Origin of the sequence: Bacillus sp. YKCMOAS1, from assembly GCF_030268125.1 — a bacterium.
GTDB lineage: Bacteria > Bacillota > Bacilli > Bacillales > Bacillaceae > Bacillus > Bacillus safensis.
In genome coordinates this window covers 1-46,081 of sequence record NZ_BSEI01000009.1, presented here as the reverse complement: position 1 = coordinate 46,081, position 46,081 = coordinate 1, and the positions used below count along the sequence as shown (strand labels likewise).

The following is a 46,081-nucleotide window of genomic DNA, read 5'->3' as shown; positions in this document are numbered from 1 at the left end:
CAGCAGTGACACCAGTGCGGCAGGTGCGCCGCGCGTCTCCGCAGACTCTCTCATGTCCGGCCCGACGCGCTCCAGTGACACCCCTCGCCCCGGTAGGACCAGTAGCTCCAGTGCTACCTGTAGCACCGGTAGGCCCAGTATCTCCAGTGACACCCGTAGCGCCGGTAGGCCCAGTATCTCCAGTGACACCCGTAGCGCCGGTAGGCCCAGTATCTCCAGTGACACCCGTAGCGCCGGTAGGCCCAGTATCTCCAGTGACACCCGTAGCGCCGGTAGGCCCAGTATCTCCAGTGCTACCCGTTACGCCAGTAGGACCCGTTGGTCCAGTAATACCAGTAGCCCCGGTAGAGCCAGTGGCTCCGGTGCTACCCTTAGCGCCAGTAGGACCAGTATCTCCAGTGCTACCCGTTACGCCAGTAGGACCCGTTGGTCCAGTGCTACCTGTCGCACCTGTCGCGCCGGTAGGACCAGTAACTCCAGTGACACCAGTAGCGCCGGTAGGCCCAGTAACTCCAGTGCTACCCGTGACGCCAGTAGGACCAGTATCTCCAGTGACACCTGTAGCCCCGGTAGGTCCGGTATCTCCAGTGACACCCGTTACGCCAGTAGGACCAGTAACTCCAGTGCTACCCGTCGCACCGGTAGGTCCGGTATCTCCAGTGCTACCTGTAGCGCCGGTAGGCCCAGTAACTCCAGTGACACCAGTAGCGCCGGTAGGCCCAGTAACTCCAGTGACACCAGTAGCGCCGGTAGGACCAGTAACTCCAGTGCTACCTGTAGCGCCGGTAGAACCAGTATCTCCAGTTTCACCTGGTGCTGCTAAAAGTGTGTAATCTGACGACGTATCTGGCGTACCTGAAGGTGGTGAAGAATTCACAAGATAAGTACCCCCACCATAAGTGACCACTTGCCCTACTGAATATGTTGGTGCCGTTACAGGATCATAGGATTCAACACCACTTAATCCGATCCCAGTAGGACCCGTAGGCCCAGTTTCTCCAGAAGCAGCCAAAAGGGTATAGTCGGGGGAAAGTCCAGGTATTCCTGATGGAGCGTCAACATTGGCAATGTAAGTACTGCCATCAAACGTGACCACTTGCCCTGCATCGTAATCTTGTGATTGTGAGGGATCAAAAGGGAGGGCGCCGGTTAACCCGCCAGCAGGTCCAGTAGGTCCGGTAGCTCCAGGGGGACCTGCCGGGCCTGCCGGGCCTCTTGGTCCAGCTCTTTGATTTGGTTTTGATTGTTTTATTCCTTTTGCAATGTGGCAAGGTTGATTCCCTTGAGATATATTTTGTTTTGAATATTCTTGTTTAATGAATGGACAGTCTCTTTTTCGAGGACGGTCATGACGTGATCTTTTGTAATGAGGCTGTTCATGGTATTTACCGCAAAAGGGACATTTGTGATCGAATTGATTGTACAAATTGCCCATCTCCTAAAATTGATATTTCATTCTATGTGCAAATTTACAAATTGGAAGTAAAACCTAAAAAATCATCATTTCGAAAATCATCGAATCAAATCATTTAAATCTTTCATGAATTTATGTTATGGTGTTGAAAGTATAAAAATAGTATGATCTTTGACAGAAATGGGGACATCATTTATGAGTCAATCAGTTTTACACGGCAAAGCCTATTCCGTTTTAAATTTATCCTCTGTGACAGAAGGAGGCACCATTAAAGAATCTTTTGAGCGTAGTATGGATTTAGCAAAGAAGGCGGAGAAGTGGGGCTATCATAGATACTGGCTGGCAGAACACCATAACATGGAAGGGGTTGCGAGCTCTGCAACGTCCGTTTTAATTGGATATATTGCGGGAGGAACAGAAAAAATTCGAGTAGGATCTGGTGGAATTATGCTGCCAAATCACTCTTCACTTGTCATAGCCGAACAATTTGGCACACTTGAGACATTGTATCCGGGGAGAATTGATTTAGGTCTTGGCCGAGCACCAGGGACGGATCAGTTAACAGCAAGAGCGCTTAGACGTAATCTTCATAACGGAGAAGATTTCCCTGAGCAGCTTGAAGAACTGATGCAATATTTCAAGCCGACCGGTCAGGTTAAAAAACATGTAAGAGCTGTTCCAGGAGAAGGCCTGGACATTCCAATTTGGCTCCTTGGTTCAAGTGGTTTTAGCGCCAGACTTGCAGGAGAACTTGGATTGCCATTTGCCTTTGCAGCACATTTCTCACCTAAAAATACAATTCCCGCGTTAGAATTGTACAGACAGTCATTTAGACCATCTGATGTGTTAAAAGAGCCTTATGCCATGGTTGGTGTGACGGTTTTTGCTGCAGATCAAACTGAGCGTGCTGAATATTTGGCAACCTCTCATTATCAGCGGTTTTTAAGTCTCATTCGTAATACACCAGGAAAACTGAAAGCGCCTGTCGACAGCATGGACGGTCTTTGGAGTCCATATGAAAAGGCGATGGTGGATGAACAATTAAGCTCGACTATCATTGGGGATAAAGAAAAGGTGAAAACAGAATTAGAAGCCTTTATTGAAGCTACTCAAGCTGATGAAGTGATGATTAATTCAGATATGTTTGACCATCAAGAAAGAATGCGTTCATATGAAATCATCGGAGAGATCTTTCAAGAGGCGCAAGAAAAATAAACAAAAAAAGAACTGCACAGCGCAGTTCTTTTTTATTTATGCTTTTGTAAAAATGCGAAATGGTTGTCCAATTGGCAGAACAATACGGCCAAAATGTGTATTAAGGACAACAGCTGCAGAACCATAAAATGAAAGCAGGGAAATGATCAATTCTGCAATACCAGCCATGGTATGAGTGACATCGTACATCACACCAAACGTGCTAAGGGAAAGACCAATGAATAAGAAATCAATAAAGACGAAAATCAAAAATAACACTTTATGTGTTTCCATTGCACCAATCGTCATAAACAAGCTGAAAATCAAATAACCAATAAACGCAAAGCCTAGCTGTTTTGGATCTGCTGCTCCCGCAAGCGTTTTCCCAAAAACGCCGGCTTGAATGAGCCAAGTCGTACCAACGCCCATCCAGAAAAGACCGAATGCGCCAAAGGCAGTGGCTCCAAAAATATTATGATGCTTTGAATCTTGTATGGACGCGATCAACTGCGCGATTCCTCCAAGGAAGATAGCCCAAGGTAAAATAAGGGAAGTGCCATCTGTGATTCCTAGTTTTTGTGAGGACGCAACGAGCGTCACCATTGCTAAACCAAACAAACCAAGTGGTGTTGGGTCTGCAATTGATAATCGAATTGCTTGAACATTCTGTTTTTCCATAATGACCTCCTACAATTTGCACTTACAAAAGATACTCGAATTCGATAGAAACGTCAAGCTCTTTTTTAGTAGACACTTGCATCGTCTTCCAAATAAATCTATATTTAATACATATCAAATGTGATAGAAAAAGAGGGATAATATGAGTAAAAGCTTATCTGGGAAAACGATTGCTATTTGTGGAACGAGAAAAACAGAAGAAATGCGTACACTTGTCGAAAAACAAGGAGGACAAGCCGTTATTCGCTCTCTTCAAGGAACCGTATTTTTAGCAAAAGAGGAATTAAAGCCAGGCATAGAGACCTTTGTGAAACAAGGGGCAGACTGGGTCATCTTAACAACAGGCATCGGTACAGATACATTGATTGAGAGTGCAGAAGAGCTGCAGCTTGGTAATGAATTTATGAACATTCTATCAAATGCCCATATTGCTTCAAGAGGGTACAAAACCTTTGCTGCGCTGAAAAAACGCGGAATTCAGCCAGAGGTCTCTGATGAAGACGGTACGGTTCGTGACTTAATTTCAAAACTTGAAGACAAGGAGTTTCAAGGCAAACGTGTAATGGTGCAGCTACATGGTGAAAATGCACCAGCTCTCATTCAGTTTTTACATGACAAGGGGGCAGATGTTTTGCCGCTTTTACCATATCAGCACACACCTCCTGAACCAGAGGCAGCTGAAAAGCTTCTTCAAGAAATGATAGATGGACAAGTTCATGCCGTCTGCTTTACAACCGCTGTCCAGGTTCACGCCTTTTTCAAATTAGCCGCAGAATGGGGCAGAAAAGAAGAATTGCAAGCATTATTCGAGCAGCACGTACTGGCAGTAGCTGTCGGGAAAGTCACTGCTGAAGCTTTAAAAGAAGAAGGAATAGACCGAATTCTTGCCCCGTCACTTGAGAGAATGGGTGCAATGATAATAGAGTTATCCCGATATATGGAAAAACAATCAGCACACTCGTAAAAAAACGCCTTTCACCAGATCAGTGAAAGGCGTTTTTGTTAGATTGTCCGTTTTCGATTCGTCCGAATTTTTTTGAGTACAAAGTAGAGAACAATCAGGACGATAGCAATGACCATAATAGGGGTTGTATAAGCATGAGCAACACTTTGAATATGATCCCATTTTGTCCCGAGCTGCATGCCAAGATAGATAAATAAGATGGACCAAGGAATAGCAGCTAATCCTGTCAAGAAAACAAATTTCAAAAAAGGCATCTTAGCAATACCAGCTGGAATCGAGATGGCATGGCGGACAACAGGGATAAAGCGTGCAGTAAACACTACACCGGTTCCATACCGGTCAAACCAGCGCTCTGCAGTCGCGATATGATGTTCATGGATGAATAAATACCTTCCATATTTTGTTAAAAAAGGTCTTCCGCCGTACAGACCGATCCAGTAAATAAAACACTGGGCGAGTGTACCTCCAATGACGCCGGCAATAACAGCTCCAACAAAACCTATTGTGCCTGTTGACACCATGTATCCGCCATAGGCAAGTACAATTTCACTCGGAATGATTTCAATCATCAGTCCTAGTGCTACACCTACATAACCAAGGCTTGTCAGCCAGGTTAAAATTTCATTAAAAAAGGTTCCCATTCATTTCACTCTGCCTTTAAATACGAATTTTCTTCAAGCATCCTTATAAGAGCCTATGCTTGTTTTGCTTTTCTCATGAGTATGCTTTCTATATATGCCAGCATGGCTTGCGGCTCATACAGACACCACTGAACCTTGCTTTTTCATCAAGTCTATGTTGGAAAGCTCTCGTCTAGCAGATATTATCATACCATATTTGCCGGCATCTAGACGATCTACTTGCTATATGAAGAATGGTCACCATAAAAGAGAATAGGATGCATCCGTTTTTTCAGTAGATCATGATATAATTTGTTAGATGAAACGAACGGGTGGTGCACAAACATGTATTTAACAATCGCAGAAACAGCTGAATACTTGGAAGTATCAGAAGCGTATATTGAAAAATTAATCCAGCAAAAAAAGATCCGTTACGTATTTGACGGGGAATCTTATCTCATTTATCAAGGGCAGTTTCAAACACATTTAAAGCAGCTCGAACAATATAAAGAGCTCGTCCAAGAGATCTTAAATGAACCGATTCCGGAAGACCCCGATGTAAAGGATGAAGATTAGAATATCTTTTCAATTGATTTAACATGGCTCAATGGCCGTGGGTGATAGATAGAATAATCTCTATTTGAAAGAAGCAGAATGACCATTCATTGGCAGTGAAAGGAAGTGAAAATATGGGGACAACTATTTTATGTGAAGCCTGTCAAAAAAACGAAATGAACGTTGCAGAAGCGTCTGATGAACCGAAACAGCCTTATCAATTATGCCACCAATGCCACGAAAGACTACTCACCTATTCATTACGGCCTATTGAATGGTATAACCTAGCTGTTCTCCATTCTCCTAAACAATTTTTACTGCACGATGATTTTTATGGAGAGGACGGACAGGCTTTCCAATTAGAGGAGGATGTTGTCATCACCAAAAGTGAAAAAGCACCAACATTACAAGCCGTTAGGCGTGATTTGGTGTCTTTATTAGACTTTTCAATCACTAGATGGTTTCTTGAGGATGATGTCATCGATGCTTTGAAACAGCACGATCAGCAAAGAATCTTGGATGCTGTTCAAAGTAGGTTTGATCAAACGCATCATGTCGAAGTGAAATCGCGCATGTTAGAAATTACGGCTGATGTGTTAGGTACCTCTGCTGCTGGGTGGGTGAGGGAACTTTTGGATCAAGCTGATGAAGAATTTCTTTATCCGCTTTCGTGGGCAGCCGCCAGCAGTTTGCCAGTAGATGAGGGATTACAACGTACTCTAGATAAATTGAAATCTGTCAGTGAAAAAGAATTGCCGTTAGAGGCTTTTATTTGCCTGCACCGTTTCCGTTCTAATAAAATATTGGATTGGATGGAGTCAAATTGCACCCATTTTCACGATCAGTGGGGAAGTCTGGCAGCCGTCAGCTACCCAACCTGGGAGAGAATGAAATCTTGGCTAAACAAAGGAAAACCTTTCAGCTTAATTGCACTAGATACAATGGCAAACTGTGCAAAAGGGAATAGACCGGCTCTAGTGGAACAATATTCACCTAAAATCCTTAAAACTGATAAAAATGAAGTAGAAAAGATTTTAAATGAATATTATCAAAAAGATCATGTTCCACGAGTGAAAATGAAAGTGTCCAAAATCTTGGAGAACAAACAAGACATATTTGAATAAGCCTTTTTATTGGCTGACTCCCGTTTGAACAATTTTCATGTGGCATTTAACTTGTACATCTGCATCAGGATAAATGTTCTTCCATTTTTCTGGTGTCACTGCTTTGTCTTTTGATCTATACCTAAGGCCCAGCCCAAGAGGATCTATGTTTTGCTTTTTAAAGGATTGAACAAGGTCTTGTCCTTGCTGAGCGACACGTTTTTCTACTTCTTTTTCAACATGGTCCAATATAGAAGGTTTATCAATTTTTTTGGACTTCATGAATTCTTTTAATTCGCCTTTCAGCTTGATATCAATCATGATATGAGGCTTCTTTGTTAGGTTTTTCGTTGGTTTGATTCGGTAAGACACATGAGATTTGATATTTTCAATGACGACATGGGTCTTTGCTTGATCTGCCAATTGAAACTCATAGATGCCATTTTTATGATTTTCAATCATCGCTTTAAATGTGAACGTGTCTTTTCCAGGTATATGACTGACCATTTTTTCATGATCAAACAGAGCGACTCCTGTGATCTTGATGCCACTGTTTGTTTTCTTGATGTAAGGGAGGTATGCATCGACCCCTTTTGCCAGCATCTGATTCATAAAAATATGCTGATTGGTGACAGGTTCATTGCCATTTCGCATATTTTGGGCGAGCAGATCAGAGAGATATACACCTATATTTAAGTTCGTTTGATTCATTTTTGTGTATAATAAATCTTCCACTTCTCCGCCTACAATCGCAAACACTTGGCGTGAACCAATAATAGGATCACGGTAAATGTAATTCATTAAATCAATCATGCCTACTTCTTTTGCTAACTTTTCACTGACTAAAATAACGAGTACCTGGCCCATGACGACTGGAAAAGGCGATTTTTCTGATACAAGAAATTGAATATTGCTAATGGTGTTTGACCTTGCACTTAATATTTGATAACTTCCTTGTTCTTGACTTTTAAAGACAGGGAAGACAAAGAAGCCTTTCATTTCTCCGTCTTCTATTAAATCAAATCCCGCCGCCTGGGAGATATTTAATTCATCTAAAAGGCGGGGCTCTGCACAGCTGGTTAACAAAAGACTACACAACATGAGGCCCGTAAGAATATAGCGTTTCATGCTCGTTTTTTCCCCCTCTTTTTTTTCAGCATCAGTCCAATGACCATACAGACAATCAATCCATAGATCAGAATGAATCCACTAAATTCCACCCATTGATTAAAGGTTTCAAAAGAAGTTGCACTGGCAAAAAACGAAAACATGATCAGAATGAGGATGCTGAGCCCGATGAACGTGACGCGCTGGCTCGTATGAAGCATTTTTTTTGCCATTCGGCTCGCTGCCCATAATGGAATTGTGATATTAGGAATGATCAGAAGCAGCCAAAGAGACACTTCAATAAATTCAAAGCGCTGGATAAACGGAAGCTTCACAATGCTTGTTAACGTTAGTGTCGGCCATTTTGTTAATTTGAGCTGAGCACTTGAGTAATACGCAATAGAGACGAGAAAAGTGAGCAAGTTTAAGCATGTCGTAAATAATGCGCCCATGTGGGCAAATTTTTGAGATGTCTGAGCTTGTTTAATAAAGGGATAATAGACAAGCAGGGTGCCAAAACCAAACATGGATAAGGATGCATCTTTGACTCCCACAAGCATTTGCGAAAATGTATGATCAAACATTGGGAACATGAAACGAATGTGACTATATTTCATGGCATAAAAACAAATAAACGTCATCCAATACGTCAGTACAATGCTAAAAAATGCCCAGCCAGCAATGGTTCTAAAGCCGCCAGTATGAATGTAATACACAAGCAGCAGCAGTACAGATGCAAACAAAAGACCAGGGATTTCTTTAAACAGCCATACATGGATCACATCCATGTAATGGATAAGAACGGTCAGCGACAAAGAAGCAAAATATAAGATATAAAGAATGTTGAATAATTGCCCAATCCATTTGCCAAATACATATTGCGTGATATCACCAAATTCATCCGAAGGTGCCTTTTTAAACATCAAGTACATTAAAAAGATCATCACATTGACGCTCATGCCAGAAATCAAAATAGCGATCCATCCATCATTATTGATAGAACGAACAAGGTTTGTTTGAAAGTTTAAAATGCTGACCCCGACTTGATTGGCATTGATGAGAAAAAACACAAAATAAGGGGATACTTGAAATTTCTCTTTGACAGAAGAAGAGCTCATGCCTTCACTTCCTTATTCATAAAAATCATTTTTCCCCTTACAGCCTTGCTTAGGCTTAGACCGATGGATGGTTTCATTTTTTGGACGTAAATTTTCCGGCCTTTTGTTCAAAAAACGGAGCTGAGGACGAATCAAACTGCCCTTTAAATCAGCAAGGCGCATTGGAAAAATAGGCTCTAGATACGGCCGGCCAATCGAGGTTAATTTCATTAGATGGGTGAGCAGAAAAGATCCCATCACAGCAATGCCTAATGCGCCCCAAACCTGTGCTGCGAGTAAGAAGGGAAATCTCAGCAGCCGAATGGTACTGCCCATTTTGTAAATAGGCGTGACAAATGAGGCGAGAGCAGACAGGGCAACAATAATGAGTAAAATATTGCTCGTTAAGCCTGCTGCTACAGCCGCCTGTCCAATGACAATCCCTCCAACAATCCCGAGCGTCTGACCGACTTTAGCCGGGAGCCTTGACCCTGCTTCTCTTAGTAATTCAATCGAAGTCTCTAAAAATAGTGCCTCAATGATCGGAGGAAATGGAACAAGATAGCGCGAGGATACAATGGTTTCTAATAAATCCTTTGGGATCAGCTCATAATGAAAAGTTAAAACGGCGACATATAAAGGTGTCGCAAAAATGGAAAATATCACAGCAAATATGCGTAACAGCCTAAAGCAAGAAGCCGCAATCCATGACATATTGTAGTCTTCCATAGTGGAAAAATACTCAAGTAAAATAGTTGGAGCAAGCAAGACATGAGGCGAGCCATCCACTAATATGGCAATTTTCCCTTCTGACAAACCTGAAGACACGCGGTCGGGTCTTTCTGTATTCAAAAACAACGGAAAAATCGTATTGGACACATCATAAAGCATTTGAGCGAGGTAATTCGCATCTAAAATCTGATCATAATCAACGTCCTCAATTCGCTGCAGAACCGTTTCGATGTTTTCTGGGTTAGCGATTTCTTCAATATATAACACGGCTACTTTTGTTTGAGAGAGCGTACCAACCGTCTTTTCCTCAACTTTCAGGTTAGGCGTCGGCAGCCGCCGCCTGACCAAATTTAAATTGGTATCTAAAACCTCCACAAATGCTTCCTGAGCACTGATAATCCCAAATTCAATCTCGGGCGGACCTACTTGTCTGCCTTTCTTTTCTTCAATCGGCAAAAGAAGCGTTTTGCCCCAGTCTGTCTCAAGTCTAATAGCAATGCTGCCCCGGTGAAGGGCTTCTTCCACTTTTTGAAGATCGTTCGTGATGACAGCCTGCTCAATAGGAATTTGTTCTTTCAGCTCTTCAAGAGTAGGTGTCAGGTGCATTTGTTTGAGAGAGGGGAGAATTTGTTCATGTAGAAGATGTCCATTAATTAAAGATCGAAAAAAGGAAATCCTATACAGAAAATCTCCATTTCGAGACAGCTCATTTGTAAAATCAGCAGAACGTGACAATGCTTCAAATACTGAATTTGGGTCCTTTTGTTGTTTGTTTTTTTTCAGCATTTGAACCAGCTCCTTCGGCAATTTTCCTCTATTATCCAACCAATTGTCTAAAGATATGCATAAAAAAAGCGTTCAGCTTGATGGGCTGGACGCTTTTTTTCCATATTGAACGGCTTCTAATAATAAATCAGCTAGATGGACAGCACGCATGGTCGGCGAGTGCTCCGCGCGTTTGATGCCTGCTGCCATTTGCAGCTGACAGCCTGGATTAGACGTAACAATGGCAGCAGCCTTTGTTTCCCTTGCTTCTGTCATTTTATGATCTAAAATTTGCATCGACATCTTTGGCTGCAAGATGTTGTAAATGCCAGCTGAGCCGCAGCACCGGCCCGAATCCTTCATTTCATTAAATGATACGCCTTGAATGGCCTTCATCAGCACCCTTGGCGCATGCTGTACACCCATTCCGTTCCGCAAATGACAGGAATCCTGATAGGTGATGGCTTGCTCTGGCAAAGCAAGCGGCATGCGGCGGTGAAATTCCAGCTCCACTAGAATGTCTGATATATCGGTGATTTTCTTTGAGAAGACTTCACTTCGTTTTTGAAAGTCCGGATCATCGTGAAGCAAATGATCGTAATCACTTAAAAAAGCACCACAACCGCCCGCATTCATGACTATGGCATCTGCATCTATCTTTTCAAATGCTTCAATATTCCGCTTTGCTAGCTGTTTCGCTTGCTCTTTTTCTCCGCTATGACCATGAAGCGCTCCGCAGCACGTCTGAATAGGAGGGACGATGACTTCACAGCCTGCCAGCTGCAAAAGCTGGATAGTCGCTTCGTTTGTACTGGAAAAAACGGTGTCCATTAAACAGCCAGTAAAAAAGGCGACACGCTTACTTGCTGGGCCGGCGGCTTTGTATTCCGTCAAACGGTTTTTCTGTTGACGCGGCACCTTTGGAAGCGCCTGTTCCATCAGGCGTAAGTGCGGTGGAAGCACCTTCAGCATACCAGTTTTGCGGGCGGCTGTTTGCAGACCAGATGTTTGATAAAATCGAAGAAGTCCTGCCGCTTGCCGCATTCGGCTTTGTGAAGGAAAGAGTCCTTTGAATACTGCACGTCTCACAAGTTTGACAGGGATGGATTGTTTTTTGTGCTGCTGAATGATGTCTCTTGCATCCTCAAGTAACCGCCCATATTTGACGCCGGAAGGGCAGACCGGTTCACATGCACGGCAGCCAAGACAAAGATTCAGTGAATGCTCGACATCTTCATCTGGCTCAATGACGCCGTCTCTCACCGCCTTCATTAAAGCAATTCGGCCGCGGGGAGAGTGTGTTTCTTGTTGACCAGATTCAATATAAGTAGGACAGGATGGAAGGCAGAAGCCGCAGCGCATGCAATTGAGCAGCTCTTTTTCGTCCATTTGCTGCTGAAATGATTGCTGAATCTTTGTTTGTTTAGAGGAACTCATGAGACCACCACCCGCTTTCTTGCGGCTTTTCCAAACACTTTATCAGGGTTCATCATATTTTCTGGGTCTAGCGCTTGTTTGATCGCTTTCATTGCTGCAATGCCTTCTTTTTTGACCTTTAGTTCCAAGTAAGGGGCTTTCATAAGACCCACACCATGTTCACCCGTAATGGTGCCGCCAAGTGAGACGGCTTTTTCAAAAATGGCCTGAAAGGCTTCCTCCACCCGTTTCATTTCTTCTTCATTTCTTGCATCTGCTGCACAAGTAGGGTGCAAATTGCCATCACCTGCATGACCAAATGTGCAGATTTTCACTTTGTACTCCTTCGCAATATCTTCGATCGCCCGCACCATGCTGGCAATTTCAGACCGGGGGACTGTGGCATCTTCTAAAATGGTCGTTGGGCTTAACCGGGCGAGGGCAGATAAAGCGGATCGTCTCGCTGTTAAAAGGGCATTTGCCTCTTCTTCAGAATGAGCAATATTCACACGTTTTGCTCCGTGCTGCTGGCAGACTTTTGCGATGCTCTGCATATCACGGGAAACCGCTTCAGGATGGCCGTCCTGTTCGATTAACAGCACCGCTTGAACGTCCGTCGGCAAACCGATTTTTGCAAAGTCTTCAACGACTTCCAGGGTCGGCTGATCCATAAATTCTAATGTGGCGGGGATGATACGCTCTGCAATAATCGCCGACACTGAAGCGGCTGCTTCCTCTAGGCTTTCATATAAGCAAAGCATCGTTTGTTTTGTTTCTGGAAGCGGCAAAAGCTTCAGCGTGGCTTCAGTGACAATCCCGAGCGTTCCTTCTGAACCTACGAACAAACGAGTCATATCATACCCGGCCACGTCCTTTGCAAGTTTGCCGCCTGTTTTAATGATGTCACCGTTTGGCAGAACCACTTCAAGTCCAAGTACATAATCTCTTGTCACGCCATATTTTAAGCCCCGGAGACCACCTGAATTTTCATTAATATTTCCGCCTAATGTAGAGATTTTCATAGAGCTTGGATCAGGTGGATAGAAGAGCCCTTTTGCCTCTACTTTGCGAATGAGTTCCTGTGTGATCAAACCAGGCTGCACCGTTGCTGTCAGGTTTTCTTCATCTATTTCTATTAATTGGTTCATTCTTGTAAACAGCAGCACAAGTCCGCCTTGTGTAGGACATGTACCTGCACAAAGATTCGTTCCTGATCCTCTTGGCACGATCGGTATATGATATGAGGCGCAGAGCCGGACAATTTGCTGGATTTCCTCAGCCGTATGCGGGCTTACGATGACATCTGGCATCTGCTGAAAATTTGGTGTTGCATCATAAGAGTAGGCAAGCCGATCGGCTTTACTGTCCTGTACGTAAGGCGCACCAACAATCTTTTTCAATTGATTTAAAAATTCAGAATTTAACATACGCATTCAACTCCTACTGATTAGACGTATCGTTTCTTTCAGTATAAAAAAAGAATCGCCTCATGCCTATGGACGATTCTACAAAATATCGGGCTGTTCGCTTCGTTTTTTTGGATCATGATCTAAAAGCATGAAGGCTAAATAAAAAAGCATTGCATCTTGCATGCGCTTTGGATCAAGTGTCGTTAAATCTTGGATTCGTTTTAGCCTGTAATGTAGTGTATTGATATGAACATGCATTGCTTCTGCGGTATATTTCAATGAGCAATCTGATGTCATGAGTACCCGCAATGTTTTCACTAATTCAGGATAGGGGAGAAGAGGGGCGATCGTTCGATCAAGAAACACTTCCTTTGTTTCCTGACTCACTTCCTCCATAAAAAGTTCAAGCGTTAAATCTTCATCAAATACAATCGGCGTATCAGCATGTGCCATTTTTAATGCACGAAAGGCTTGTTGAAAGGATTGCTTCATCAAATGAGCAGCTGCTGGTTTTCCCGCCCCAATCAAAACCCCTGGCGTGCTCTGCGCCGTAAGGGAGGCATGGATGTGAAATAGGCGCTGCTGCAGTGTTTTACGATCATCTGCTGTTGTTTGCAGCATAAGCAAAAAGCGGGCATGCCCCCAGCGGACGATGATCTCCTGACTAGTGAGATTCAGCGTTTCCTTTAATTCTTTGTATTGATTTTGTTTCATAAACGATTCATCCTGACAATCGATCAGGACGACTGTGCGCTCCTTGTTGATATCAAGCTGAAGCCGCGTTGCTTTTTCATTGAGATCAATCGCTGTCTCTGGCAGATGGAGCCAGTCGAATACAAACGCTTCGAGCTGACGTTCATCCGTTTCGGTTTCTTGAAAAAATTCATGTTCATGAATGAGCAGCTCAGTCATTTTTCTTAATATTTCGCCAAAAGGAGACACATGTAAAGGATCTCCTGTCATCCCAATGACTCCGATGACCTCCTGCTTAAAATAAATAGGTAGATTGATGCCAGCTTTGACGCCTTTCATGTGGTGCTGGTCATCCTTTGTGAGAATTCGTTTCTGTCCTTCAAAAGATGTCAGATACGCTCCTTCATGAAATTGTCCGATGCGCTCTGGATCTGTTGCTGCAATGATGGTGCCGTTCGTTTGTACGATGATGATTTCCTCAGTCAGCACCTTTTTCACTTCGTCTACAATCTTTTCTGCCAGTGTCATTGTGAGCAAAATGTACCCCTCCGAGATGTTTCTTTTGACACTATCATACCATCATATGCTAGGACATATCTTTCTTTTCCTGAGTTATGCTAAAATAATAAACGCACATGAATGAGAAGAAAGGAGACATAGCCATGTCACTGCAAAATCGCTTACAAGATTTACTGAAAGAAGGACAAGCGCTGACAGACTTCGAATATGATGAAGCGGCGAGCCGCAATTGGCCTTTAGAAGGGGCGAGAATAAAAGAAGAAGCACGCTTTGGCGATGTATATATAGAGCGTGTGGACAAGGAATCAGAGGACATGATTCAAACAGAAGACGCCTCATTTCTAAACACACCGCTTACATATGTGAAAAAACATCAAAAAGAATTTATTTATATCGAATCAAAGTGGTTTGATGTCGTGAAAGTAGATGGCTTGGCCATTGAATGGGACGAAGTGTTTCAAACGTATACCGTGTTATTCGGTTTCAAACGTCCTAAGAAAGACACGAATATTTTAAAGGACTTGCTATCGCCATTAAATGGTGCTCAGCTTCAATTTAATGGACAAGATGGCTTATTTGATGTGAATTTACAGCTTCTTGAGCTTGAGGACATCCACGAAGATATGGCTTTCATTGACGTTATCTCGGCTGTGTACCGATTTTTATTCCGTATGGTCATGCAGCTTGAAATCAATGAATAAAAACGGCTCAAATTCCTGAGCCGTTTTTTTCCCATCTATTCATTTGATGAAGGCGTGACAAATCGCACATCATGCTCTTTTCCATATTGAAGATAATTTTTATTTGGCTCCTGATTGGTCACGACGACATCAATCTCGTGCAAATCACAAAACGTGGTCAACGCGTAATGATCGAATTTGCTATCATCCACTAATAAAAACGTTTTGGCACTTTTTTGAACGAGCGTCTTTTTAATATCGGTTTCAAGCGGGGACGAATTCGTGACGCCGTGATCAATAGATAAACCAGTTGATGCGATAAAGGCTTTATTCACATTGTAAGCTTTTAAGCGCTCTACACTTTGATAGCCTACGAAAGAATTTGTTTTTCTTTCAAGCATCCCGCCAGTGGAAAAGATGGTGAGATTTTCATAAGGCATCGCTTGTGTAATGAAATCAACATTATTGGTCACAATGGTCACTTGTTTCTCAGTCAAATAGGGGAGCATCTCAAGCGTTGTCGTACCAGAATCAACAAAAATCATATCTCCATTTTCCACAAATGCGGCAGCCGTCTGACCGATCAATTGCTTTTTACTGAGCTGACGGGTCTTTCGCTCCTGATACACCACTAACGTTGAGTGGTTCACAGCCACTCCGCCATACACTTTTTTGAGAACGCCGGACTCTACCAATGCCTGTACATCTCGGCGTATCGTGTTTTTTGAGACACCAAAATGCACCACAAGCTCATCAAGTGAGGCAGATTCCCGGTCAAACACATACTCTTTGATTTGCTGAATCCGTTTTGTTTTTATCATGCTTCATATCTCCAATCAATCCGAATGTCCTTTTTCCATTATACCAATAAATTCTCTTACATGATGAATAGGTCAATTGATTCTCTTTTCTCCTTTTCTATAAAAGCGTATGATAGAGAAAAGAACGAACCGGAAAGGACTTTCACTTCTATGAATCAATCAAACAACCCATTTTCAAAGCTTGCGAATTTTAGAGAAGTAGGGGGACTTCAAACAACAGAGGGGATGGTGATCAAAGAGGGAATGATTTATCGATCCGCTGACTTATCACGTTTGACGAAACAAGACATCGAGATATTCTCAACACTCGGAATTCAAACCGTTTGCGACCTCCGTACAACCTCAGAACGTAAATCACATCCACCAAAGATCAAGGAACACGACAAAATCGTCCATATTCCGATGCAGCCTGACAGTAAGATGCCGAGTAAATGGACCATGTTTCGTATGCTGGTAACAGAAGGGAAGTCTCTCTCATTTACACCGATCATGAAAGATTTATATCAAAGCATGCTCACTGAGCGTAAAGAAGAGATTCGGCAGCTGTTCACACTGCTTTCAGATCAAAGCCATTATCCGCTGATGCTTCACTGCACGAGCGGCAAAGACCGTACAGGTTTTTTATCTGCCCTGATTCAGTTAACAGCAGGTGTACCGCTGACTGTCGTTTTAAGTGAATACATGCGGTCCAATGAAGGCGTGCAAATGCTTGTCAGAAGGCAGGAACGATTTGTCCGATTGATGAGTTTATACCGGGTATCAAAAGAACAAATTCAGCCGCTTGTCGGTGTGCAGCAAGATTATCTTGAAGATGTGCTGCACGAAATGCTGGAGACATACGGGAGTGCAGAGAGGTATTTAATTGAAGCCTGCAAAGTCCCTGAAGCTCAGCTCAATCAAATGAAAAACATTCTGCTTACACCATCTGCTGGCATTCCATCACAAAAAGCGGAATAAACTGAATATGAGGTGATGCAAAACATGCTGAAAAAGATCAGTATGACAGTTCTAACACTGATGTTAATGTTTGTATTCTTATTGATTCCTTCTAGCAGTCTAGCAGCTCGTCCAGTGCCCAAAGGGAAGCTTGAGAGCACAAGAGAAATGCGCGCGGTATGGATTGCATCGGTTTATAACTTAGATTGGCCCTCAAAGAAAGGGCTGCCCGTAGCAGAGCAGAAAAAAGAGTTCATTCGTTTGTTAGACGAGATCAAAGCAATGAATATGAATGCCGTCATTATGCAAATTAAACCAACAGCAGATGCTTTTTATCCTTCAGCATACGGGCCGTGGTCAGAGTATTTGACTGGAACGCAAGGGAAAGATCCTGGGTATGATCCGCTTGAGTTTATGATAGAAGAAGCTCATCAACGCGGCCTCGAATTTCACGCTTGGTTTAACCCTTATCGAATCACGATGAATCATACTGATCTCAGCCGTTTATCAGCTGATCACCCTGCAAGACAACATCCTGATTGGACGATTGCCTATGGTAATCAGCTTTATTACAACCCAGGCATTCCTGAGGCTCAGGACTTCATTGCCCTCGGCATAGAAGAAGTTGTGAAAAACTACGATATTGATGCAGTGCATATGGATGATTATTTTTACCCGAATAAAATAGCCGGTGTGCCGTTTCCAGATCAAGAAACGTATGAAACATATGGGAAAAAAGCTTTTACACATATAGAAGATTGGCGAAGAGATAATGTGAATCAGCTGGTGAAACAGATCAATGACACCATTAAGAAAGAAAAGCCGTATGTGAAATTTGGTATTAGTCCATTCGGGGTATGGCGCAACATAAAAGATGACCCGACTGGTTCAAACACCACTGCTGGAATGACCAACTACGATGATTTGTATGCTGATACAAGAGAGTGGATTCAGCAGCACGATATTGATTATGTCACTCCGCAAATTTACTGGAGCATCGGTTTTCAAGCTGCCGCTTATGACGTGCTGACGAAATGGTGGTCAAATGAGGTGAAAGGGGAGCCGGTTCACCTGTATATTGGTCAGGCGGCATATAAAATTAACCAAAACAGTGATCCTGCTTGGTCTGACCCGGAAGAATATTTTAGGCAGATTGAGCTGAACAGGCAGTCACAGCTCGTGCAGGGAAGCATGCATTTCAGCTTGAAGGATCTCAATCGCAACCCTTTGAATGTAAAGGATCGATTGATAGAAGAGTCATATCGCAAACCAGCTCTCATTCCAGAAATGCCTTGGCTTCATCAGAAAGCGCCTAAAAAACCAATCATTCAATCTGTGAAAAAGACAGCGGATGGTGCGGCTTTGCAAATCAAAAATGATCCACATTCTACCGTATCCTATTATGCAGTCTATCGATTGACAAATAAAGGAACATATGAATTACTGCAAACAGTTAGAAAAGAAAAAGGCGCCATCACAACGATTAAAGACCTACCAATCAATCAAAAGACGATTGATACTTACAAGATTACGGCTCTTAATCGTCTTCATCAAGAAAGCAAGCCTTCTGCAAAAATAGTAAAATAACGGAAAAGCATGGATGAGGATTTTCTTCGTTCATGCTTTTTTTCTATTATTCTTGTTTTAATTTTCTGAATTCAATCAAGCTTGGCATGAAGCCGCTGCTTGATTAATAAATATGATAGAAAAGAGCCAAAGGGGGAAGCAAGATGGATTTTGAATTAACGAAAGAACAACAAATGATCCGCCAGATGGTCAAAGATTTTGCCAAAGCAGAAATTGCACCACACGCTCAAACGATTGATGAACAGGCCGTATTCCCAGCCAAAACGTTTCAAAAAATGGGGGAGCTCGGCTTTATGGGCATCCCCTTTCCAGAGAAATACGGAGGCTCAGGAGGAGATACGATATCGTATGCACTCGCTGTAGAAGAAATAGGAAAACAGTGTGCCAGTACAGGTCTTAGCTATGCCGCAGCCGTATCCTTAGGCGCAAGCCCGCTTTATTACTTCGGTACAGAGGACCAAAAGATGGACCACCTTGTCCCGCTGGCTTCTGGGACAGCACTTGGTTCCTTCGGTTTAACAGAACCAAACGCAGGATCAGATGCAAAAGGGACGAAAACAAAAGCAGTCAAAGACGGACAAGAATATGTCATCAACGGGGAGAAGTGCTGGATCACAAACGCCAATTTTGCCAGAACCATTATCGTCACCGCTGTCACGGATCATGATGAAAACGGCCGCCCGATCATCTCCGCCTTTATTGTAGAGAAAGGGCAAAAAGGGCTGTCCATTACAAATCCATATGACAAAATGGGCGTGCGCGGTTCAGATACAGCAGAAATCATTTTAGACGGTGTACGTGTACCAGCCCAGAATATTTTAGGAGACCCAGCGAAAGGCTTTAAGCAATTTTTATATACATTAGACGGGGGACGCATATCAATTGCTGCCTTATCAGTTGGCATTGCACAAGCTGCACTAGATGCTTCGCTCTCGCATGCAAAGGAAAGAAAGCAATTTGGGCAAACCCTTTCTTCCTTCCAAGCCATTCAGTTTAAGCTGGCAGATATGGCGATGCAAATAGAACTCGCCAGACAAATGGTTTGGAAAGCCGCTTGGCTGAAAGATCACGGCAAGCCGTTTACAAAAGAAGCTGCTTATGCCAAACTTTTCGCTTCTGAAATGGCGACAAAAGCAAGTCTTGATGCTGTCCAAATTCACGGAGGAACAGGCTATATGAAAGAATGTGGTGTAGAACGGCTAGTGAGAGATGCGAAGCTGATGGAAATTGGAGAAGGGACCTCTGAAATTCAGCGTCTAGTCATCGCAAGACAACTGTTAGCGTAATCCGATAATGAAAACGCTTACTATCATTGGAGGAGGAAAGCGATCATGTCGATTCATCCACAGACAATCGGCTCCCTTTTAAAAGAGAAAAGGGAGCAGCATCCAGCACATGAAGCCATTGTGTATCCAGAACGTTCATTACGTTATTCATATGAAGCGTTTTATCGAGAAGTCAAGGAAACAGGGAAAGGTCTTATGGCATTAGGGGTTCAAAAAGGGGATCATCTCGCCATCATGGCGCCCAATGTACCTGAGTGGCTCATGCTGCAATTCGCCTGCGCGTCCATTGGAGCCGTTCTTGTCACTGTAAATACGAATTTTCAAGCACAGGAACTCGCCTATTTACTCAAGCATTCTGATAGCAGCATGCTGTTTATCGTAGACGGCTTTAAAGAGACATCCTATGTCAAAATGCTGGAAGAACTCATACCAGAGCTTCAAAACGCTCATCAAGGCGAGATCACCTCCTCATCTTTCCCTTATTTAAAAAGTGTCGTCTATATTGGCGAGCACACGCCAAAAGGCATGCGCAGCTGGAACAGTATTCAAGCTGCTGCTAAAAGAACTGAGGATCACGAGTGGGAGAAACGAATGGATGAGCTTGCGCCAGATGACGTCATTAATATGCAATATACTTCAGGCACAACCGGCTATCCAAAAGGAGTCATGCTCAGCCATACAAACATCGTCTGCAATGCCAGCCAAATCGCAGATTGTATGAAGCTCACCCAAAAGGATCGAATGTGTATTCCCGTTCCTTTCTTTCATTGCTTTGGATCCGTTCTTGGCGTGCTTGCTTGTCTCACAAAGGGAGGAACGATCATTCCAGTTGAATCCTTCCACCCAGAGCGTGTCCTTCAAACCGTGGAAAAAGAGAAGTGCACCGTACTTCACGGCGTCCCGACAATGTTCATTGCAGAGCTCGACCATCCGAATTTTCACCAATACGATCTGTCCACATTACGAACGGGCATTATGGCAGGATCTCTTTGCCCATCCCATGTGATGAAAGCCGTCATTGAACAAATGGGACTGAAGGAGCTCACGATTGCCTATGGACAGACTGAAAGCTCTCCTGTCATTACCCAAACAAGAACGGATGATTCATTTGAAAGACGGGTTCAAACGGTCGGCCGGGCGCTTCCTCACATCGAAGTGAAAATCACCGTTCCAGGCACGCCGGAGGAAGTACCAAGAGGAGAACAAGGCGAGCTGTGTACAAGAGGCTATCATGTGATGAAAGGCTACTATAAAAATGAAGAAGCCACAAATGAAGTGATTGATCAGGACGGCTGGCTTCATACGGGAGATTTAGCAGAGATGGATGAGGACGGCTATGTGAAAATCACAGGACGGCTGAAAGATATGATCATTAGAGGCGGGGAGAATGTATACCCAAAAGAGATTGAGGATGTTCTTTATACTCATCCGGACATTCTTGATGCACAGGTTGTTGGTATACCTGACGAGACGTATGGAGAGGAAGCCGCCGCATTCATTCGGCTTAAGCAAGGTAGAGCGGTGACGATTGAGACACTCACCAGTTATTGTCAGTCGCAAATGGCGCGCTACAAAATTCCTAAATATTTTTTCATCACTGACGAGTATCCGATGACCGCATCAGGGAAGATTCAAAAATTTCGTCTGAAAAAACAGGCGCTTGATCTAATAAAGGAGTGAAGGCAGCGATGTTTCAAAAAGTACTGATTGCCAATCGAGGCGAAATTGCTAGGCGAATTATTCGAACATGTAAAAGGCTCGGGATCCACACCGTTGCCGTTTATTCAGAAGCAGATCAGCATGCACTTCATGTGCAAGAAGCAGACAGCGCCTATCCGATTGGAGGCTCGAAAGTATCTGAAAGCTATTTAAACATGGAAGCCATCATTGGGGTAGCCAAGCAGACAAATACAGAAGCTATCCACCCAGGATATGGCCTCTTATCAGAAAATGCGGCCTTTGCAGAACGCTGCCGCAGCGAAGGTATTGCCTTTATTGGACCATCCGCACAAGTCATTCAGCGAATGGGGAACAAAATTGAAGCAAGAAAAACGATGGCTCAAGCAGGTATCCCCATTGTACCAGGCGTTTCAGCTCCGCTGCATGATGCAGAAGAAGGAGTGAGTCAAGCGCAGTCACTCGGTTATCCGATCATGCTCAAGGCATCAAGCGGGGGAGGAGGAATTGGTATGCAGCTCGTGCAAAATGATGATGAGCTGTACAGGGCTTTTGAAGGGAATCAAAAAAGAGCACAAAGCTTTTTCAACGATGGGACGCTGTATATGGAAAAGGTCATTGAAAACGCGCGGCACATTGAAATCCAGGTTCTCTTTGATTCCTTCGGTCATGGGGTTCACTTATTTGAGCGCGACTGTTCACTCCAGCGGAGACATCAAAAAATCATTGAAGAAGCACCAGCCGCCTGTCTCGATGAACCGGTGAGACGTCAGATGGGGGAGATGGCCGTCAAAGCAGCCAAAGCGATTGGGTATGAAAATGCAGGAACAATTGAGTGTTTAGTCGATCAGTATCAACAATTTTATTTCCTAGAAATGAACACAAGATTACAAGTAGAGCACCCTGTCACAGAAGAAATTACAGGCATTGACCTTGTCGAGGAGCAGCTGAAAATCGCTGCATGTGAGCCGCTTTCCTTTAATCAGGAGGATATTCATCAAATCGGGCATGCCATCGAGGTTAGAATTTATGCAGAAGATCCCGTCACCTTTTATCCTTCACCAGGAACGATCACTCGGCTTTCTACGCCTGAAGCTCCGTATATCCGTCATGAGTCAAGTGTGACAAAGGGAAGCATTATAACCCCTTTTTACGATCCAATGATTGCGAAAATGATCGTTTACGGTGATACACGAAAACTTGCAATAGAACGATTAAAAGGGGCATTACAAGCATATGAAATAGAAGGGATCAAAACCAACTTACCGCTTTTAAGGGAAATGGCCGGATCTTCTGCCTTCTTACAAGGCAGCATCACAACCGATTTTCTCATGGAAAAAAGGGAGGAAAACCGTTCATGAAAACTGTCACGATTCAAATGGCCGGAAACTTGTGGAAGCTTCTTGTGAAACAAGGCGATGAAGTGCAAAAAGGACAGGAGGTTGCCATCTTAGAATCAATGAAAATGGAAATTCCGATCGTTGTTGAAGAGGCCGGGATCATCAGCAAAGTGCATAAGGCAGAGGGAGAATTTGTCGATGAAGGAGAGGTTCTTTTAGAACTAACAGAATAGGAGGGAGCCAGATGGCATTACCAAAGAGTGTGCTTATCAGGGAGGTCGGCCCGCGGGACGGACTGCAAAATGAATCAGTCTGGCTGGACACAAGCGAGAAGCGAACGTGGATAAATCTGCTCGCAGCAGCCCAGCTCCCTTATATTGAAGTCACATCATTTGTTCATCCTAAATGGGTTCCAGCCTTAAAAGATGCCAAAGAACTTACCCAATCCTTAAATCAAAAAGACGACATCACCTATGCAGCACTCATTCCCAATGAAAAAGGCTTAGCTCATTTTTTTGAAGCTAATCTTGACACAGGCGCTATGTTTATCTCTTCGAGTGAAACACATAACAAGAAAAATATGAATCAATCCATCCACGAAACACTTCCTGTCATCAAACAAATGACAGCTGATTTAAAAGCAGCAGGAAAAAGGACACGCGCGTATATTTCAACCGTGTTTGGCTGCCCGTATGAAAAACAAGTGCCAATGGATCAAGTCCTGCGGTTAACGGATATTTTGCTTTCTTATGGCATTGATGAAATATCGCTCGGTGACACCATCGGTGAAGCCCATCCGCTACAAGTAGAAAGGCGCTTAGACATTTTACTTGAACGTTTTCCTGCTGATAAAATCGCTCTTCATTTTCATGATACGAAGGGGATGGCTCTTGCCAATATTTATACGGCATTAAAAGCCGGAATCACGATATTTGACTCCTCCAGCGGGGGGCTTGGCGGATGTCCCTATGCACCTGGCTCCAGCGGAAACGTGGCGACAGAAGATGTGGTGCACATGCTTCAAAAACTAGGAATTGAGACAAATATTCACCTTCCTGCATTAATTCAAGCGGCAGAATGGATTGAATCGAAAGTAGACCGAACCCTGCCTAGTCACTGTTTACGCGCTTTTCACTCTCAGACTACTTCATAAAGGATGAATAACATGACATCATTGGTCCATTTTTCAATACAAGATGAACAGATCGGCATCATGACCTTAAACAGGCCAGAACAAGCGAATTCCCTATCCTCTACAATGCTCGAGGAGATGAATCAAATCATTCAAGAAATCAAACACGATGAAAGCATCCGCTGTCTGCTCATTACAGGAGCCGGTTCAAAAGTCTTTTGCGCTGGTGCAGATTTAAAGGAACGACGATTGATGACAGAAGCAGAAGCAAAAGGCGCTGTTCGTTCAATTCAGCAAACCTTTATCGAGATTGAATCCATTCCAGTACCTGTCATTGCAGTGATGAACGGACACGCACTGGGCGGAGGACTTGAGCTCGCGCTCGCTTGTGATCTCCGCATCGCACGAGCCGGAGCAAGACTCGGCCTGCCAGAAACAGGACTAGCTATCATACCGGGAGCAGGAGGGACGCAGCGGCTTCCGCGCCTCATTGGACTCGGTAAAGCAAAAGAACTTATTTTCACAGGCGCATCATTACAAGCAGAAGAAGCCATTCAAATCGGGCTGATTGAGCATATTACTGTAGCAGATTCCCTTATGAACGATGCTATCTCTCTTGCAAAACAAATCACCAAAAATGGCCCGCTTGCCTTAAAAGAAGCGAAACAAGCGATTCAATCAAGCCTTGATCACGATTTGTATACAGGTCTAACGAAGGAATACGAAGCCTATCTACGGCTCATTGATACAGCAGATCGAACGGAAGGTCTTCAAGCTTTTCAAGAAAAACGCACGCCTCAATACAGAGGCAGGTAGCAAGAAAGGGGAATGGGTATGATCGAAGAATATGAACTGAAAAAACAGCAGATTCTGAAAGGCGGGGCTGAGCGATACCATCAAAAAAACAAAGAAAAAGGAAAATTGTTCGTCCGTGACCGCCTCCAGTTGTTATTAGATGAGGATTCTTTTATTGAGGAGGCCATGTTTGCTGAGTGTCAGGATGAACTTTTACCAGCAGATGGTGTTGTTACAGGGACGGGGCGAATGAATGGGCAGACGGTTTGCGTCATGGCAAATGATTCTACCGTCAAAGCAGGATCATGGGGCGTCAAAACGGTAGAAAAAATCATTAGAATCCAAGAAACAGCCGAAAAACTCAACTGTCCGATGCTGTATTTAGTCGACTCTGCGGGTGCTAGAATCACCGATCAAATCGCCATGTTTCCAGGCAGAAGAGGCGCAGGCCGCATTTTTTATAACCAGGTAAAGCTGTCTGGACGTATTCCGCAAATTTGTTTACTATTTGGTCCTTCTGCAGCTGGAGGTGCTTACATTCCTGCTTTTTGTGACATCGTCGTCATGGTCGAAGGGAATGCCTCAATGTATTTAGGCTCACCGCGAATGGCTGAAATGGTGATTGGAGAGAAAGTATCACTTGAAGAAATGGGCGGGGCGAAAATGCATTGCAGCATTTCTGGATGCGGTGATATTTTAGCAAAAACAGAAGAAGAAGCCATTAAAATCGCTCGCACCTATTTAACTTACATGCCTGCCAATTATACAGAAAAACCAAAACTGGCAGCCGCAATCGCACCTAAACCATCAGAGATTACCATTCAAGAACTCATCCCTAAAGGGCAGAATACCCCTTTTGATATGTATCAGCTTATTGATTTACTCATTGATGAAGGATCATTTTTTGAAATCAAAAAGCTATTTGCCGCAGAGCTGATTACAGGCTTTGGCCGTATGAATGGTCAGCCTGTCGGTCTTATTGCCAACCAGCCGAGGGTAAAAGGCGGCGTATTATTCCATGACTCGGCCGACAAAGCCGCCAAGTTTATTCAGCTATGTGACGCCTTTCATATTCCACTCCTTTTTCTTGCGGATATACCGGGGTTTATGATCGGAACAAAAGTGGAACAAGCAGGCATTATTAGGCATGGGGCGAAAATGATCTCCGCCATGTCAGAGGCAACCGTTCCGAAAATATCCGTCATTGTTCGTAAAGCATATGGTGCAGGTTTATATGCGATGGCAGGACCAGCCTTTGAACCGGACTGCTGTCTCGCACTTCCATCAGCACAAATTGCTGTCATGGGTCCAGAAGCCGCTGTAAATGCTGTCTATGCGAATAAAATTGCCGAATTGCCTGCCGAAGAGAGAGCGGCATTTATACAAGAGAAACGCAAGGAATACCAGGAAGATATGAATATATATGAGCTTGCCTCTGAAATGATTGTGGATGGTGTCATCCCGTTTGACCATTTGCGAGATGAGCTTTGTCATAGATTACAAGCCTATACCGCTAAGGAAATGACATTTACAAGACGAAAACACCCGGTTTATCCGGTCTAAAGGGGGGCGGCCTCATGATGAATCAAAAACCAGCGTGGATCCCCGAGGAGCAGATGATCAAACAAACACGTCTTTACAAATGGATGCATTCACTTGGTTTTTCTACTTACGATGCGTTCTATCAAGCTAGTATCGACCATACCGATTGGTTTTGGAGAGAAGCTGAAAAGGCGGTCGGTATCGTGTGGAAGGAGCCGTATGAAGCCGTTTTAGGCCAAGATTCATTCATGTGGCCCAATTGGTATAAAGGCGGCTGGCTCAACGTGGTCGAAACGGCTGTTGACAAATGGGCAGAGAATGAAGAAACCCAGCATCAACTAGCCGTGATTTGGAGAAATGAAGCGGGAGAAGAAAGTAGATGGACGTTTCTCGAACTTCAGGAAAAGGTCAATCGTCTCGCTGCTGGTTTTTTGAAGAAGGGAATTCAAAAAGGGGATGTGGCGGTCATTTATATGCCGATGCTTCCGGAAACAGCTGCCGTCATGCTTGCCTTTGCAAAGATTGGTGTCATCTTTAGCCCAGTTTTTTCTGGCTATGGAAGCGAGCCTCTCGCCGTACGTATTCGTGCATCGGGGGCAAGCATTGTCGTCACAGGCTCAAGCGTGACGCGCCGAGGAAAAACGATCAACATGCGTGAATGTGCGGCAGAAGCGATCGACAAAACCAAGACCGTCAAAACAGTCATTGTACACGCTTCCTCTCCAACTGGATATAAAGAGGATATCAAGCTAAACGATTTGTTAAAAGAAGAACCAATGAGTGAAACGACTTATCTTTCAAATGAAGATCCTCTTATGATCTTATACACGTCTGGAACAACCGGTACACCAAAAGGGGCTGTTCATACCCACGCAGGCTTTCCTGTAAAATCGGCTTTTGATGCTGGTCTTTGTATGGATGTTGCAAAAGGAGACCGCTTGTTTTGGCTCACAGACATGGGATGGATGATGGGGCCATTTCTCGTCTTTGGCGGTTTGATCAATGGAGCTGCAATTGTTTTATATGACGGCGCCCCCGATTATCCAGATGAACAGCACCTTTGGTCATTCATCCACGAGCAAAAAGTCACCCATTTTGGACTTTCACCAACTTTTGTTCGATCTGCAATGCAGCAAAACCTTGCAGACATTGAGCTGCCGCATGTCAAAGCCATCATTTCTACAGGTGAACCGTGGAATGAAGCACCATGGAAATGGCTTTTTGACACAATTGGTCAAAAGCACATTCCGATCTTAAATTACTCAGGGGGAACAGAGGTTTCTGGCGGTATTGTAGGAAGTACGCTGCTTCGTCCAATCAAACCGATCCTTTTTAATGCGGCAATCTTAGGAATGGCGGCAGATGTGTTTAATGAGGCAGGACAGAGCATGATGAATGAGGTAGGGGAGCTTGTTGTGAAAAAGCCATGGGTCGGTATGACATGTGGATTTTGGAAAGATCCGGAGCGATATGAAGACACATATTTCAAACGATTTGATGGGGTGTGGACACACGGTGATTGGGTGATGCAATCAGAGGATGGCGCATTCCATATCACGGGCAGATCGGATGATGTCATTAATACAGCAGGAAAACGCGTCGGTCCAGCTGAAATTGAATCCATTCTTGTCGGGCATCCAGCCGTACATGAGGCTGCTGTGATTGGAGTCAAGGATGAGGTGAAGGGAGAAGCACTTGTTTGTTTCGTTGTTGCCAGTTTACAGTCTTTCGAAGAAGCAGCACTCATTTCAGAGCTTAAAACTCATGTTGGTTCATATGCGGGGAAAGCGCTCACTCCAAAGGAAATTCATCTCATTTCAGCTTTACCGAAAACAAGAAACGGAAAAATCGTCCGGCGTTTATTAAAAGGCGCGTATGAGCAGCTGCCTTCACCCGATCTATCTTCTTTAGACAATCCGAAGGTGTACAAAAGCATTTGCGAATACTTGAAAAGGAAACAAAGTATATAAAAAAAGACAGGAGAGATCCCTGTCTTTTTTATTGCACATGAAAATTCGTGCCATCTGTTGTTGCTTTTACAATTCCTGCCCGAATCACAAAATCACCGAAATGTTCATCCTCTTCACGTTCTTTGGCATAGCGGGGGAGAAGAGAGCCAAGCTCGTTTAAAATGTCTTCTTCTCCAACATTTTCTCGGTACAATTTACTTAATCTGCTGCCATCGAAAGCAGCGCCAAGATACATATTGTATTTGCCAGGTGATTTCCCGATAAAGCCAATTTCACCTAGTGCATGACGGGCGCATCCATTTGGACATCCAGTCATACGAATCGTGATTTCTTTATCACTTAAGCCGTTTTCTTCGACAATCTCTTCAATTTTGTCAATCAAGCGCGGGAGGTAGCGTTCTGCTTCTGCCATCGCTAAACCACATGTTGGAAGAGAAACACAGGCCATTGAACTGCGGCGGAGTGCCGAGTGCTGCTGGCCAGCTGATAAACCGAACTCCTGAATGAGCTGCTCGATTTGTTTCTTTTTATGCGTTGTGACATTTCCAATCATTAAATTTTGATTCGCTGTTAAGCGGAAGTCACCTGTATGAATCTTCGCGATTTCACGAATGCCTGTCATCAGCGGGTAGTCATCGTAATCCGTGATGCGGCCGCCTTCTACAAACATCGTATAATGCCATCTGCCATTGATGCCTTTTACCCAGCCATAGCGGTCACCGTTATGATCAAAGTGATAATCTCTTGCGTCTAAAAGGGTAAACCCTAGGCGGCGTTCAAGCTCTTCTTTTACATTCTCAAGACCGAGACGGTCCACTGTATATTTAAAGCGGGCATTTTTTCTCACCGAACGGTTTCCGTAGTCACGTTGAATAGTGATCACTTGTTTGGCAATCTCTACAACTTGTTCCGGTGTACAAAAGCCAATCACTTTTGCAAGCTGAGGATAGGTCGCTGTGTCACCATGCGTCATACCCATTCCGCCGCCAATCGCGACATTAAAGCCGACTAATTGATCATTTTCAATAATCGCAATGAAGCCTAAATCCTGCGAAAAGACATCAATATCGTTAGCAGGAGGGACCGCCACACCAATCTTGAATTTTCTTGGCAGATAAAGCGGACCATACATCGGCTCAACCTCTGTATCAGGCGTTGCCGCTACTTTTTCCTCATCAAGCCAAATTTCATGATATGCTCTTGTTTGCGGAAGCAGGTCATCACTTAATTTTTTGGCGAGCTCGTATACGTCATGGTGTACTTCTGATTGATAGGGATTTGACGTACACATGACATTACGGTTCACATCACCGCAAGCAGCGATTGTATCAAGCATAGTAGAGTGGATGTCTTGAATGGTCTTTTTCATGTTCCATTTTAAAATACCGTGAAGCTGAAAGGTTTCACGAGTTGTCAGCTTTAACGTACCGTTTCCATATTTATGAGCAAGCTCATCCATCACAAGCCACTGCTTGGATGTAGCAATTCCGCCAGGCAGGCGGACGCGCAGCATAAATTGATAGGCAGGCTCAAGCTTTTGTTTTTGCCGTTCATTTCTCAGGTCACGATCATCCTGTAAATAACTGCCATGATGCTTCATCAGGCGGTTGTCATCATCAGGAATACCCGCTGAAATCGGATCAAGCATCACTTCTTTTAATGTACCCCGTAAATAATCACTTTTTTCTTTGATTTCCTCTACGTCGCTCGGAGGTCCATCCGGCGCTGTTAATGCTGTCTTCACCATGTAAGTAAAAGCTCCTTTCTCTCAAGCATTCAATCAATATACGTCACGCTGATAGCGTTTTTGCTGCTGCAAGTTGGCTAGATAGCTTTCTGCTTTCTCTTTGCTCATCGCACCTTCTTCTTGGATGATTGATAGAAGGGTATCATGAACATCATGCGCCATATGTTTTTCATCTCCACAGACATATACATAGGCACCTTGCTCCAGCCATTCGAATAATTCTTTACTTTGTTTCTTCATTTGGTGCTGGACATATACTTTTTCCTCTGAATCTCTTGAAAAAGCCACATCCATTTTCGTTAACACACCATCTTTTAACCACTTTTGCCATTCGGTTTGATATAAGAAATCCGTCACAAAGTGCTGATCACCGAAGAACAACCATGACTTTCCATCTGCACCGACTTCCTCACGCTCCTGCATAAATGAACGGAAAGGGGCGATACCTGTGCCTGGTCCCACCATAATGATCGGTGCATCATGGTTTTCAGGAAGCTTAAAGTTTTGATTGTGCTGGATATAAACAGGTAGCTTATCACCTGGCTCTAAGCGCTCCGCACATAAGATTGAGCAGACACCTTGACGTTCTCTTCCGTGAGCATCATATCTCACAGCACCGATCGTCAAATGAACTTCTTCTTCATTTGCTTTAAGGCTGCTTGCAATGGAATAAAGGCGTGCAGGAATTTTTCTTAAAATCGCAGCGAAGTCTGCCGCTGTTCCTTCAAAAGGACCGAAATCACGAGCAGCATCTACTAAATCTCTTCCTGCTATATACGCTTTTAATTTTTCTTCGCTTCCTTCTTCTAAAAGGGCCTGCAAGGCTTCGCTTTTTGTAAAGGACGCCATCTTTTGAAGAAGAGGTTTTGTTAATACGGTAATCTCAAAATGAGAGGTGAGTGCTTCTTTTAAAGGAAGCGTGCCGCCGTTTTTATGAACGGTGACGGTTTCCTCTGCATTCCATCCGCATGTTGTGATCAGTTCATCAACAAGCGCAGGATCATTTGTTGGATAAATACCAAGGCTGTCACCTGGCTCATAAACAAGTCCTGATCCTTCAAGAGAAAGCTCCAAATGACGGGTTTCTTTGTTAGAGCCGCGGCCATTTAGGTTGATATTTTCAAGCACTTCAGCATAAAAAGGATTTGTTCTTGAGTATTCAGATGCAGCGGTTTGAGTGTTTACTCCTGCTGATTCCTGCTGGGTTGCTGCGGCTCCGCCTTCACTAAGTGAAGATGCCACCCCTTGAAGCCATTCAGAAAACGGCTCATCATAATCAAGGTCACAGTCCACTCGATCGAAAAGACGCGTTCCGCCAAGCTCTTTTAAACGCTCATCAAATTCTTTACCTGTTTGACAGAAGAATTCGTAAGAGCTGTCACCAAGTGAAAGGACAGAAAAGCTTAAATGATCAAGCTTTGGTGCACGTCTGCCGTGAACATATTCATGGAAAGAAAGGGCATTATCAGGCGGATCTCCCTCACCATGTGTGCTGACAATGATCAGTAAATTGTTTATTTTTTTCAGACTATTTGGTTTAAAATCTGACATAGAAGAGAGCGTCACTTGAAAACCTTTCTCTTCAAGATGCTGCGCTGTCTTTTTTGCTAACCCTTCAGAATTGCCTGTTTGCGAGCCATAAAGCACGGTCACATCTTTGCTGACAGGCTGCGCTGGTGCTGCAGCAGAAGGAGAAGGGGTTTGGGCAGTATTTTCTAATCCGGTTAAAGCTGCCTGTGCTGATAAATAACCGGTAAGCCAAATTTTTTGCTGATCTGTTAAAGTCGGAAGCAGCTGATTAAGCAGTTCTGCCTGCTGCTGACTAAACGGACTGTTCAATACATGAAGTTGCAACGATATCCACCTCACAAGGAATATAAACATAGATTAATTCGATAGGAATTATATATATAGGTTCAATTTGAACTTTACCGAAAGTTTGCCATTAAGTAAAATATATAATATTGATTGTCATGATTAAGATTTCTAATACCTTTATAATTAAACCGGATATAAAATTCAAAAAGTTTATTCAAACCTCGTTTTATTTTTGAGATAATGACATAAAATTTACATATTTTGAAAGAGGTAGGTTAGATGTCACAATTTAAAACGATCCATGAAAAGGGGAGCTATAGATGGGTTATACTCATAATAGCTACCTTTTCACAAACGTGTGCAACATTTGTAAATTACGGAGTAGGTCCTTTAGCAACATTTTGTCAAGAAATATATAACTTATCACAATTTCAAACAGGTTTAATTGTATCAGCTGTAAATATTGGCCCTATATTCTCTATGCTAATATTCGGTAACATAATGGATAAATACGGTGAGCGGTGGGTTGTAGGAATAGGCTCAATCTTACTAGGACTTACCATGTTAATAACAATTCCTGTTAATGAATATGTATACCTTTTGATTGTTCTTGCTTTTGTCGGGGTTTGGTATGGGACGGCTCAACCAGGGGGGAGCAGTGCAATCATCAATTGGTTCCCTAAAAACAAAAACAGAGGACTTGCAATGGGGATTCGTCAAACTGGAATACCACTTGGTGGTGCTTTAGCTTCAACATCCCTACCTTTTTTCTTTTATAATTATGGTTTATCTTCAGTTAAATTAACACAAGCTATTGTAGCAATTGCAGGTGGTATAATCTTTTCAATTTTCTACAAAGATCATGGAATGACTGCGCAAAGACAACAGAATGATCGTTTTTTTGAGAAAATTAATAAGATCAAAGCAAAATCGAGTCTTTATCCAGTATTTTTTATTGGAATGAGTATGATTTCTTTACAATTAATCATATTAGCTCACCTGATGAGTTATCTAAGCAATACCTTACATATATCATTAAGTATTTCTGGAACGTTGTTAAGTGTGGTTTTAATTGGCGGTGCAATTGGACGGATATTGTTAGCATGGATGAGTGACAATTTGTTTAATGGAGATAGAAGTAAGCCATTACAACTTACAATATTATTAACTGTCATTATTTTAATTGTTCTAGTCTACTTTTTGAATTATCTTCCACTATGGGGACTTTATATAATTTGTTTCATTTTAGGTTTTTTAGGAGTGGGATGGTACAGTTTATTTATTGTGCTAATGTCTGAAAAAGCAGATAAAGAGTTTATTGGATTAACTGTAAGCTTTGGTTTAACTTTAAATCAAATTTTTATTGTGCTGGCACCCTCCCTATTTGGCTTATCAGTGGACTATTTTAATGGATATAAACTACCGTTCTTCCTATTAATATTGTTTATATCAATAGGGGGTATATGGCTTAACTTATCGGAAAGAAACAATAAATGTCAAACACAAAAAGAAACTGAAAACAACCTTTAAGATAGAAAAAACACATCTTTAATGAATATCAAATGATGTTTTCTACTTTCTAAAACTTAAAATAATCCTTTTTTATTAAGAAAGGGGAGAAAACCTTAGCGTTTTTCTCCCCTTAGAAAATTATGCTGTTGGAAGTCCCATCACAGCTTTCACTTCTAAATATTCCTCGATTCCGAAGTCGCCCCATTCTCTTCCGATACCAGATTGCTTAAAGCCGCCAAACGGGGCAAAGTAATCTGTTTCGGCATTGTTAATGGTAATTTGACCAGCACGAATATGTTCAGCTACATATTTTAATGTTTTTTCATCTTTTCCAACCACATACCCAGCAAGACCGTACACTGTATCATTGGCAATCTCAAGGGCATGATCAAGGTCTTGATATGTGATCACACTCATGACGGGTCCGAATATTTCCTCTTGTGCAATGGTCATATCATTTTTCACATTTGTGAAAATAGTATGCTTGGCGAAATACCCTTTGTCTAGTCCGTCCGGCTTCCCAGTTCCCCCAGCAAACAGGTTAGCACCTTCTTCAATTCCTTTTTCAATATAAGACTGCACGGTATCCCATTGCTTTTTGGAGACAAGCGGGCCAGTGGCGTGATCTTCTCGCGGATCACCAACTGTAAACTTCGGCAGGGCATTCAGCAGCGCTTTTTCAAATGCCTCTTTCATTGATTCAGGAATCAGCACACGTGTAGCTGCGGAACATACTTGACCTGTATTCATCGCAATATGATGAACGGCTGTTTCGGCTGCCTCATCCACATCTGCATCATCTAAGACGATAAGAGGGGATTTCCCGCCGAGCTCAAGAGCCACTTTCTTAATATTGTCTGCAGCGTTCTCCATTATTTTAGAGCCGACAGCACCTGATCCAGTAAATGAAACAAAGTCAATATCAGGGTGTGAGCTAATGCCGTCACCAATGACGTCACCAGTTCCGTTAACTAGGTTGAAGACTCCTTTTGGTACGCCTGCTTCATTAATGATGTCTGCAAGAATCATTGCGGCAAAAGGTGTAACTTCCGCAGGCTTTAAGACGACTGGTGAACCTGCTGCAATGGCACCTGCGATTTTAAGTGATGTTTGATTCGTTGGGAAATTCCAAGGTGTAATCAATCCGCTGACACCAATCGCTTCTTTTATAATGGTATGCCCGCCGCGGTCCTCAGTAAATGTATAAGATTTAAGTGCTTCCGCTGCTTTAGAAAAATGTTCATGTCCCATTTTGTAATGAACCTCTTCTGATACTTTCAGCGGTGCACCGAGCTCTTGTGTCATGACCTCAATCAGTTCATCCTTACGTTTTTCGTAGCCGCGCACAATGTTTTCCAGCATCTTTACGCGTTCATTTCGAGATGTTTTTGAGAAAGAAGGGAAGGCGGCACGAGCAGCTTTGACTGCCTTATCTAAATCTTCTTTTGTACCTAAACTAATGGTGCCAATGACTTCCTCTGTAGCAGGATTGATAACCTCTGTCGTTTCGTTTCCTGTTGATGCGATCCATTCTCCGTTAATAAAATGTTTCTCTTGATTTCTCATTCTGACATGTCTCCTTTTTATATGTGATTCCATTCAATATTCTGTTTTCAGGTGATATAAAACTGTACCCACTGTGAAAAATCTAAAACGATGAAACTGTAAAAGAAAAAGTTTCTGATATAATACGCAAAGTGGGACATATGTCCTTTTCAATATCAGGGCATCTATCATTTAATGGAACTAGACTGAAAAAAGAAGGAGCATTTGAACGAATGAAAGGTGTTATTTTCGCTTTATTAGGAGGCGCTTGTATTACACTGCAAGGCGTAGCAAACGCAAGAATCAGCCAGGATATCGGGACATGGCAGGCGGCAACCATCACGCAGCTGACCGGTTTTGTTATCGCACTTATCATTTTACTGATCGTACGTGACGGACACGTTCGAGAATATCGAAAGGTGCAGCCGCTTTATTTAGTAGGCGGCGCATTTGCAGCCATTATTATTTTTAATGAAGTCACTGCGATTCAAATGATCGGTGTCACACTGACGATCGCTGCTTTACTCATTGCACAGCTGGCATTTACCTTTGCAATCGATGCAAAAGGATGGTTTGGTGTACAGAAGAAGAAAATGAAATGGCCGCATTATGCAGGAATTCTATTGATGATCGCGGGTGTAATCATTTTAAAGCTATAAAGGAGGGCGTCAGATGGAAGAGCTTCATGATGAATGTCTATTTTCCTCTTATCTAAAAGCACATCAATTAGAAAACGTCTTTCATCAGAAACTCATATCACATGTCAGCTTATGGCGCTATGAGCAAGGTGAGCTGATTTGTTCAAAGGGAGATCAGAGGGAGCACTTGTACTTGTTAGTAAAAGGTAAATTAAAGATTTTCACCACCACAAAGGAAGGGAAGACCTTTATTCTTTGTTTTAAACATCCTCTTGAAGCGATTGGAGATATTGAATACGTTCAGCAGACAGATATGGTCAATACAGTGGAGGCTGTCACAGAAGTACATATGCTAAGGATTTCTCATCAAGCACTCATGCGACATGCAAAGGATGACCCCCGCATATTAACCTTTTTATTAAAAGGGATTACAAACAAATTTTATACGAAATCAAACGATTTGAGCTTCCACCTTTTATATCCTGTAGAGGTCAGACTCGCAAGCTACTTATTGTCTGTGTTAACAGGGGATAGCAGCGCGAGCGCACTTCGTCTTACTGATGCGGCGAGCTTAATTGGTACAAGCTACCGTCATATTAACCGGGTGATTCAGCAATTCTGTGAAAAAGGGCTGATAGAGAGGCAAAGAGGCGAGATTACGATTCTTGACCGGAAGGGGCTCTTAGAAATAGCAGAGCACAACATTTATGAATAGAAGAAATGAAGGGATTCAGACATGATCATAGGAATAGGATTAGCCATCGCGGCTGGCGCACTCGTCAGCTTACAAACCATTTTTAACAGTAAGGTCAATGAGCAGACAGGCTCTTGGTCAACAACCACTCTCGTTCTAGGTATGGGCTTTATTGCTTCACTTTTGATGGGTCTTTTGCTAGAAGGAACCGGCATGTTTCAATTAAGACATATGGAAGCGTGGTACTGGATTAGCGGAGCCATTGGAGTAGGGGTGGTCATCTGCCTCGTTCAAGCAATCAAACGTCTTGGTCCGACTTATGGAATCTCAATTGTCCTGATTTCACAGCTTGGCTGCGCGCTTTTGTTCGATTCGCTTGGCTGGCTTGGGTTAGAGAAAGTGGAATTTTCGCCCGCAAAACTATTAGGTGTCATTGTGATTGTTGCAGGGATCTTGGTGTTTAAATTGACCAAATTGGAACCAGCAGAAGAGGAGCAATCAAAAGAAAAAGGGCTGCCACAAGAGTAGCTGCCCTTTAGATCAACCGCCGCCATAAAACGGTTATCGCGGATAAACCATTTAAAAGGAGCCTTTTCATCACAGGCTTTTTTTTCTGCCCATAGGCGTCCGCTTTATAGGCTGCTTTGTCCTTCGCGACGAGAATACTATAGGCGATTTTACGTTCGATTGCCTGAGTAAGTGATAGCGCAAACGGGGCACTATCAATGACCAAAATCGACTCTGTATTTAAAAAACTAGACCTCGCATCTAAATTATATGTCCCAATAATACTTAAATAATCATCAATGACCATCGATTTCGCATGAATGGAATACGGACCTTCATATTCGTACAAATGAACGCCTGTTTTCATCAGTTCCTTTTTCGTGCTTAAGTAGCCTGCAAAAGCTAAAGGATTTGGTGTCGCTGTAAGAGAATTCGTGACAACTGTTGTTTGAATCTCGCTAGCTAATGGAGTGAGGCCGTCCTTCATGGGGCGTGTCGGGATAATATAAGGCGTCTGTATGAGCACAGAACGCTTTGCCCGGTGAGCAAGATCGTTTAATTTTTTCAGTACAAGAGGACGCTTATTGAAGCGCTCCACTGGATTTGTAAAGAATGCAATCTGTTTTACTGGGGTGGTATCTGCTGCCCAATTAAAGGACGACATCACAAAAGGTTCTTTCGTACGCACTGCCTCCTGATAGGATCTAAGCAGTTTCTTTCTTAGTTTTAAGCCTTTTTTTGCTTTTTGCTTGGAGAACACGGCTTTTGTTTTTTTCGTAAATTCATGATTCCATAAATAAACGAAATATTGCTCCATTTCATCTAATACTTTTCCTTTTTTGCCGTTATAAAGCAGCACATCGCGGTCAAATGCGAAGTCTTTCGGCGGCTGATCTGCAAAGTATTTATCACCGATATTCCTTCCGCCCATCACAACCACTCGGCCATCTGCCAGCAGCAGCTTATCATGAAGGCGGTTATGCCAAGTCCATGGCTTAAATAACCGAAAGGGCTCATAAAAACGAATGGCCATGTTCGGGTGATTTGCCACGGCATACCGTAAATGCTTCAGCGGTCCACGCAAACTGTGGCAGATGCCGTCTAAAAGCAGCTGAACCTTTACCCCTCGATCAGCAGCTTCAATTAAAGCACCTAGTACCCATTCGGCTGTTTTTCCCTTTTGAATGGAATAATAACTAAGACGGATCATCCTCTTTGCCTCACGAATCATTTGAATTCTGGCCTGGCCAGACTCAAATCCATCGTCAAGAAGCATCACTTGATTTGTGCCCTGATCGTCTCCTGAGATGGAAGAGGCTTTATAGATACAATGTTCTTTGCATGTTTTTTGAATCGGTAAATAAAACAAAACAAATGCGGTCAAAAAGACATAAACGACATAGAGAAGGATCAGATAAAACAAAAGATGAAGCATACGGATCAGCTCCTTTCACATAGACACAACTTTTCCTTAGTTTATGTCAAAAATAAAATTTCACTCATTTTCGCCTTTCACCTAAATACATGACAAAAGAATCATCTTGTTTTTATTGGGCATTTAATTATAGTATGAAATGAGTAAGGGGGAATCGAATTGAACGAATCATTATTTAACATCCCAAGCGATGTATATCAAACGTTAAGTGAAACAGAACGTTATTTACTCAATTATATTCACCAGCATTTAGAGGATATCTCCACCTTATCCATTGTCACTTTAAGCGAAAGAGCCAATGTATCGACAGCCACAATTGTCAGACTGATGAAAAAAATTGGTTATAATGGCTATACATCCTTTAAATATCGATTAAAACAAGAAAAGAAAATGACAGATGCAAGCGACCAGCTCAAGAATATTGATGAAGACATCAAACTAGCGATTCGGAAAAATGAAGAAGAGGTTTTAAAGACGATCCAGCTGCAAAGTATTGGACAAATTGAAGATGCCGTTCAAAAAATACATAATGCAGACAAAATTTATATTTTCGGCAGAGGCTTCTCAGAAATGATCGCCAAAGAGATGACCATCAAATTACAGCTCATCGGGAAAACATGTGAAGTACACGACGATCCGAATATCATTCGGCTGAAATCGCGAGACATTGAAAAAAGTGAGCTTGCCATCTTTGTTTCATTAAATGGCGAAACAGCTGAGCTCGTTGAAGCGTGTCAAAACCTCAGCATGAAGCAAGTCACAACCATTACGGTCACGACAAGAATAGATTCTACATTAAGCAAAATATCAGATATGACACTAGTCGGATATAAAGGGGAACAATCTTTCTTCCCAGATTATGAAGTCAGATCCCGCCTGTCTCTCCATGTCATTGCCCGCATTTTACTCGATGCCTATGTGATTCGAATGAAATAACCAATAAGAAAGCCTTCGAGACTTTGATCTGGAAGGCTTTTTCTCATGAAAACCTTTACACATTCTGAAAACATTTTCACTGAATCGTATGAGATACTTTCTTTAGAGAAAAGAAAGAAGGTGAAACCAATTGATTTATACCTGCACCTTAAATCCTGCTATTGACCTATATATTGCATTAAAAGAAATGCGGGCAAATGCAGTCAACCGTACAGAAGATGAAGATTATCAGCCGAATGGAAAAGGCGTGAACGTGTCGATTATGCTAAAGAAATATGGCTTCACCAGCACTGCATTAGGATTTATTGCTGGGTTTTCAGGCACTTATATTGAACAATCCTTAAAGGATCTTTCCATTCAGACCGATTTTATCTCGGTAGAAGGAATTACACGCATTAATGTTTTTATCAATACGACAGAAGAATACAAGCTCGTGAACCAGGGCCCTGCGATTGAAGAAAAAGCGCTTCACGCCTTTCGTGAGAAAATTGCAGCTATCCCGCAGGGGGGCATCCTCATCATGTCAGGCAGTCTTCCAAAGGGCGTTCCTGCCAGCATTTTTTCAGAAGTAGCAGCTATTTGCCATCAACAAAGCGTCAAGTTCATTTTAGACACAAGCTCTGCAGCGGTTCTTGAGACGCTCCAATACAAGCCGTATTTATTAAAACCGAATGAAGAAGAAATTGCTGCTTTTTTCGGCAAAACACATCCTCTGTCAGAAAAAGAACTCATTCAATCAGGAGAAAAGCTTATTGAGATGGGTGCAGAGCAAGTGCTTATTTCCCGCGGGGGAGAAGGGGCTTTGTTCATTACGAAAGGCGCCGTCTTAAAAGGAAACGCACCGACAGGCATTGTAGTAAACACAGCTTGTTCAGGAGATGCGATGCTTGCAGCCTTTCTTAGTAAACAGCTTGAAGGACATTCATCTGAAGAATGCTTACGCTACGGCATTGCAACAGGAGCCTCTACCGCGTTTTCGAAAGGCTTAAGTGATTTACATGACATTGATTCATTGATTGAGCAAGTACACATACAGAAGATATAAGGGGGAATACACATGAGCCGTAAAAAAATTGTCGCTGCAACCGGCTGTCCAACAGGCATTGCACACACATTTATGGCAGCTGAAGCATTAAAAATCGCTGCTGAGCAACTAGGGGTCGACATCAAAGTCGAAACGCATGGTCAAGTAGGAATTGAAAACGCTTTAACTGATCAAGACATTGTGGAAGCAGATGGAGTCATTGTGGCAGCCGACAAAGATGTGCATACAGACCGTTTTCACGGCAAACCACTGATTGAAGTGCCTGTAGCCAAAGGCATTCGCACGCCGACTGAACTGATTCAGAGCATTATCAATGGAGATGCTCCCGTTCATCAAGTGAAAGGAAGAGCTTCTGGAACAGAGAAACCATCTGCTCCTTCATCCTCTCAACAAAAATCGGCAAATAAATGGATACACACCATTTATAAGCACTTAATGAACGGTGTATCACACATGCTGCCATTTGTCGTTGGAGGCGGGGTCTTAATAGCTATTTCCTTCCTATTCGGAATCTACTCTGCTGATCCTCAGCACGAAACGTATCATCCGTTTGCTGCCTATTTGAAAAGCATTGGCGGACTTGGCTTTAGCTTAATGGTACCAATTTTAGCAGCATTTATCGCTGATTCAATTGCAAGACGCCCAGGGATGGTCGTCGGTTTTATAGGAGGGCTCCTTGCAAATGATGGAGGTGCTGGCTTCTTAGGCGGTATTATCGCAGGTTTTGCAGCAGGATATATCATTTTATTGCTTCAATTCTTGCTTCAAAAATTACCAGCATCACTTGATGGATTAAAATCGATCTTCATCTATCCTGTCATCGGTATTTTCTTAATTGGGGCTGTGATGACACCTCTATTAGTTCCAATCACAGGCTTAAATAATTCATTAATGGATTTTCTTTCAGCAGTTCAATCCACGAATCCGCTGCTCTTAGGTTTAATTGTTGGAGCGATGTGTGGATTTGATATGGGCGGTCCATTTAACAAAGCAGCCTATGTCACAGGAACGGCATTACTTGCACAAGGTAACCTTTACTTCATGGCAGGTGTGTCAGCAGCATGTATCACACCACCACTTATCATTGCGATTGCTACAACCATTTTCCGAAAACATTTCACGCCACAAGAACGAAATGCTGGGGCAATCAACTATATTCTGGGGGCGACACATATTACAGAAGGAGCCATCCCATTTGCAGCAAAAAACCCAGTCGTTGTCCTGCCAATTATCATGTTTGGCTCGGCCATCTCTGCTATATTGACATATTTGTTTGGCGTACAGGTTCCAGCTCCGCACGGTGGATTTCTTGTTCTTCCAGTTGTCACAGGTGCTTTCCAATGGGTGCTTTCCATACTAATCGGATCAATTGTAGGTGCGATTCTATACGGACTTTACCGTAAAAAAATAGACAAACCCGCAGTTTAAGAGGGAGGAAGGGAAATAATGGAACATATCTATATGAATCTTCACGAAACAGCTTCTTCACAGGCTGGCGTGTTCGCAGCCATTGCTGACATTGCCTACAAAGCAGGTATTTGCACCTCACCAGAGGAAGTCAAAAAAGGCTTAGCGGAAAGAGAAGCTCTGAGTACAACCGGTTTTCAAGATGGATTTGCCATTCCGCATACACAAACAGAAGCCATCACGAAATCAGCACTTGTGATCGTCCGCACGGAAACAGGAATTGAATGGGACGCTTTTGATGGGAAGCCTTGCTTTTTCTTCTTATCCTTACTGATCCCTAAAAGTGAAGCAGGGACCACTCATTTAAAGGCTCTTTCTGCCCTTTCACGAGGCTTAATGGATGAAACGAAACGTCAAAAACTGCTGGAAACAAGAACAAATAAAGACATGCTGGCTGTATTAGAAACGGATATTTTAACGAGAGAGGATGTTTGATCATGCCTTTACTTTCAACAACACCAATGCTTGAGGCTGCGAAAAAAGAAAAATACGGAATTGTGGCATTCAATGTACACTCCTTTGACAGTATCTATTGGGTACTCGAAACGGCAGCAGAATTAAAGTCACCTGTGATATTGCAAACAACGGTTGGAACGGTTCAATCTCTTGGAGCAAAAGCGATTGCAGATACAGTGAAGGCGGCGGCTGATCAATATCAAATCCCAATCGGTCTTCACCTCGATCATTGCACAGACTTTGATGTGATTCTCACCTGTATCAGAGCGGGATATACATCCGTTATGATCGATGCATCTATGCATTCATATGAAGAAAATGTTCGTCGCACAAAAGAAGTTGTGGACCTCGCATTAAAAGTAGGGGTGAACGTTGAAGCAGAATTAGGCAAGGTAGGCGGTGTCGAAGATGATATCGTCGTTGATGAAAAGGATGCTGAAAAAGCCGTTCCATCAGAATGCCGTCAATTTGTAGAAGAAACTGGGGTGCCCACTTTAGCGCCTGCGATTGGTACTGCCCATGGCATTTATAAAGGGGTGCCGGATATTGACTTTGCCCGCATTGAACAAATTGCGGACCTGGTCGATGTACCACTTGTTCTCCACGGTGGTTCTGCTGTACCGGATGAGGATGTGAAGCGATGCGTTGCACTTGGTATGGCAAAGGTGAATGTCTCAACTGAATTGAAAAATGCATACTCCGAGGCCATACGTGATCATTTCTCAAATGAACCTGAAAGCTTAGATCCGCGTATGTATTTACAAAAAGCAAAACAAGCAGCAAAAGACATGGTCCAATCGAAAATACGAATCGTTGGCAGTGAGGGCAAAGCCCATCCGCTATATCAATAAGAAAAAAAGCAGAGCTGCAATTGCTCTGCTTTTTCACATTATTCGTTTTCTTTCATTTCATTTGATGTACGTACTCGTGCATTTCCCATAAATACGACTGTAATCGCCGCAAGTGCAATCGGGAATAAAGCAAGTAAAAATACATACGTAATACTTTGTGACATCGCATCGATAACTTTATTTAAAATATCAGGCGGAATTTGTGAGCGGGCACCTTCTTGGAAAATAGCCTGTGGATCGCTTATTTGGGAAGGGGCTCCTTTCATTCCGCTAAAGGCATCAGCTAAACGATTTGTCAGCACATTGGTTTGAATTGTCCCGAAAATCGTGACACCGAGTGTCATCCCAAGTGATCTCATAAATGAATTGGTCGAGTTTGCACTGCCTCGGTAGCGCGGCTCAAGATCATTCATTGAAGCTGACGGCAGAAGGGAGAAGCTGAACCCTACCCCAAAGCCTGATATCATCATAAAGAGTGTGAGCCACAGTCTTGCTGTATCTGGTGACATATTGGCAAGCAGCAGCATCCCAGCGAAAAATGAAATGACAGAGATGGTCATAAGACGTCTGAAAGGCACTTTCGTCTGCATCGTTCCGCCAATCATACTGCCAATGACTGATCCAATCATCATCGGTGTTAAAATAAACCCTGCACTTGTCGCAGATTCACCGTACACCGCTTGCACGAAAATAGGAATAAAGACGGCAAGAATAATGAATGTCCCGCCATATAAAAACGCCAAAATTTGAGATGTTGCAAATAATCGATTTTTAAACATCCAAAATGAGATAATCGGTTCCTCAGCTTTACGCTCAACAATAAAGAAGATCGTACCGAACACAAGAAACACAGCAAAAAGGGTGAGGATTTGCACCGAATCCCAAGCATAAGATTTACCGCCAAGCTCAAGGGCGAACATTAAGCTGACAACCGCAACGACAAGTGTAATAGCACCTGACCAGTCGATTTTCTGCTTACGATGTTCAAGCGATTCCTGATAGTATCTGGCGATCAAGAAGACACTGACAATACCGATTGGTACGTTAATATAAAAAACCCAATGCCAGCCGATCGAATCCGTAATAATAGCACCTAAGAGCGGTCCGAGTACACTTGATAAACCAAAGACAGCTCCAAACATACCAGACATTTTTCCGCGCTTTTCAGGCGGGAAGATGTCAAAGATAATTGTAAATGCGATTGGAAGAAGGGCACCGCCTCCAAGCCCTTGAATGGCTCGGTAAATAATGAGCTGATCCATCGTTTGTGCGATACCGCACAGCGCTGATCCAATTAAAAAGAAAATAAGTCCAAACAGAAAAAAACGCTTTCGACCATACATATCAGAAAGCTTTCCGTAAATAGGCATTCCCGCCATTACTGCCACCATATAAGAAGCCGTCACCCAAGCAAATTTATCAAAACTGCCCAAATCTGCTACGATGCTTCCCATCGCTGTTGCAACAATGGTATTGTCCATCGCTGCCATAAAAATACCTAACAGCAAACCGATGACAACAAAGCGAGTGGATGCCTTGCCTTTATCCACATGATTCATTTCATTTACCTCCTGCTTACGTTCTCTCATTATTTTTGCTATGATCAACTTAAATATTAAAGTAAGAGAACATTTATCTTGATGATCAAGATAAATTGATTTTAAAGGGAGGAGAACAAGTTGTCAATAAAGAACGAGGCTGAAGACAGAGCAACCCAGATCATCCATACAATGAGGCGCCTCGCCACACGAACCGTTTTATTCCACCAAGCGGCCGCCCAATCACTTGGCCTTTTTCCAACAGATCTCAAATCCGCCGATTTATTAAACGAACTCGGCCCCCTCACAGCAGGGGAATTAAGTGAAAAAACAGGCCTTAGCTCAGGTGCAGTCACAGCTCTTATTGACCGCCTTGAAAAAGCGGGCTACGCCAAAAGAGAAAAAGACCCAAAGGACAAACGAAGAGTCATCATTGTCCCATTAACAGCAGGGAAATCACAGGTGAAAGAACTCTTTCGATCCTTATCAGCATCAACCAAACAGCTCACAAACGAATACAAACCAGAAGAATTAGATTTAATCATTCAATTCATTTCAGAAGCAGCTGAAATAATGGAACAAGAGCTGCAATTGCTTAAGTCTAAATCGTAAGAAAGCACACTGATGCGTTAACTACACCGAAATAAGTAAAGCGAGAAATGAACGAAAACAACAAAGATGCTCTCATTGCAAAAAACAAAAAGTTGGAAGAGGAAAATAGGCAATTAAGAGAACAACTGATAGTAGCATATGCAGATGTCTATAAAAATTTATAAGAGAGAACAACGTTCACCCTCCTTCAACTAACGGAGCAGTATAGCGTAAGAAGAAGTTGATGAAATAATTATAAGTATATTAGGATGCTTATCCTAAAAAGGGGAGGTATAACAGAAAGTGGAGATTATAAAGTTTAAGGAAACTGATACAAAAGAGATTATTTCATTGTTTTATGAAACAGTTCATTCCGTAAATTCAAAAGATTATTCCCAAGTACAATTGGATGCTTGGGCACCAAGAGATGAAAAAGAATATAAAATTAATTCTTGGAAGGAATCATTGGAACAAAATATAACATTTGTTGCTAAAGTTAATGATAAAGTTGTTGGTTTTAGCGATTTAACGCATACCGGGTACTTAGATAGACTATTCGTTCATAAAGATTATCAAGGACAAGGTATAGCCACAGCTTTAGTTGATATGCTCGAATCCGAGGCAAAGAAACTAAATCTTTTAGAAATTGATACCGAAGCAAGTATTACAGCTAAGCCATTTTTTGAACATCTAGGTTACAAAATTGTTTGTTCACAAACTGTGGAAAAAAAGGGGGTTAAGTTGGCTAATTTTAAAATGCTAAAAAAAATAAAATAATAATTTTCTTGTTATGCTAACAGGTGCGTTAGTTTAAGAAGGAAGGGTATAACATATTAGTGATATAAAATATGTTATACCCTTTAATTTTTTTCAATTTAGGTCTTGATCATTTTTAGGATAGAATATGTTGATTTTAAAATAACAAGAAGATTTGGTGGCGCTTTCCGTTGCACGACTCAGCCATTACTGCGTCAATAAATACATCCTGAATAAGAACTTCTTTTTTATGTTGATCATCGTATAAAAGACAAGAAAAATGAACTGATTATGTTGTCCAGAAAGAAGAACCTGCGGACGCTGATCATTGAGCACTTTAAATGCCTTGATTGGTGTCCGTTTTTTGAAGAAACGCACCTTTCTCTGATCAAATAGAAGCTGTTTTTGTATCTTTATTCCTATTTCATGACATTCCTTGTGTTGGTAAAATTGACCTTGTCAATGAATAGGAAGGAGTGAATTCTGCTGGGGAAGATACTTGATGCAAAAGCA

Annotated in this window: 40 protein-coding genes and 2 pseudogenes; 27 read left to right on the top strand and 15 right to left on the bottom strand. The window is 42.7% G+C overall.

Translation table 11 applies throughout. The features are described from left to right. Positions 1–1,435 (bottom strand): annotated as a pseudogene (locus tag QSJ46_RS18910) (hypothetical protein); the annotation flags it as partial. 174 nt (positions 1,436–1,609) lie between these two features. On the opposite strand from QSJ46_RS18910, the gene QSJ46_RS18905 reads away from it, so the two are divergent. Further along, a complete protein-coding gene (locus QSJ46_RS18905; RefSeq protein WP_285605170.1) occupies positions 1,610–2,629 on the top strand; it encodes an LLM class flavin-dependent oxidoreductase in 1,020 nt (339 codons plus the stop codon). A 36-nt stretch (positions 2,630–2,665) separates the two neighbouring features. Here QSJ46_RS18905 and QSJ46_RS18900 read toward each other — a convergent pair whose 3' ends face one another. Continuing rightward, on the bottom strand, positions 2,666–3,286 hold the full coding sequence (locus QSJ46_RS18900) for an acetate uptake transporter (protein WP_024425703.1): 621 nt from the start codon (positions 3,284–3,286) through the stop codon (positions 2,666–2,668). A gap of 142 nt (positions 3,287–3,428) precedes the next feature. Here QSJ46_RS18900 and QSJ46_RS18895 point away from each other — a divergent pair, with 142 nt between their 5' ends. Then, entirely contained in the window at positions 3,429–4,250 is an 822-nt protein-coding gene (locus QSJ46_RS18895; RefSeq protein ID WP_285605169.1) for a uroporphyrinogen-III synthase, read from the top strand. A 38-nt stretch (positions 4,251–4,288) separates the two neighbouring features. Here QSJ46_RS18895 and uptA read toward each other — a convergent pair whose 3' ends face one another. Further along, positions 4,289–4,891, bottom strand: a complete 603-nt coding sequence (gene uptA / locus QSJ46_RS18890; RefSeq protein WP_285605168.1) for an undecaprenyl phosphate transporter UptA — start codon at positions 4,889–4,891, stop codon at positions 4,289–4,291. Positions 4,892–5,215: 324 nt separating this feature from the next. Here uptA and QSJ46_RS18885 point away from each other — a divergent pair, with 324 nt between their 5' ends. Together QSJ46_RS18885 and QSJ46_RS18880 are read left to right on the top strand one after the other, a co-directional pair. After that, positions 5,216–5,446: an excisionase family DNA-binding protein gene (locus tag QSJ46_RS18885; RefSeq protein WP_039179160.1), complete on the top strand. Its 231-nt coding sequence runs from the start codon at positions 5,216–5,218 to the stop codon at positions 5,444–5,446. A 113-nt stretch (positions 5,447–5,559) separates the two neighbouring features. Beyond that, positions 5,560–6,549 carry a hypothetical protein gene (locus QSJ46_RS18880; RefSeq protein WP_285605167.1) on the top strand — a complete coding sequence of 330 codons (990 nt, stop codon included), beginning with the start codon at positions 5,560–5,562 and terminating at the stop codon, positions 6,547–6,549. Between the two features lie 6 nt (positions 6,550–6,555). Here QSJ46_RS18880 and QSJ46_RS18875 read toward each other — a convergent pair whose 3' ends face one another. From QSJ46_RS18875 to QSJ46_RS18850, 6 genes are all read right to left on the bottom strand, one after another. Further along, entirely contained in the window at positions 6,556–7,656 is a 1,101-nt protein-coding gene (locus tag QSJ46_RS18875) for a Ger(x)C family spore germination protein (RefSeq protein WP_107164258.1), read from the bottom strand. Then, positions 7,653–8,753 carry a GerAB/ArcD/ProY family transporter gene (locus QSJ46_RS18870; RefSeq protein WP_047203397.1) on the bottom strand — a complete coding sequence of 367 codons (1,101 nt, stop codon included), beginning with the start codon at positions 8,751–8,753 and terminating at the stop codon, positions 7,653–7,655. The genes QSJ46_RS18875 and QSJ46_RS18870 overlap by 4 nt, the downstream gene beginning before the upstream one ends. A 12-nt stretch (positions 8,754–8,765) precedes the next feature. Beyond that, the gene (locus QSJ46_RS18865) at positions 8,766–10,250 is read right to left on the bottom strand and encodes a spore germination protein (RefSeq protein WP_285605166.1); all 1,485 of its coding nucleotides are present in this window, start codon (positions 10,248–10,250) and stop codon (positions 8,766–8,768) included. Positions 10,251–10,322: 72 nt separating this feature from the next. Beyond that, complete coding sequence (locus QSJ46_RS18860) at positions 10,323–11,666, bottom strand: (Fe-S)-binding protein (protein ID WP_285605165.1); 1,344 nt, start codon at positions 11,664–11,666, stop codon at positions 10,323–10,325. Then, on the bottom strand, positions 11,663–13,072 hold the full coding sequence (gene glcD / locus QSJ46_RS18855) for a glycolate oxidase subunit GlcD (protein ID WP_047203400.1): 1,410 nt from the start codon (positions 13,070–13,072) through the stop codon (positions 11,663–11,665). Before glcD ends, QSJ46_RS18860 begins: the two co-directional genes overlap by 4 nt. Before the next feature lie 78 nt (positions 13,073–13,150). Next, on the bottom strand, positions 13,151–14,284 hold the full coding sequence (locus tag QSJ46_RS18850; RefSeq protein ID WP_047203401.1) for a CdaR family transcriptional regulator: 1,134 nt from the start codon (positions 14,282–14,284) through the stop codon (positions 13,151–13,153). 125 nt (positions 14,285–14,409) lie between these two features. On the opposite strand from QSJ46_RS18850, the gene QSJ46_RS18845 reads away from it, so the two are divergent. Beyond that, positions 14,410–14,967, top strand: a complete 558-nt coding sequence (locus tag QSJ46_RS18845; protein WP_285605164.1) for a branched-chain amino acid aminotransferase — start codon at positions 14,410–14,412, stop codon at positions 14,965–14,967. Positions 14,968–15,002: 35 nt separating this feature from the next. Here QSJ46_RS18845 and QSJ46_RS18840 read toward each other — a convergent pair whose 3' ends face one another. Continuing rightward, positions 15,003–15,767, bottom strand: coding sequence for a DeoR/GlpR family DNA-binding transcription regulator (locus QSJ46_RS18840; protein WP_047203403.1), 765 nt, complete (start codon positions 15,765–15,767; stop codon positions 15,003–15,005). Positions 15,768–15,917: 150 nt separating this feature from the next. On the opposite strand from QSJ46_RS18840, the gene QSJ46_RS18835 reads away from it, so the two are divergent. The 10 genes from QSJ46_RS18835 (at position 15,918) to QSJ46_RS18790 (ending at position 28,032) form a co-directional block, all read left to right on the top strand. Next, a complete protein-coding gene (locus tag QSJ46_RS18835) occupies positions 15,918–16,724 on the top strand; it encodes a tyrosine-protein phosphatase (protein ID WP_047203404.1) in 807 nt (268 codons plus the stop codon). Between the two features lie 24 nt (positions 16,725–16,748). Continuing rightward, positions 16,749–18,290 (top strand): glycoside hydrolase family 10-like protein, encoded by a 1,542-nt coding sequence (locus QSJ46_RS18830; RefSeq protein ID WP_285605163.1) that lies wholly within the window; start codon positions 16,749–16,751, stop codon positions 18,288–18,290. Positions 18,291–18,433: 143 nt separating this feature from the next. Then, positions 18,434–19,576 (top strand): acyl-CoA dehydrogenase family protein, encoded by a 1,143-nt coding sequence (locus QSJ46_RS18825; protein ID WP_059377390.1) that lies wholly within the window; start codon positions 18,434–18,436, stop codon positions 19,574–19,576. Between the two features lie 45 nt (positions 19,577–19,621). Further along, entirely contained in the window at positions 19,622–21,256 is a 1,635-nt protein-coding gene (locus QSJ46_RS18820; RefSeq protein WP_285605162.1) for an AMP-binding protein, read from the top strand. An 8-nt stretch (positions 21,257–21,264) separates the two neighbouring features. Then, positions 21,265–22,614 carry an acetyl-CoA carboxylase biotin carboxylase subunit gene (locus QSJ46_RS18815; protein WP_285605161.1) on the top strand — a complete coding sequence of 450 codons (1,350 nt, stop codon included), beginning with the start codon at positions 21,265–21,267 and terminating at the stop codon, positions 22,612–22,614. Then, a complete protein-coding gene (locus QSJ46_RS18810; RefSeq protein ID WP_285605160.1) occupies positions 22,611–22,826 on the top strand; it encodes an acetyl-CoA carboxylase biotin carboxyl carrier protein subunit in 216 nt (71 codons plus the stop codon). The genes QSJ46_RS18815 and QSJ46_RS18810 overlap by 4 nt, the downstream gene beginning before the upstream one ends. Positions 22,827–22,837: 11 nt before the next feature. Further along, complete coding sequence (locus QSJ46_RS18805) at positions 22,838–23,746, top strand: hydroxymethylglutaryl-CoA lyase (RefSeq protein WP_047203409.1); 909 nt, start codon at positions 22,838–22,840, stop codon at positions 23,744–23,746. 12 nt (positions 23,747–23,758) lie between these two features. After that, positions 23,759–24,541 (top strand): enoyl-CoA hydratase, encoded by a 783-nt coding sequence (locus tag QSJ46_RS18800; RefSeq protein ID WP_285605159.1) that lies wholly within the window; start codon positions 23,759–23,761, stop codon positions 24,539–24,541. A gap of 18 nt (positions 24,542–24,559) precedes the next feature. Then, positions 24,560–26,083: an acyl-CoA carboxylase subunit beta gene (locus QSJ46_RS18795; protein ID WP_285605158.1), complete on the top strand. Its 1,524-nt coding sequence runs from the start codon at positions 24,560–24,562 to the stop codon at positions 26,081–26,083. Between the two features lie 14 nt (positions 26,084–26,097). Continuing rightward, entirely contained in the window at positions 26,098–28,032 is a 1,935-nt protein-coding gene (locus tag QSJ46_RS18790; RefSeq protein WP_285605157.1) for an AMP-binding protein, read from the top strand. Between the two features lie 28 nt (positions 28,033–28,060). Here the strand turns inward: QSJ46_RS18790 and cysI are convergent, their stop codons facing one another. Beyond that, complete coding sequence (gene cysI, locus QSJ46_RS18785; RefSeq protein WP_059377376.1) at positions 28,061–29,779, bottom strand: assimilatory sulfite reductase (NADPH) hemoprotein subunit; 1,719 nt, start codon at positions 29,777–29,779, stop codon at positions 28,061–28,063. A 33-nt stretch (positions 29,780–29,812) separates the two neighbouring features. Beyond that, the gene (locus tag QSJ46_RS18780) at positions 29,813–31,633 is read right to left on the bottom strand and encodes an assimilatory sulfite reductase (NADPH) flavoprotein subunit (protein ID WP_047203414.1); all 1,821 of its coding nucleotides are present in this window, start codon (positions 31,631–31,633) and stop codon (positions 29,813–29,815) included. A 243-nt stretch (positions 31,634–31,876) separates the two neighbouring features. Here QSJ46_RS18780 and QSJ46_RS18775 point away from each other — a divergent pair, with 243 nt between their 5' ends. Continuing rightward, entirely contained in the window at positions 31,877–33,127 is a 1,251-nt protein-coding gene (locus QSJ46_RS18775) for an MFS transporter (RefSeq protein WP_047203415.1), read from the top strand. 120 nt (positions 33,128–33,247) lie between these two features. Here QSJ46_RS18775 and QSJ46_RS18770 read toward each other — a convergent pair whose 3' ends face one another. After that, entirely contained in the window at positions 33,248–34,675 is a 1,428-nt protein-coding gene (locus QSJ46_RS18770; RefSeq protein WP_285605156.1) for an aldehyde dehydrogenase family protein, read from the bottom strand. A 212-nt stretch (positions 34,676–34,887) separates the two neighbouring features. On the opposite strand from QSJ46_RS18770, the gene QSJ46_RS18765 reads away from it, so the two are divergent. The 3 genes from QSJ46_RS18765 to QSJ46_RS18755 are packed head-to-tail and all read left to right on the top strand — an operon-like array spanning position 34,888 to position 36,514. Then, entirely contained in the window at positions 34,888–35,313 is a 426-nt protein-coding gene (locus tag QSJ46_RS18765; RefSeq protein WP_039183136.1) for a DMT family transporter, read from the top strand. 13 nt (positions 35,314–35,326) lie between these two features. Beyond that, positions 35,327–36,007 (top strand): Crp/Fnr family transcriptional regulator, encoded by a 681-nt coding sequence (locus QSJ46_RS18760; protein ID WP_047203417.1) that lies wholly within the window; start codon positions 35,327–35,329, stop codon positions 36,005–36,007. A gap of 21 nt (positions 36,008–36,028) precedes the next feature. Continuing rightward, entirely contained in the window at positions 36,029–36,514 is a 486-nt protein-coding gene (locus tag QSJ46_RS18755; protein WP_047203418.1) for a DMT family transporter, read from the top strand. A 7-nt stretch (positions 36,515–36,521) separates the two neighbouring features. Here QSJ46_RS18755 and QSJ46_RS18750 read toward each other — a convergent pair whose 3' ends face one another. Continuing rightward, a complete protein-coding gene (locus QSJ46_RS18750) occupies positions 36,522–37,928 on the bottom strand; it encodes a phospholipase D-like domain-containing protein (RefSeq protein ID WP_047203419.1) in 1,407 nt (468 codons plus the stop codon). 159 nt (positions 37,929–38,087) lie between these two features. Here QSJ46_RS18750 and QSJ46_RS18745 point away from each other — a divergent pair, with 159 nt between their 5' ends. The 5 genes from QSJ46_RS18745 (at position 38,088) to QSJ46_RS18725 (ending at position 42,683) form a co-directional block, all read left to right on the top strand. Next, on the top strand, positions 38,088–38,864 hold the full coding sequence (locus QSJ46_RS18745; protein WP_024425669.1) for a MurR/RpiR family transcriptional regulator: 777 nt from the start codon (positions 38,088–38,090) through the stop codon (positions 38,862–38,864). 130 nt (positions 38,865–38,994) lie between these two features. Next, on the top strand, positions 38,995–39,909 hold the full coding sequence (gene pfkB, locus QSJ46_RS18740; RefSeq protein WP_047203420.1) for a 1-phosphofructokinase: 915 nt from the start codon (positions 38,995–38,997) through the stop codon (positions 39,907–39,909). Between the two features lie 12 nt (positions 39,910–39,921). Next, positions 39,922–41,337 carry a PTS fructose transporter subunit IIC gene (locus QSJ46_RS18735; RefSeq protein ID WP_107164278.1) on the top strand — a complete coding sequence of 472 codons (1,416 nt, stop codon included), beginning with the start codon at positions 39,922–39,924 and terminating at the stop codon, positions 41,335–41,337. Positions 41,338–41,352: 15 nt separating this feature from the next. Next, the gene (locus QSJ46_RS18730) at positions 41,353–41,811 is read left to right on the top strand and encodes a PTS sugar transporter subunit IIA (protein WP_332840657.1); all 459 of its coding nucleotides are present in this window, start codon (positions 41,353–41,355) and stop codon (positions 41,809–41,811) included. 2 nt (positions 41,812–41,813) lie between these two features. After that, a complete protein-coding gene (locus tag QSJ46_RS18725) occupies positions 41,814–42,683 on the top strand; it encodes a class II fructose-bisphosphate aldolase (RefSeq protein ID WP_047203423.1) in 870 nt (289 codons plus the stop codon). 38 nt (positions 42,684–42,721) lie between these two features. Here QSJ46_RS18725 and QSJ46_RS18720 read toward each other — a convergent pair whose 3' ends face one another. Continuing rightward, positions 42,722–44,242 carry an MDR family MFS transporter gene (locus QSJ46_RS18720; protein WP_212040540.1) on the bottom strand — a complete coding sequence of 507 codons (1,521 nt, stop codon included), beginning with the start codon at positions 44,240–44,242 and terminating at the stop codon, positions 42,722–42,724. Between the two features lie 171 nt (positions 44,243–44,413). On the opposite strand from QSJ46_RS18720, the gene QSJ46_RS18715 reads away from it, so the two are divergent. The 3 genes and pseudogenes from QSJ46_RS18715 (at position 44,414) to QSJ46_RS18705 (ending at position 45,589) form a co-directional block, all read left to right on the top strand. Next, positions 44,414–44,833, top strand: a complete 420-nt coding sequence (locus tag QSJ46_RS18715) for a MarR family winged helix-turn-helix transcriptional regulator (protein ID WP_047203428.1) — start codon at positions 44,414–44,416, stop codon at positions 44,831–44,833. 35 nt (positions 44,834–44,868) lie between these two features. Beyond that, a pseudogene (locus QSJ46_RS18710) lies at positions 44,869–44,997 on the top strand (DUF6262 family protein); the annotation flags it as partial. 118 nt (positions 44,998–45,115) lie between these two features. Next, positions 45,116–45,589, top strand: a complete 474-nt coding sequence (locus QSJ46_RS18705; RefSeq protein WP_285605154.1) for a GNAT family N-acetyltransferase — start codon at positions 45,116–45,118, stop codon at positions 45,587–45,589. Positions 45,590–46,081 lie beyond the last annotated feature (492 nt).

What these genes read in the sequence shown, in the direction of transcription:
- QSJ46_RS18905 (WP_285605170.1), top strand. Translation starts at nt 1,610, where the DNA reads ATGAGTCAATCAGTTTTACACGGCAAAGCCTATTCCGTTTTAAATTTA.
- QSJ46_RS18900 (WP_024425703.1), bottom strand. Translation starts at nt 3,286, where the DNA reads ATGGAAAAACAGAATGTTCAAGCAATTCGATTATCAATTGCAGACCCA.
- QSJ46_RS18895 (WP_285605169.1), top strand. Translation starts at nt 3,429, where the DNA reads ATGAGTAAAAGCTTATCTGGGAAAACGATTGCTATTTGTGGAACGAGA.
- uptA (WP_285605168.1), bottom strand. Translation starts at nt 4,891, where the DNA reads ATGGGAACCTTTTTTAATGAAATTTTAACCTGGCTGACAAGCCTTGGT.
- QSJ46_RS18885 (WP_039179160.1), top strand. Translation starts at nt 5,216, where the DNA reads ATGTATTTAACAATCGCAGAAACAGCTGAATACTTGGAAGTATCAGAA.
- QSJ46_RS18880 (WP_285605167.1), top strand. Translation starts at nt 5,560, where the DNA reads ATGGGGACAACTATTTTATGTGAAGCCTGTCAAAAAAACGAAATGAAC.
- QSJ46_RS18875 (WP_107164258.1), bottom strand. Translation starts at nt 7,656, where the DNA reads ATGAAACGCTATATTCTTACGGGCCTCATGTTGTGTAGTCTTTTGTTA.
- QSJ46_RS18870 (WP_047203397.1), bottom strand. Translation starts at nt 8,753, where the DNA reads ATGAGCTCTTCTTCTGTCAAAGAGAAATTTCAAGTATCCCCTTATTTT.
- QSJ46_RS18865 (WP_285605166.1), bottom strand. Translation starts at nt 10,250, where the DNA reads ATGCTGAAAAAAAACAAACAACAAAAGGACCCAAATTCAGTATTTGAA.
- QSJ46_RS18860 (WP_285605165.1), bottom strand. Translation starts at nt 11,666, where the DNA reads ATGAGTTCCTCTAAACAAACAAAGATTCAGCAATCATTTCAGCAGCAA.
- glcD (WP_047203400.1), bottom strand. Translation starts at nt 13,072, where the DNA reads ATGTTAAATTCTGAATTTTTAAATCAATTGAAAAAGATTGTTGGTGCG.
- QSJ46_RS18845 (WP_285605164.1), top strand. Translation starts at nt 14,410, where the DNA reads ATGTCACTGCAAAATCGCTTACAAGATTTACTGAAAGAAGGACAAGCG.
- QSJ46_RS18840 (WP_047203403.1), bottom strand. Translation starts at nt 15,767, where the DNA reads ATGATAAAAACAAAACGGATTCAGCAAATCAAAGAGTATGTGTTTGAC.
- QSJ46_RS18835 (WP_047203404.1), top strand. Translation starts at nt 15,918, where the DNA reads ATGAATCAATCAAACAACCCATTTTCAAAGCTTGCGAATTTTAGAGAA.
- QSJ46_RS18830 (WP_285605163.1), top strand. Translation starts at nt 16,749, where the DNA reads ATGCTGAAAAAGATCAGTATGACAGTTCTAACACTGATGTTAATGTTT.
- QSJ46_RS18825 (WP_059377390.1), top strand. Translation starts at nt 18,434, where the DNA reads ATGGATTTTGAATTAACGAAAGAACAACAAATGATCCGCCAGATGGTC.
- QSJ46_RS18820 (WP_285605162.1), top strand. Translation starts at nt 19,622, where the DNA reads ATGTCGATTCATCCACAGACAATCGGCTCCCTTTTAAAAGAGAAAAGG.
- QSJ46_RS18815 (WP_285605161.1), top strand. Translation starts at nt 21,265, where the DNA reads ATGTTTCAAAAAGTACTGATTGCCAATCGAGGCGAAATTGCTAGGCGA.
- QSJ46_RS18810 (WP_285605160.1), top strand. Translation starts at nt 22,611, where the DNA reads ATGAAAACTGTCACGATTCAAATGGCCGGAAACTTGTGGAAGCTTCTT.
- QSJ46_RS18805 (WP_047203409.1), top strand. Translation starts at nt 22,838, where the DNA reads ATGGCATTACCAAAGAGTGTGCTTATCAGGGAGGTCGGCCCGCGGGAC.
- QSJ46_RS18800 (WP_285605159.1), top strand. Translation starts at nt 23,759, where the DNA reads ATGACATCATTGGTCCATTTTTCAATACAAGATGAACAGATCGGCATC.
- QSJ46_RS18795 (WP_285605158.1), top strand. Translation starts at nt 24,560, where the DNA reads ATGATCGAAGAATATGAACTGAAAAAACAGCAGATTCTGAAAGGCGGG.
- QSJ46_RS18790 (WP_285605157.1), top strand. Translation starts at nt 26,098, where the DNA reads ATGATGAATCAAAAACCAGCGTGGATCCCCGAGGAGCAGATGATCAAA.
- cysI (WP_059377376.1), bottom strand. Translation starts at nt 29,779, where the DNA reads ATGGTGAAGACAGCATTAACAGCGCCGGATGGACCTCCGAGCGACGTA.
- QSJ46_RS18775 (WP_047203415.1), top strand. Translation starts at nt 31,877, where the DNA reads ATGTCACAATTTAAAACGATCCATGAAAAGGGGAGCTATAGATGGGTT.
- QSJ46_RS18770 (WP_285605156.1), bottom strand. Translation starts at nt 34,675, where the DNA reads ATGAGAAATCAAGAGAAACATTTTATTAACGGAGAATGGATCGCATCA.
- QSJ46_RS18765 (WP_039183136.1), top strand. Translation starts at nt 34,888, where the DNA reads ATGAAAGGTGTTATTTTCGCTTTATTAGGAGGCGCTTGTATTACACTG.
- QSJ46_RS18760 (WP_047203417.1), top strand. Translation starts at nt 35,327, where the DNA reads ATGGAAGAGCTTCATGATGAATGTCTATTTTCCTCTTATCTAAAAGCA.
- QSJ46_RS18755 (WP_047203418.1), top strand. Translation starts at nt 36,029, where the DNA reads ATGATCATAGGAATAGGATTAGCCATCGCGGCTGGCGCACTCGTCAGC.
- QSJ46_RS18750 (WP_047203419.1), bottom strand. Translation starts at nt 37,928, where the DNA reads ATGCTTCATCTTTTGTTTTATCTGATCCTTCTCTATGTCGTTTATGTC.
- QSJ46_RS18735 (WP_107164278.1), top strand. Translation starts at nt 39,922, where the DNA reads ATGAGCCGTAAAAAAATTGTCGCTGCAACCGGCTGTCCAACAGGCATT.
- QSJ46_RS18725 (WP_047203423.1), top strand. Translation starts at nt 41,814, where the DNA reads ATGCCTTTACTTTCAACAACACCAATGCTTGAGGCTGCGAAAAAAGAA.
- QSJ46_RS18720 (WP_212040540.1), bottom strand. Translation starts at nt 44,242, where the DNA reads ATGAATCATGTGGATAAAGGCAAGGCATCCACTCGCTTTGTTGTCATC.
- QSJ46_RS18715 (WP_047203428.1), top strand. Translation starts at nt 44,414, where the DNA reads ATGAGGCGCCTCGCCACACGAACCGTTTTATTCCACCAAGCGGCCGCC.